We start from the raw sequence: 57,671 nt of genomic DNA on the forward strand, positions 1-57,671 counted from the left end.
AATGTGCCTTTAGAACGGAAAGAAATTTTTACAATTCCTTGATCTGTGTCTTCAATAAAAATGGCTGCAAAAACAATTCCTTTTAAAGACAATGCATAATTTACAATTCCTTCAGTATCTCCTTTTTCGTAATTATACATTTTTAACTCTTGTTGAGTAAGAGTTATGTATGCTGTTTTACAATCTTCAATTATTTTTAAATTGGTTAAAGATTTTCCTAAAAGCTGTAATCTACTGTAAGAGTTGTTCCCAAAAACCTGGTTATGTATGTCAGAATTTTTAGCTCCTTTATCTATTAAATGTGCTATTATTCTATGCGTTGTACTTGTGGTAGATGGAAAACGGAAAGACCCTGTATCTGTCATAATTCCAGTATATAAGCTTGTTGCAATGTCTGCATCTATTTTATCTGTAAGTCCCAAAGCATCTATATAGTGATATACCATTTGACAAGTAGAACAAATAGAAGTGTCTGAATAGGTTACCATAGCAATATCATCTGGTTGTTGATGATGATCTATCATGATAAAATCTCCTTTAAATTCTTCCAACCCATTTTGCATATCATCTCCAACTCTGTGCAATGCATTAAAGTCTAACAGAAAAACTACATCTGCTTGGTCTAATGCTTTTTTAGATTGTATGTTTTGCAAATCGTATCGATATACCTCATTTGCTCCAGGCATCCAAGAAATAAAATCAGGTATGCCGTTGGGTAAAACTACTTGTACTTGATGTCCTAGTTTTTTATAGAACATAGCCATGGCTGTTGTAGATCCTACAGCATCTCCATCGGGGTTTTTGTGTGCTACAAAAACAATGTTTTTAGGAGTCTTAAAATACGTTTTTAGAACGTTAATGTCGTTTATATTCATAAGTCGCTAAAATACAATTAAAAATATATTTTGAATATATTCCTTTGTATTTTTAGCTCTAAAAAGGGATTAGTTATGATACAGCGTATAGTATGCTTCTACATTGTCTAAGTAAACTCCATCAAAATTACGCTCTATAATTTTTGATAAATATGAATTTTTTGACTTGTAAATAATTTCTTGCCATTCTTGATTCCAAAACGCTACCCAATACTCATCTTCATAACCTTGATATTGTTTTACAAACCATGATGGACGTTTTTTGTTCCAAGATTCTTTCCAGTAATATCTAAAATTCTCTACTGCTCCAACGTTCATGTATGCAATTACTTTTCGTTGGTTTCCGTCCTTTTTTACCTTTAAATAGGCTACTTCGTTTTTAGTCAAAGGAACGTTGTTGTAAAACAAATCTATTAACAACAAATCGTAATTTGTGTTAGACAAGGCTTTTAAATACTCTTGTTTGGTATTGTATGCTTCCGGATTTATTAGGTATAAATAGTTTTGAACATCTTGTAAGTTTTGAATGTCTTTGGAACTGTTTTTTACAGGAGGTATTTCTTTGTAGTACAAGTTGTTTTTTGTGCGTATAAAAGGAATATATCCTTTGTTTCTATTTTTGTTTTGTGCTATTTCGTACAAATTATCTCGTTTGATAAACTCAGATGACAATACAATTTTATCTTTAGGAAGTTTGGTTAGCAACTTTTGTCTATACAAATCTTTTACTTCTGTTTTTTTATAATGCAATGCTTCTACCCCTACACCATCAATAGCATTTACATAGGTAGTATCTAACCCATTGGTGTTGTCTATTTTTTGATACAAAAGCTCTAATCCGTTTTGTGGAATAATGCTAAAATCTTTTTTTTGCTCTTTTGCTACCTTGGCTATTTCTACAACCATTTGTTGCATTTTTTGAGAAGCAACAATTGTTTTTTTTGTTGTACTACACCCTACTATAACTAGCAACGGTAATAAGCTTTTAAAATACGTGTTTAAAACCAACATTGAATGTGTTTGAATAAAAATTGTCTTGTGAGAAATATTCTCCTGAAAAATATAAAAAAGTATAATCTCTAAATCTATACATTAATTCTCCATTTATTCTACCAAAGGAACCAAAAAAGCTATCACCAAAATATGCAGGTTCTAACATGGCAGAAAATTTATTGAACAGTTCGTTTTGCTCTGCCTGATATTGATACCTTAATCCTCCTCCGTAATATGCTCTATTTTTTAATGCAAAATAAGGCAATCCTCCTGGTAGGTTTACATTACTTTTACTATAGGCTGTTTCTCCAAAAGGAGAAATTGTCCCTTTTTCGTTTACTTTAAACAACCTGTAATAACGTAACACTGCTGCTATTTGTTGATTTCCATCGCTATATAAATCTCCTTCTGTTGTAAATCTAAATTCGTGTTTTTTATTGTAAAAATACTCAGAATACCAAGTTAATTTAGTGTCATATAAATTTAAGGTATAAGCCACACTAGTTAAAGGAACTTGATGTGTTAGAACTAAGTTGGTAAATTCTTTTTCTCCTTTGTAAGAAACACTTCCTCTAAAATTGTACAACATTTTATTTCCTATGCTACTAATATCTAGTCCTGCTCCTACCTGATAATTCCAATTATCAATTACTTTATCATTAATGTAATCATATTTTAACCCTAAAAAAGTGTGGTGAATGTTTTCTTTATTAAAACGTTTTAATCTACCTAGGTCTTTAACTACATAAATATTAGAGTTTTGTAGTGTTACTTTATGTTTGTGTTCATGCTTGTCTATAACCACACCAGACAATGTGTTTACCAACGCATTCATACTTGTTCTGTCTAAAGAAATACTAGTTTCCCACTCTGCATAATTGTGTTGTCTAAGAATTATAGAAGCTTTTATATTGTTTAACACTTTAGGATAAAACAACTCTTGTTCGTTTGCTAACAAATAACTTTGGACACTGGCTTTTTGCTCCAAAATTTGTTCGTTCAATATTTTTTGTTTTTCTTGTTTTAAATCACCTTCTGGCATATGATTTACGATGTGCCATGCTTCTTTAAATAAATTTTCTTCTAAATAAACATCTGCTACATAGTTTGCTAATTGTGTGTTTTCGGTTGCATATTCCTCCTCTGAGTTTAAATATGCTTCTTCTGCTTTTTCTAACTCATTTAAAGAACTTACCGTGTTGTTTATATATGCATTTTTTCTAAGCAATACAATGTTTGACAGCAATTGTTTTTGTACTGTATTTTGTTGTTGTAAACGCTCTAAGTAAGCTGCTTTAATAGCTTCTTTGTCATTCAATCGGTACATCCAATCAAACTTATCTATTAGCTTTATGCTATCTGTACATTTACTCCAAACCAATGCTTTTTGATAGTTTTCTTTGCTTGCATACAACCAAGAAATATCATGAGAATGATTTATGTATACTTGTTCTTTACAAGCTTCCTTATTTTCTATTTCTTTTAAAGCCTCCTCCGGATTGTTGTATAACAAATCTGAAAAATATCTATCGTAATACAACTCTTTTACAGCCACTGTATCTCCAACGGCAGTGTACCAATTGTATTTGGTGTCTTCATCAATACCATTTGTACACTGTGTACATGCTAGGGCTTTTTGATACATTTCTTTTTCTGAAAAAAACCATGCAAAACTGGTTGCTTCCTCTTGCAACAATGGGTTGCTACAAACTTCTTCTATTTTTAATTCTTTTATAAAATCGTTAGGGTAATAGCTAAGAAGAAAAAACAAATAATTTGCTCTGTTTTGATTAGAAGGTTCTAATTTTTGAATGATTTTATACATTCTTTTAATCTCGTCATAAAATTTTGGTTCATAATTATTTTTTATAAACTCTTTGTAATGCTCTGTATTGTTAGGTTCTAACAACATGTATTTATACAACCATAAATTGTAAACATCACTGCTTGGTAAATCTAAATAGGTTTTTAAGGTTTTAGAATAATCAAAGTTTTCTTTGGTTTCGTATTTGTGACAGTAATCGTATAAAAACTTCCACGTTGCGTTGTTTCTATCTTGCCAAGACATGTATTTTGCATAAATTCTAAAAACTCTATCTTTTATTGTGGGTCTTTGGTTGATGTATTTTTCTAATAAATCCGTAGCTTCTCTTAATCTGTTTTGACTTACAAGATCTTTAATATCTCCGTTTAATAACTCGAACAACTCATACTCAATATCTCTTGTTTTTAGTTGTGTTTTTTGAGAGTTTAAAAGACGAACATTTAAAAGCGCTATAGATGTATCTTGCAAATGGATAGAAAATAAAAATCCGTTTAAATATTTTGTTTTGCTATAAGTTACATTGTTTTTATGTAATGTGTTTTCATATTGTTTGGTAAAACCATTGCTTACAAAAACTCTCCAGTAGGTATTTTTTGTTTGTGGGTTACTAACCAGTGTAATTTCTTTTGGATTGACATTAAATTCTGGACGAATTTTTCTCCATTTCTGTACAATAGGAACTGCATTTTTAACTGTTTTGTAACGTTGCAGCGGATATGTTTGTTTTAAAGGTACTACTACATCGTCTATAAAAATGGGCAACATTCCTTTTTTATCGGGTCTTGATGGTGTGGTTCTCCAACCTAAATTATTTTTATTTCTATACTCAAATTCTCCTCTACTGTCTAAATTACTTTCATTGGGAATTTGATACACATCATCTGGATGTATAAAATGTGTCCAAATACCTGTATACAGATATAAAGAATAGTACGAAAATTTAATGTTATCATCTGGTTCATATCCATCAGATATTCTAGGATAATCGTATAATTTTTGATGGTATGGATCTATACCAAACTCTCTTCCTCCTCCTTCTTCTACCTCCCCTAAATACAAACTACACATATATTTGGTTGATGGCATTCCTTTGACCAAAGCTTGTATTCCAACACTATCTATATAATTGGTTGGCGGAACATAAGATATTGGCAATTTCCCAAAGCTTTCTACCTTCCATTTTTTGGCTACACTTTGCAAAGCCATAGCCATATAATCAGATCTATAATTCCAATCTTCTTTTAATAATGATACATGATTGTAACCGTGCAAACCTAATTCGTGACCATCTTTCATTACTTTTTTAGAAATGGTAGACACAATACTTTTGTTTCCTACCAACAGGGAATCGTTAATTTCTTCCCATTCGTTGTAAGAAAATGGAGGTTCTATGTTTAAACTATAATCGTAAATAGATAGTGCTGTGTATTTTAAATCTAACGAATCGGCAATTTTAGCCATATCGGGCCACCAAATTTGCCTTACAAATTCTGCATTGGTTAAATTAAATTCCGATTTAATGGGTTCTGTTTTACTATTGTATACTGGCGATGGAAAATCATCTAAAAAAATGGTACTTACATTGGCTATAGGATACGGAACTCCTTCCATTGCTTTTAATAAAGGCATTAGCAATAAAGCTCTATCGTTTTTTTCATATTCATACAAACTATTGTATAATATGGTTTTTCCTTTTCCTACATAGTTTTCTATAATTACCGGATAATTTGGATTGTTTACTGCTGTTGCATATACGTTTACATCGCTATTAAAGTTGTTGGCTTTTAATCCTCCATGCACATAATTTTGTTTGTGCGTTATGTTGGTTGTGTGTCCTGGTATTAAAACTTGATTGAATGCAAAACCGCTAGAAGTATAGTCTCTACTATAATCGGCATCTACTTTAATTCCTAGTAAGTAAGACAATCTTTGATCTTTGGTTGCATTAGGAACAAATAGTGTTCCTCCATTTTTAACATATTCTACAATTTTTTTTATAGTGATTTTATGTAATGTATCGGAATCTGTAAGTACTAATAATGATGTTTTTTTATTGATTTCGTTTATATAATCCAACTCTGTTACCTCAATACTATTAAATGGATATTTTGTATAATCACACAATTGTTTCATATTTTCCTCTATAACTAAAGACATACTATCGTTTGAGTTGGTAACACACAAAACCTGATACGCTGATTCTGGAGCAACGTATTCTTTTCTATTTATTTTTTCTTTGTTACAAGAACTAATCATAAAAAAGATGATGAAGATATGTATATACTTAATCATTGTATTGAAACATTAAATCGATTACATTACTAGAGTTTGGAATATTTTCTATTTCATAAACAGATATGTTGTTCTCTCTAAAAAACACATTTACCTTTCTCCCTCTACGTTTTATTATATTAATAATACTATCTATAGCTCTATTTTCCAAACTGCTATCTACGGGTGTTTTTAAATTACTAACACGTGTATCTGATTTCTGTATCCCATAATCATTATACTTAAATACATAAATACTGTTTGGCAAAACATATTCAGGGTGTTTTCTTAATACATCTTTTTTATGAATGTATTTGTGGTATATAGAATCTTGTTGTGAGTAATTGTTAATAAATTCATAGTAATTCATTAAAAAATGATTTTCACTACTCAATCTAAAATGTTCATTATCATTTACCAACATATATGAATAAGGTAAATTGTTCATTAATATTTTATTGTAAGCTTCTAAAACTGTGTTCGCATAATTATTTGGCCTTACAATGGTATTTATTCTATGTTTTTGAAGTTGATAAGCTCCTCCTAAAAAAAGAAGTATACATATAATGCTTACAGGAATACTAGTTCTTAATTTTTTTAAGAATGTAAATCCTAAAATATTACTATAGCACACATACAATGCCGATAAAATGGTTACTGGCATAAACATTCTAACTACAATGGTTAATAAATCTTTATCTATTAAAAAAGTAGTTGTCTTAAACAATAATAGCAACAACAACATAAAGAACTGAAACACTACAACTCTTCTTTTTATTTTACGTTTTTTATAGATTAAAATTAAAAGAACATTAAACAGTAAACCTATGTATAAATACACGTTTATGTATTCTTCCCATTTGTATTTTAAGGTTTCTGGATACGTATAGGTATTTACCGAAATTAAATTGGTTTTTAAGTAGGTAATAAAATAATCAAAATCTGATACAAAAAAGATATAGATTAACCCTATTAGCAAAGCAATACTATAGGAAATAACAAACCTTAGCGTTTGTTTTTTACTTGATTTAAAAAGTAACAAGGAAACAAAAAACATTGGCAATACAATTACATAAATATGTAAGTTTATAAAAAACAATGTTGTAAACATTAACGGCATTCTAGCCCAAAAAAACTTATGATAAACTACAATTTTTTTCTGCTCTATTGCATGAGCCATTAATGGCAATGCAAAACTTAAACTTAAGTAGATGGAATTATGAGCCACAATATAACCCGTATGTATGGGTGCATATATAAAAACTACCACTACAGACAACATAGATAATGTAGCTAAAATATGTGATCTGTTAGTTAACCTAAAGGCAAACCAACTAATAACAACCGATAGAATTGTAATTTCTACAACTCCAAAAGTTTTTAATGCCAACTCTAAACTGAGTCCTGTTAATTTTGCGTATACAGATATAAAAGAATAATCGCCAATTTCACTTAAATTATTAAGAAACCATTCTTGATTGTTAAATAGTTTAATTTTACTTAAATCATCGTTCCATATAAAGGTAGATGTAAACAAATCGGTATCTAAAAAGAAAAACAACACACAACTAACAATTACAATGTTAATTAGAAACATGTATTCTCCTCTTACAATTTTTTCTTTTTTCTTTTCATCTTCTTCGTAGGTTCCTAAATATTTTTTTTCTAAAATATTAACCCAATACAAAAGCACTACATTAGACCTTGCTCCAATAGCAAACAAATCTCTAAACTTTATTCCAAATATGTGGGCTATTATAATGGCAATTATCATTAACAATACAGCAAACAAGTCATAAAAGCCTAATTGTTGTAGTATAAAAATACTTACAAACATTGTAGTTCCATACTTTAACCATTTTTTTACAAAAAAGTTAATTTTATCTAAAGGCAAAGGATATCTAAACACCTTTTTTCCAATAAATAAAAAAAAGAGGATCACTAATAATATTCTTAAAGGGCCAATATATAGCATATATTACTTGTTAGATAAATTAATATCTGTAACTACTACAGATATATGTTTGTTTTTATATTGTTTATATATGGTTGTTTTTATTTTTGGGTCCATTGCATATTCAATAACAAAACCTTTTAAGCAATACTGTTTTACATAACTAACTAAATTTTGTTTTTTTAATACGGCTTCTTGTTTTTCTCTTAATTGATACGATGCTGTATTAAAATCATAATTAGTGTATATAGATTCTATTAAAAGACCTTTTACAGCTTTGTGTGTTTTATCTAATAAAAACAAACCTCCATTCTGAATAAGTTCTTTTTTGGCAAATTTTTCTTTTATACTAAAAATTAGTGTAACTAAATCTGGTTGTAAAGCTCTGTAAGGTCCGTGCACCGATGTATTGTCTAAATTATCTAACAACAAACCATCAAAACCTTTTTCAAAGATATGTTCTATTTCCTGAAGTATAATTTCTTTGGCTTTTGAATTATGAATGTTAATATAATAGCTATCCCAATAGTTGTTTTTTGATAAAATATATGGCTTTAATTCTTTGTATAACTTTACATTGTGTTTGTTCACTTCTGTTAAACTTATGTAGGCATATACTTTTTTATTCTTCTTTTTTAGTGACTTTACATCATCTGCATTGTAAAATGATGATTCTAAAAAAACAGTATCATATCCTTCTATTTTAAAAGTTGGAACATGAGCATAGGATATAAAAAAATTAGGTTTATTATTTCCAAAAACAGACATAAACATCATAAACATTCCTATTATTATATATAATTTATTACAATACCGCATAATAATCTATTCTTGAAAATATTTTGTAATTATAATAAAGGCTTCCTATTAAAAAAAACAACGTTCCTGCAAGCATTCCAATCACACTGTATTCGTAACCTATTAACCTACTACAAAAAGCTCCTACTATAAAATCTACAAGTATGGATAATGCTATAATTTTAACTGCATTTTTTGGCTGATTTAAACGGAACATATACAAGACATTTAACATGGCCCACGACAAACAAAAATAGCCTATACTACCATAAATTAATACATTGTAACTTATCTCTGGAAAACCTTCACCAAAGGCTTTTTTATAGCCCCAATCGTAATGCATAAAACTATATATAAACACAAATGCAATTAAAGAGGTTGCTAAAAACACCAGCACGTTTCTAAAATACAAATAGACAAAAGTTCTTTTAAACACTGGAATGCTATAAAAATCTAATTTTTGCAACACAACTGTTAGTTGTCTAGAAAAAACAAACATACTATATTCCAAAACTCCTGCTACTAAAAAGAAAATAATAATAGACAAATCCATTCCTATTTCGTAATCCTTTTCATAATATACAATGTATGGAATTACAATTCCTCTGTCGGCAGACCAAGCCAATATACGGTCCATAAAAACCAATATGTATAAAAATGTACCATATAAAAAATACAAATTGTTATTGTAAATAATTACTCCATCTCTTATAAATCTTTTAAGTTCATTTTTCTTCTGTTTTTGAACATCTTTAAAAACTAATTTATAAACAATAAGAGATATTATAATAACAATTGAAATTCCTATCCAGTGTGTAAAATACACATGTAAATTTGTATAAAACCTTAAATACAAAGCAATTAAGGTTGCTATGGTAATAGATATTGTTATAGTCCATCTTTTCTCTATAGGATACATAAGAGCTAAGCAGAGTAATAATATTCCTATTAGTAGTGTATACACACTAAAAACTAGCATAACTATGTACGGATATAGATGTAAAAAAAAGTTAAGAATATTTACAAAAAACAATACATATAACATAAACCTTATTGCTTTAGAAAACAAACGATTCATAGCAATATATGCTTTTACTTTTTGCAAAGAACCCCAATAATAAGATCCAACCCTACCAATCATTTGTATAAACCCTCCTGTTAGGACTAAAGCACCTATAACACCTAATACAACTGCTGTACTTTGCAAATCATTAAACCCAACATTTACCCATAGAGCATAACCAAAAACAACAACACAAAAAATTTGTATAAAAACAGGGACTACACTAAATATTCCTTTTATATAAAACCGAATTGCTTCTGTTAACTTATGAATTCCTTTGTATGATTTTATTTGAACATCTGTATTTACAGGATTCATTTCTTCATCAGAATATTCTTCCTTTAACAAGTGTTCATAAATAAAAGTAGACAAGGCTAATAGTGATTCAAATTTATAATCCTCAATAACATCTATTTCTCTAATTCCCATAGATTCTAACACAGCTATAACTGCTCTACCACTAACGGGCATCCCTATGGAGTTTTTAATCTCTAGAATTAAATTGGAAATATTTTCTGGTATTGGATTCAATATTATAAAGATTTATACAGTTCTGAATATTCTTTTTTAACAACGTTAATTGTAAAATTATTGATTACTTTTTCTCTACCTTTCACAGCCATTTCTTTTCGTAAATCATCATTTTTCAACAACAAAATCACCTTTTTGGCTATTGCTTCATAATCTCTTGGTTTGCATATAAAACCATTTTCTCCATCATCAATTGCTTCTTTTACCCCTCCTACGTCTGTAGCTACTACCGGAACTCCACAACTCATAGATTCTATAATGGTATAAGGAAACCCTTCTGATATAGAGGTTAAAATAGAAATATCTCCTTGTACGTATATAGAAGGTGGATCTGTATTTAATCCTGCCAAAATAAAGTTGTCTTCTAAATTTAATTCCTTAATTAAGTTTTCACACTCAATAGTATACTCTGGCACGGCATCTTTATTTCCGTATACTATATATTTTAAATTTGGAATTTCTTTCTTTACCTCTGCACAAGACTTAATCATGGTTAAAATATCTTTTAACTCAAAAATTCTAGCAGCTGCTACTACAATTTTGGTGTTTTTATGTTTTTCTTGCTTAGGTTTAGGTACAAACTTTTGTTCATCTACCCCATTGTAAATAACTCTACATTTTTTAGGATCGGCACCATACATTTGTGACCATTTTAAATTGTATGAGTTTACAGACACTACTACATCGGCAGTTTTATATGCCATACGAGTTATCAATTCTGAAAAATTAACCAAAAAAGATTTTAAAAAATAAGACATTGATGATGTACTTAAATTGATTAACCTTTCTCTCATAAAAACTCCGTGCTCTGTTAATACAATAGGAGTATTATGTTTATGTTTGGCTATAATTACTGGTAAAAAAGGAAACCCTGATATGGTAACATGATTGATATCGGTTTTGTCTAAATCTATGGTAATAGGCAGTAAAAAACGATAAATCCATCTTAGAGAAGTTACAATGTCTGATATTTTAACTTTGTGAATATACGTATCATCTTCAGACACATTTCCAACCACTCCTTTGTAATGATCCCAAACCTCAATACTATGCATACTATCTTTGTAATCATATTTTGTAAAATATTCATACAACTGCACCAACAATTCTAAAAGATAATCTACATCGTCTTCTTTAGAAAAAATTGCTTTAATAAACTGATCAAATAAAGGAATAAATCTCGTTCTAATAATACTTGACTTGGTTCTTTCTTTCTTTAAAACTCTATCAAAATATTTTTCATTATACCTTAACAACTCTATAGGTTCTTCTGCAGTCCACAAAGGTACTTGCTTTACCGACACTACATTTTTAGGCAATTCATATATAGGCAAAGAAACATCTGCCGTAAAAGACAAAATTCTAAAATCTATTTCTGTAATTTCTGAACAAATTGAATGGCACCATGTAGAAACTCCTCCCCCTACAAACGGATAATTACCTTCTCCTATAAGCATTACAGACTTACGCATTCTATATTTTTATTATGTGCTTAGAATTAGTGGACAAATATAGCAATTAGAATTTCCTTAACATCTACTATATACATATAAAATTCCTCTTTTTACAATTCGTATTTTGTTTTCTAAAAAAGTATATTAGCTTTACACAACAAAGACAATCAACATGGCCAACAACAGAACACTTACAATGATTAAACCTGATGCAATTGCTCAGGGAAACACAGGTGCCATTATTCAGAAAATAACCAATTCTGGCTTTAAAATAATTGCATTAAAACTAACCAAACTAACCTCTAAACAAGCTGCCGATTTTTATAGCATACACAAAGACAAAAAATTTTATGATGAACTTATTGAGTTTATGATTAGTGGTCCTATTATAGCGGCTATTTTAGAAAAGAAAAATGCTGTAGATGATTTTAGAGCTTTAATTGGTGCAACTGTTGATCCTGCAGAAGGAACTATTAGAAATTTATTTGCTAGCTCTGTTACTCAAAACGCTATTCACGGTTCAGACAGTGATGAAAATGCTATAATTGAATGTAATTTTCACTTTACAGATGATGAAATTATTTCCTACTAAGCGTTTTTAACTTTTAAAATAAGTATGTATTGTTTATCTACTTTAGCATAAACTCATGATTGCAGTTTTTACATTTATAAACATATCTGTAATAAAGTGGATAAACAAAAAACACAATAGAAATCAATAAAGAAAGTAGTCCTTTAGTACCTTTCATAGACCTAAATCCTGATATTATATCAGCTGAACTACAATTAGGACAAACTAAAATCTTATTATCAATATCTGTAATCGGTTTATTTTCAATTTCGGCAAGTATACGTTCTGCTTCTACCAAGTCTTTTTGCCTTACCTTTAATTTTATTCCACCAAGCGCATTGGTCAAAAATGGATCTATAGTAACCATTTCTTCATCATACACAAAACAATCAATCCCCTGGTTTTCTAAGTAGGTTTTATAAACATGTAATTCTGGAGAATTATCAAAAACTCTAAGCGTACTAAAATTTGAATCCATAGCTTTTTAATTTTAAAAAGTACATAATTTATTTTAAAACAAAAACCCTTTTCTCACAAGCAAAAGAAAAGGGCTTAAGTTTCCAAAAATATAGGAAACCAATCCTATGATAAAATAACTTATTCTAACTCTAATTTAAACACGTTGGCTAATAAATTCATTTTTGTGTTTGGAATGGTAAGGTAAAACGAATCCGATGTATGCTCAAACTTTGTTACCGCTCCAGTTCCCATATGCAATATTCTTTTAATTTTTCCTGGAGGAATGTTTCTATGATACCCTCCAATAGAACGCATTTGAATACGCTTTCCAACTTTAGGCACCCCTAAAAAGAAAATATACATACTTTTTTTGTCTTTAGCTACGGTAAAACGAACATCATTTGCCGTATAATTTACTGATGAAGATTGTCCTGCATTGTGTCCCTCGCCAGTAGAAGCATTTCCAAAACCAAAAACATTATGAGGTCTGGTTCCATAAACAGCTTCTCCATATACTTTCATCCAGTCTCCAATTTCTTTTAGTACATCTCTCTGCTCTTGATTGATAACTCCATCTGCTGTAGGTGATACATTTAATAATACCACTCCATTTTTACTCCAGATATCAATCATGTTACGCACTACTAAATCTGCAGTTTTGTACGGATGCCCTTCTACATACATCCATCTGCTTTTCCCTAAAGTCATATCAGTCATCCAAGGTGTAGGCCAAGAATCTTTACGCCCTCCTTGTTCATAGTCTAATACACTATAATCCAATGGCAAATCTTCTTGCTTATGAGCCAACATCACCTCTTTGTGTTTTTTTATTCCATTGTTAAAATGATGCGCAGCCATTTCATTTCGTTTCTCTTCCGGAATTAAATTCAACCAGGAATCATACCATAAAATATCAGGACTGTATTTATCTACTACCTCATTTACTTGATCTAACCAATATTGATTAAACTCTTCAATAGTTTCAAAATTACCAAACAACTTACGCAGTTTAGGGTCTGTAGTAGCCGTTGGTAAATCTGGATGATATACATAGTGACTGTCATAAGCTGTTTTCCAAGCTTCGGGTTTGTCTCTATTTCGTTGTCCGTTACGTGCGTGATGAAAAGTAGCAATGGTTTTCAACCCTTTTTTCTCTAAAGCTTTAAACATATCACCCAAAATATCACGTTTAGGTCCCATATCTGCTGCATTCCAAGGATTTACATCACTGTCCCACATGGCAAAACCATCATGATGCTGAGCTACAGGACCAGCAAACTTTGCTCCTGTTTGTTTGAACAATTCTGCCCAATCATTTGGATCGAATTGAGAAGCTTTAAACATAGGAATAAAATCTTCATAACCAAACTCGTAAATACTTCCATATGTTTTTTCGTGATGCCTGCGTACACTGTTGTTATCCTTGTACATGTTATGTGGATACCAAGCACTACCAAAAGCTGGAACACTATAAGGTCCCCAGTGGAAATACATTCCCAATTTAGCATCAGCAAACCACTCAGGGGCAGCTCCATGTTGTTGCAAAGACTCGTAAGTTGGTTCATACTTAACAACTTTAGTCTCCTTGTTTCCATCTACCGACTTACAAGCAGCAAGCCCTAATAATAAGACAGGAACTATGTATAATTTCTTAAAACTCATCATTTATATTGTTTGGTTTACTTCTTTTTATTTCTGATTAAATACTCTTAAGGTGGTAGTTGCCACATGCCCTCCTGGATCTGTAAACTGAACGGCTATTTTGTTATTCTTTTGTAAAACGGATGCTTTTACAGGTATTTCTATGACTCCGTAAAATCGTTCTCTATCTGTTTGAGCTTCTCCTGCATAATTCGTAGGTACTTTAACAGCAATTCCATTAATAGTTACTAATGGCTGTAAACTCTTTCCATGATCTCTCCCAATTCCTATTCGTAAAACAGCTTTTGTTTCCCCTTCTAACTTAACATCATCTACATGAAAAATTATTTCCTTGTTGGCTTTAATAGCCTGGTAATATTCTTTGGAATAATATTTTAACTCTTCTTGAGTCTTATTAAGTTTGATTCGTTTTTTAAACGAATATTCCAACACCATAGTTGCTTCTGGCTCCAAACTAATAGCTTGCAAATTATTTTTATAAATCGTTTCTTCTACCCTCCCTTCTCTCTCTATTTCTACTGATTTATAGGGGGAATAATGCTGTTTTACTTTTATCGTTTTAAGAGTATTCCCTTCTATATTTAATAGATTTAAATTGATAAACACCTGCTCTTCTGTCAAGTTATTTAAAACTACATAGGCCTTTTTACCATCTAAAAAAGCTTGAGTTTGTATATCTACCAAGTCAGATTCTATAGCGATTCTCTTCCCTTTCACATCCGACCATAATTGATAAAAATGTACCAAATCGCTATACACCCATTGCGTTCCTGTTTCTCCTTTTTTCTCAAACTGTTGACGAAACAAACGACTTCTATACGGATGTCCTTCCTTAGTTCTTCCCCACTCGCTCTTTAACATAAAAAAAGGAATAGCAGAGACTATAGATTGCGGATGCTCCATAAAAGTCATCATCATGGCATTGGCACTTTTTACATATAAGTAATCTCGCCAAGGAGTCCATTCTAAATCTCTATAACGATGTGCTTGTACAGAATACTCAGAAATTAACATTGGCTTTAACTTGCCAAACTGTAACATGCTATATTGCTCCAACATATCTAAAGAAGCTTTTAAATTACTTCCCTTTCTGTATTTCTTAATATAACTAAGTTTGCCTTTACTATATTTTTGCTTACAAGGAAAATCGTAAAAATGCAAAGACCAAAAGTCCATATCCTCTCCTGTTAAGTCAATAAATTGTTTCCAACGATATTCCCATCGTTTAAAGTCATACAATTCAAAGTCTGGAAAAGCACAAGTAAAACCTCCTACTAAAACATCTGGATTTAACTTTTTAATTTCTTTGGCCACTGTTGAGTGAAACTTAGCCATTTTCTGCACCCCCAACAGTTCCTTTTCAGGAGTCCTTCTATCTTTTATAGGAATGATATCCCACAAAGGCTCATTAATCACCTCTATAAACCTTGGCTTTTTTCTAATACCTGTAGGATAAAACTCTTTTATATAATGTCCCATAAATTGTCCCGAAGCAGTTCCGAAAGGCTCACTTTCTGTATCTGTTCCAGAAAGTGACCAACCTTTACGAGTTTTGTTTCCATCAGGCCAAATAGGATGAAACTGTGAGCCTATCACCATATTATTTAGTCGGTGTTCATAAGAAGCTAAATCATTTTTAACATACGACTTTACCGTATTTTCTGCCAAACGTTTTAAATGATTTACATCTACAAAACCTGGCCTTTTAGGATCTTCTTTTACGCTATTTAAAGCTCCTTTTAAACCTCCGGTCTCTCTCCCTAAATACACATTGTATTCTTCTAAAAAAGCTCTTGAGTTAGACATTACATGATCTCCGGCCCAGTCACTCTCAATACTTGCATGAATGGTAATATACTTCTCACGATCAAAATCCTCTATACCTGCTACTACATGTTTTGTATTTAACTGTACGTTTATCGTTGCTTTTTGTGCAAAGAAAACTCCATTGTATAGCGTAAACACAACTATCAATAGTTTATGATTCAGTAACTTATTTTTCATTTTCTATTTCTTTTGTTGTGATAGCTACTCAATAGTATTTTATTTTAGAAATACTTAGTTTGATTGATCACGAAACTTTGGGAGAACCCTTTTTTAGTAAATGATTATTTTTGCGTTCTTACCTTTTTGTTTTGTTCTTTTATCCTCTCTTTTTGCTTCTTATTCAATCCATGTTTTTGATAATGAAATTCTGGAGAATAATTGTAATAATGGTGCTTCATATCATCATCGTGAATTTCGGTACTTAAATCACAATCAAAACGAGTTAAAATAGAATGTCTCCAGTTTCCTCCTGCATTGATAAAATGAGAAATCCCCCAAGTAATTCCTTTTCCATACTTGGTATCTGTAAACGCATCTGGTACATAAGGTCCAGCCGCAACAGGTAACAATTCGGTAATGGCTGCAATTTCAAAATTCACCCAATCCTTAGCATACTGAATAGTGTTGTGCTCTTGTCCATCTCTTTGCACAATAGCCGCTACACCTTCTTTAAAAGGGAATAAGGTAGTTTCGTGTCCAGAATTGATTACTGGATTTAAAGGGTGTTTTACAAAAGGCCCTAAAGGATCTTCTGCTATTGCCAATCCTTGCATACGCATTTTAGAAGGTTTTAACTCTGGTCTTTTGTCAAAATCTCCTTTGTAGTATAAATATATTTTTCCATCGTGTACCAATGGGTATGGATCGTGTATAGAATATTGATCCCATGAACCTTCTGGCCCGTTTGGAATGACTATTTTACCTGTATGTGTCCATGGTCCATCAGGAGAATCTGCTACAGCTACACTTACAGGACAAAAATCTCCTCTTAAACCACTTGCTTCCATAAAAGCCTGAAAATACAAATAGTATTTTCCTTTCCATTTTAAAATATCTGTGGTAGTAACAGATCTCCAACCTGGTTGTGGTTTTGGCGGACGAGGTACTGCAATTCCTTGCTCTTCCCAAGTAAACCCATCTTCTGATGTTGCGTACCATATATCGGCCAAATCCCAATCTGCAGAAGGTATTACATCTGTAGCTTCTTTGGCACGTGACATTCCCACAGGTTTTACAGGTGTTTTTCTTCCTGTATACCACACATAATATTTACCATTTTCAAAAATTACTTTTGACGGATCTCTACGGGTAATGGTTCCATCTCCTCCATTGTAATCAAAACCTTTTAATTTGGTATATTTAAATTGCGTATACAATTCTGTTTGTTCTGGTCGCAGAGCTTCATAAGCATCGTAATTACGCTCTACTGCTGCACTTAAGGGTCTATTAGGCTTTTCTGAAGGCACTAAAAAAGGAAACTCTTCTGCCATTTCTGTTTTATCAGTAGTTGCTATTTCTTTTTCTTTGCAAGAAAAAAGCATTGCACACACTGCCAAACTCAATACATATTTTTTCATTTGTTTTTGTTTTTATCTTTTATTACTCTAATTTTCAATTTATTAATCATTAACCAAAGAATTTTAAATTGTTAAAATTCAGACTCCCATAATTAAAAATCAAACACTAAGTCTACACAAATCATTTCGTCATCGTTTCCGAAATAATGTACAGGATTCCCTTTGGGTCCCATTTGTATAGGTTCTTTAAATTTGGTTCCAATAGCAGGAATATTTTTCACAAACGAAATATCTCCTTTAGGAAACTTTTTTACAGCTGCTCCTTTTGCAGGATCCATAGGTAATTTTGGAGTTAACATTCTTAAAAAAGTATTGTCCGAATTGCAATACACCATAAAACTGTTGTTGTTGTTTCCTTTTATTTGCACCCAATTTAGGTTGGCATAAAATCCTTTAAACTCAGGATATACAAATCCAGATTCTCCTGTAACCGTGTTGTTATAATCGTTTTCCCAAACCTGAAAACGAGTTCCTTTCATACGGTTTCTCCAAACTCTGTAAGGACCATCTCCCAACCACTTCATTCCTTGAACTTGATTTTCTGGAAACGAAAATGTGATTCCCATATACTCTTTTACCATTTTGATGTTTCTTATTTCTGTATGCAAACCGACCAGACCATTGGCATGAATAGTCCATTCAAAAAAATCTTGTGTGGTTTCTTTGTTTTCTTTCCAGTCCCAATACTTTGGTTTTTCTTTAAACAACGCACGAATAACCACTTTGTTCTTTTGTGAACTGATTCTTACATCTTCTATTTCAGATTTGCTTCCTAATAAAATAGGTCCATTGTGCAACGGAACAATTTGCTCATCTTTTTTTACTTGTTTTAACAAACCTGTAGCTTTAGAAAAAGTATAATGATGACTTTGTGTTTTTACAAAAATTTCTTGATCGGTACTTTTTAGCTCTAACAAACCTTTCTCTTTGTTAGACAAAACACGAAGTGCTTTTTGATTGATATCCATTGGCTTATGCACAGGGTACGACCATGTAAACAATTCCATTCCATGCGGATCTTTGGCTGTTAAGTACAATACATCAGCTTGTCTCCATCCTTCTGGTTTTTCAATTTTTATTTTCCCTTTAGCCAAAGGAGCAATATTGGGAAGCCTTACTGCTTGTTTAGCTAAAATTTCTTGAGCTATTTTGCTATTTGGGGTTTTGAATTTTACCCATTTAGCTTCCATGCTACACTCAGTCAAATTGGTGTAATGATATCTGTTTTCTACATTAAAAACTCCATTAAAATTGTCACGAATAAAACGCTCTTCTATATAAATAGGTGACCAAACTTCTTTAATGGTAAAATAACTTGCTTCTTTTTCACCATAAGGCCCCACAATTCCATCAGGAGCGTGATTTCCATCGGTATCTATAATTCCGTTTTTATCGGTTCGTACAACTCCTTCATCGGCAAAATCCCATAAAAAACCACCCGCACTTAAAGGCATGTTCCACATTTGTTTCCAATAATCATCTAAACTAGCACCATGTCCCCCATCGTACAAACCGTGATTGAACTCTGTTGGAAAATAAATTTTATCGTGCGTAGGGGCATCGTAGGCAAAAATGTGATATTCTGGATAATGCATTGTATTTGTTTTTCCAAAAATCCCCCAAGGATGTATGACTTCTCTTTGTTGAATGTCCCATTTGGCATAATCATCATCTAATTTGGTATTCCAACCAGTTTCATTTCCGTTTGCCCACAACAAAATAGACGGATGGTTGACATCTCTAACCACGGCTTCTTTGATGATTTTTTCTCCTACTTTTTCATCTAAATAAGGAGTGTGCCAAGTACAAACCTCGTTAACTACAAACAAACCAAGAGAGTCACAAGCTTCTAAAAAGTGAACATCCGGTGGATAATGCGACATACGAACTGCATTCATATTCATATCCTTTATCATTTTAATATGTTCTATACTTAGAGCTTTAGAAGTGGTTCTTCCGGATTTTGGATGAAAGGAATGACGATTGACTCCTTTGAATTTTATTTTTTGATTGTTTACATAAATCCCATCACTTTCTCTTACTTCTACGGTTCTAAACCCAATTTTTTGATGAATTTGATGTAAGGTATTTCCTTTTTTATCTAACAACTCAATTTGCAATTGATACATATTGGGTTTTTCTGGATTCCAAGTTTTGATATTTTTAGCAAGTGTAGAAAAAGAAATTTTTCCTTTTTCTCTGCTGATGTCTTCTGTTTTTAAATCTTGAATTTTATTTCCCAAATCATCTTGTAAAACAACTTGTACAGTCGTTGCTTTTCTTGAATCTGTAAAAATATCGGCTTTAATACTTCCATCTGCTTTGGCATCTACAGCTACACGATTGATGTGTTCTTTAGGCAACACTTCCAAATACACAGGGCGATAAATTCCACCAAAAATCCAAAAATCTGTATTTCGTTCTGCTGAATTGATAGATTCATTGGCTGACATTTTATGCACCTTTACTTCTAACTGGTTTTTTACTCCGTATTTTAATAGTTTGGAAATATTGTATTTGAATTCGTAAAAAGCACCTTGGTGAATTTCTCCTGCCAATTTTCCGTTTATTTTTACTTCGGCATCCGTCATTACACCTTCAAAGACAATTTTCACTTCGTTATTTTTCCAGTTTTTATCTACAAAAAACTCGTGCTTATAAATTCCAAACTCATTGTGATATTCTTTTTTTGCTTTGTAATCACGTCCATAATTGTAATTCCCAAACCCTTGTAATTCCCAACAAGAAGGCACTTCAATTTTTGTCCATTTTTTACTTTGCATTCCATCCGAACAATAAAAATCCCAAGCAACCGTGTGGTCTTTTCCTGTTCCAGATAAATATTGTTTATGTGTTGTTTGTCCTTGTACCGTGTAAATAGTCAACAAGACAAAAGCAACAATTCTTACAATTGAATTAAATTTCATTCTTTTGGTTTTGTTTTAAGGTATTCTATTTAAAATTCAAAAGTTAAATCCATAACAATAGGCTCATCATCGTTACCAAAGTAATGCTCTTTATTTCCGTGAGGCCCTGTACTTTCTGAAAAATCAAATTTAGTTCCCATTCCAGGAATGTTCATCACAAAAGAAATATCTCCTTCAGGAAACGTAGGATGTATTTTTTCTTTATGAGCTCCTTTTTTATTGTCTTTAGGTTCTTCTGGCGTTAACATTCTTAAATAGGTATGTGGTGTTCTACAATACACCGTAAATCCATTGTTGTTGTTTCCTTTTACTTTAGACCAATACAAACTAGAGAAAAACCCTTTAAATTCAGGATATACAAACTCATCTTTTCCTCCTGCTTGTCCAGTTACTGTATTGTTGTAATCGTTTTCCCAAACTTGAAAACGTGTTCCTTTGGTTCTGTTTCTCCACACACGGTAAGGACCATCTCCCAACCACTGCATTCCCGCCACTTGGTTTTCTGGGAATGAAAAAGTAATTCCTCTATAGCCTTTTAAATTCCTATACCCTTTAAACTCTACTTTTAAATCTAACAATCCGTTAGCGTGCACTGTCCATTTTATAATATCCGAACGGACTTCTTTTACAGTAGACCATCCTGGAGACCATTTAGATTCTTCAAAAACCACCAATACCTCTACCTTATTTTTTGATGGAGTTACTGTAATATTTTTGATTTTATCTTTTTGGTTTAAAATGATAGGTCCATCTTTTAAAGGAATAATAGTCGTTCCTTTTTTTATTTCTTTTAACATTCCGTTTTCTTTTGAAAAACGATAAGTAAACTCGTCTGTTTTTACCACTATATTCTGAGTATCCTGAGAAGTGGTTAATTTTTTATTTTTTTCTGATGACACAACATTTTGACTCAACTGCTTAGGAGTAGACACAGGATAAGACCAAGTAAACAATTCTTTTCCATATACATCTGTTGCCGTTAAGTGCAATGCATCAAACTGTTGCCAATTTTTAGGTTTATTAACTACAAATTCACCTTTTGCTCCTGGGTCAAGTGCAGGTAATTTCACAACCTCTTGATTCCAAACTTTTGTTTCACCTCCTTTTGGACCTTTAAACGTCATCCACTTTGCAGTTAATATACAGTCCTTTAAATTGGTGTAATGATATCTATTTTCTATTCTAAAAATTCCATTAAAATCTGAGGTAATGTATCGGTTTTCAATATAAATAGGCGACCAAATTTCTTTAATAGTATAATAACTTGCTTCTTTTTCTCCGTAAGGCCCTACAATACCATCTGCAGCTTTGTTTCCTTGCAAATCAATTTCATTATTTTTATCGGTACGCTCAATACCTTCATCGGCAAAATCCCATAAAAAACCACCAGCACTTAAAGGTAAATTCCACATTTTCTCCCAATAATCTTGCAATCCAGATCCATGACCACCATCGTACAAACCGTGTAAAAACTCTGTTGGGAATAGAATTTTTTCTTGTGAGTACGCATCGTTAATTAATGAATGATAATGACTATAATGAATGGTGTTGGTTTTTTTGTAAATACTCCAAGGATGAATTACTTCACGGTTTTGAATATCCCATTTGGCAAAATCTTGATCCACTTCTGGATTCCAACCTTGTTCGTTTCCGTTTGCCCATAATAAAATAGAAGGATGGTTAACATCTCGAACCACCGTTTCTTTTACTATTTTACGAGCCACTTTAGTATCTAACATTGGATTGTGCCACGTACAAATTTCATCAATCACAAACAGACCTAAAGAATCACATACTTCTAAAAAGTGAACATCTGGTGGATAATGAGACATACGAACTGCGTTCATATTCATATCCTTCATCATTTTTACATGCTCTATACTTAGTTTTTTAGAGGTTGTTCTTCCAGAAGCTGGATGAAAAGAATGTCTATTTACTCCTTTGAACTTGATTCGTTTTCCGTTTACATAAATTCCATCACCTTCTAACACCTCTACCGTTCTAAAACCAATACGTTCTATAACTGAGTGTAATAATTTGTCTTTTTTGTCTAATAAATCAATTTTTAATTGGTACAAATTAGGAAATTCAGGAGTCCATGTTTTAATGTGATTTGCTTTGGTTGCAATTCTAAATTTTTCTTTATTTTTTATAAGATGAGTACTCGTTAAGTCTTGAATTTTATTCCCATTAACATCTAACAACGTTAAAACCGCCTTTTCTGCCTTTTTACTATCCAAAAATAAATCTGCTGTAATTTCCCCATTTGCTTTTGCATCAATCGCATAACGATCTATGTTATTTTTAGGTGAAATGGTTAGATAAACAGGACGATAAATTCCCCCAAAAATCCAAAAATCTGCATCACGCTCTGCATGGTTGATAGATTCGTTAGCTGAAGCTTTGTTTACTTTTACTTCTAACAAATTGATTTTACCATACTGTAACAAATCTGTAATAGTGTATTTAAATTCATAAAAAGCACCTTGATGTATTTCTCCTGCCAATTTTCCATTTATTTTCACTTCGGCATCTGTCATCACCCCTTCAAAAACAATTTTAATGTCTTTGTTTTTCCAATTTTTATCAGCAAAAAATGAATGTTTGTACAAACCATATTCATTTACACGATCTTCTACTTTATCAGAACCATAATTATAGGTTCCAAATCCTTGTTGTTCCCAACAAGATGGCACTCCAATTTTAGTCCACTCACCACTTTTTCTTCCATCAGAACAAAAGAAATCCCACTCTATCAAATTGTCTTTATCTGTACCTGATAAGTATTGAATGTTAGTAGTGCTTTTAGAGGTAGGTTTTTGTGCACTTACTATTAGGGTACTCCACAAAACCAAGGCAAAAAATAATCTATTTATCATTTTCAAAATATTTAATCAAATCTTTTAGTTGATTTACAATGTTTGGTATTAAAACTTACAAACAAATCTAACTATTAAGAATATAATTAATAACTTTAACGCATCTTTTACGGTACTTATAACCGTTAAATTTAAAAATAAAACACTCATTTACAAGTAAATGGATTTAAGTAAAGAACAAAAGGATAAAATTGTAGATGCACTTAAAAACAGCGCTACTTTTAAGAAAGCAACCACCTCTGCAGCTCTTTTACACTATTTGTACCAAGCAACTATAAAACAGCACAACTTAAAAGAAAGTGTAATTGACTATGAGTTTTTTGGAAACACCCAAAATAATGATAAAAACAACCCTAGGGTAAGAGTTAATGTATATAATTTAAGAAAAAAGATTAATGCTTATTACGAAAATGAAGGTATTGATGAAACCTGGAGATTAACTATAGACAAAGGACAATACAATATTAGATTTTACAAAACAGCCACTAACCAAAAATGGATAAAGTCTTTAAGCTGGAGAATTGGAATTCCTTATTTTTTATTATTAATTACATCAATAGGATTGTTTTTTTTATTAAGACCTCCTAAAATTCCTCGGTTATGGAAATCTTTTAACAATAAAAACAACACACACTTATACATAGGAGATCATTTTGGACTTACAGGAATTACAAGCACGGGATCACTTGGATGGACGAGAGATTTTAATATTAATTCTAGCAATGAATTCTATACGTTTTTATCTAAAAACCCTAATTTAAAAAACTCTTTAAAACCAGCCAATTATACATACACAACTAAAATGGCTGTTTTGGCTACACAACAATTTCAGCATTTTTTTCAAAAACTCAACCAAACAATTCCCATACGTTTTGCTACAGAAACCACCATTTCTGAAATAAAAGAAGGAAATGCCATTTATATTGGTCCTTTAAAAAATAAAACTCCTTTTAGGTATTTGTTTAACGAAGCAAATCCATATTATAAAATAGAAAACGACAAACTTCTATTTTCCAATCATCCTACATTAAAAGACACTATTATAGAATTAAACACCACTTACGTATCTGAGGAATATGCTATTGTATCAAAATTTAAAAGCATAAAAAGCACAGATGAATTTGTTTTTTTCTCTAACCACGATATAGGTGTGAGTGCTACTGTAGAGTATTTTACAAACAAAGACAGCATTCAAAAATTTACAAAAGACCATTTAAACAATCACAATTATTTTACCGCTGTTTTTAAAGTAAAAGGGCAAAATAGAACCAACACCAACATTAAACTACTCTCTGTTGTTGGCTATTAAAAGTTTTATGTATTTAACCTTATAAAGTTTTAAGCAACAAACATAATTTAATAACTTTCTATAAAATTGGATGATCAAAAATCAACCCATCAAAATTTAAATTCTACAAAAGAATATGATGGTTTAACAAGAAAAAAAAGCGATTAAAAACCTGCTGAAAATTTCAAAAAAAAAGAATTGATGAATTCATATAAGAAACAATTAATACAATGAACGTAATTGCCTCACGAGTTATTAGACAACTCTTTATTTTGATTTTAATTTTTGTAATTGGAACTCTTATTTTTAGTAAAACAATCCCCTATCTTTCAGGAGTTCTTGGAGCTATAACACTTTATGTACTTTTAAAAAAGTATATGATTACTTTGACTAAAAAAAACATAAAAACCAATATAGCTGCACTTCTATTGATGTTTGTATCATTTATAATGATTTTATTACCTATTATGGGTGTATTTCTAATGCTTGGAAATAAAATCAAAAAAGCTTCTGAAAACTCCGAAGAAATTATAGAGAGTTTTAAGGAAAAACTGAATCAGCTAGAAAAGTATATTGGGTATGATTTGGCTTCCACCATCAACACTTCTGAAGTTTCCAAATCACTATCGGAACAATTGCAAAACCTAATTGGAGGAACTTTTACTACAGTAATGGGAATTGCCATTATGTACTTTTTACTGTATTATATGTTAATGAACTACAACAAACTAAACACTTCTATTTACCATTATCTTCCTCTTAAAAAAAAGAATTATCAATTATTAGAAAAAGAGGTTACAGCCATGGTAAAAGCCAATGCTATTGGAATTCCTTTAGTTGCTGTAGCTCAAGGTTTGGTTTCTTTGGTTGGATTTTTAATTTTTAAGACAGAGAATCCTTTCTTTTGGGCAGTTGTAGTAACTGTAGGTTCTATGATTCCGTTTATAGGAAGCATGCTAGGAACCATTCCTGTATTTTTATTAACCTATACCAACGGAGAGGCATTTAATGCTTGGGGAATTTTAGCCTACGGAATAGTTGTAGTAGGTGCTACAGACAATTTGATAAGACTTTTTGTACTTCAAAAATTAGATGACGTACATCCATTAATTACTTTATTTGGTGTAATTATTGGAATTCCGCTATTCGGTTTTATAGGGTTAATTTTTGGACCTTTGCTTGTTAGTTTATTTTTTGTTTTGGTTCGTATATACAAAAATGAATATGGAAATGAAGATCAAACATCTTTACCTTCAGAAACATAAATTTGGTGATAAAAATAGACTTACATTAAAACTAATATAAACCCTTTAGAAGTACCTGCAAAAATGCAAACGTTAGATAAAAAACTCCTAAAAATCATAGAAAGTGATTTATGGATGATAACCATTTTGAAAACTGTTAGAGATTTAAACTTAAATGATTGTTGGATTGGAGCTGGTTTTGTTAGAAACAAAGTTTGGGATATAGAACACGAAAAATCCAGAACCAACCTTAATGATATTGATGTTATATATTTTGACAAATTAAACCCGAGTAAAATATATGACTTGCAAATAGAAAACAAATTAAAAAACATTAATTCTAATCTAAACTGGTCCGTTAAAAATCAGGTAAGAATGCATATTAGAAATGGGCACCACCCCTATACTAATTGCAAACATGCTATTTCTTTTTGGCCTGAAACTGCAACTGCAGTAGCTGTAAGGCTTAATCATAAAAATCAAATTGAATTTATAGCTCCACATGGTTTAGATGATTTGTTTAACCTTATTGTAAGACCAACACCAAAATTTGATTTGACTATTTATAATGATAGAATAAAAAATAAGAGATGGAAAGAGCAATGGAATAAATTAGAAATAGTTTAAACTAAAAAATGAATTCAATTAAAATACAACATCTACTAAATTATTTTGACAAATATTGGACTATTGAAGAATCAACCGTAAGAATTCTTGATGAATGCGTAACTGAAAGAAAGCTTAAAAGAAAAGAAAATATCTTAACAAGAGGAGAAAAATGTAACTTCTTAACTTTTGTGGTTAAGGGCATTTTAAAAACCTATCATATTGACCAAAAAGGAAACCAACACAACCTTCAATTTACTTCCGAAAATAAATGGGTAACAGACTTTAGTAGTTTATATAATAGTATTCCTAGTAAACTTAATATTGAGGCTATAGAACCTTCTATTATTCTACAAATAAAGAAAGAAGACCTTTTTAAATTATATGATAATTCCCCTATGTTCGACAGAAATATGAGGATTATTACAGAGAATGCATTTATTGAACAACAAGAAAGAGTTCTTCAACACATTAGCTCTACTGCTCATGAAAGGTATCTTTATTTTCTAAATAAATATCCTGATTTGTCAAACCGAATTTCAAACATACAAATTGCTTCATACATAGGTGTAACTCCAGAATTTTTAAGTGCTATTAGAAAAAAAACAACTATCTAAAGTTAATTTTCTTAAACTATCTTATTGTTTCACACAAAACAACCTTAGTAGTTTTGCTACTAATAATTAAAATCAAATAATTCAAAAAATGATAGTAGAAATCACCACTTACAAAACAGCTAAAAATGTAACTCACAAAGAGCTTTTAAAAGCTTCAAAAGCATTTAACAAAGACTATTGCTCTAAATGTAAAGGCCTAGTTAGTAGACAATTTTTAAAAACAGAGGATGGTTATATGGATATCTTTGTTTGGAAAAGCAAAGAAGATGTTGAAAGAGTTCAAGAAACATTTATGCAAAACGACCACGCGATGAAATTTGCTAGTTTGACTGACTCAAATAGTTTAACCATGAAAAACTATGAGGTTTTAGAAACTTCCAATTTTAACAATTAAAATGTCACGTTTTCATAAATTGAATTGTCTTAGTACTAAAACATAATAATTAGATTTTGAAAAATTATCACGACATATTGTTTCCATTCGCATATAATATCCTTGGTTCTTCTGAAGATGCAAAAGATACTATTCAAGATATTCTTGTAAAGTACTTGATAATTGACAAAGAGCATATTGAGAATGAAATTGGATATTTAATCAAGTCTGTCATCAATCAATCGATTAATGTAAAAAAGAAGAAAAAAGCAATAGCTACAGATAGTATTTGGCTTCCGGAGCCACTTTCAACCGAAAATGCAGATGACAACATCAATTACAATGAGGTTTTATCTTATTCAATACTTACGCTTCTGGAGAAATTAACAGCAAAAGAACGTGCTGTTTTTATTTTAAAAGTAGCTTTTGATTATTCTCATAAAGAAATTGCTGAAACGATTGGCTTTACAATTGAAAATTCAAGAAAATTATTAAGTAGAGCAAAAATTAAACTGAATAATAGCAAAACAAAAAACAATAGTATTCCCAAAAATGAATCCCAAAAATTGAAGCAATACATTGAAGCAATGCAAAATGGAAACTTGTCTGCTTTAGAAAAACTACTATCTAAAGACATACTACTAGCTGCAGATGGAGGGAAAAACATTAAAGTAGTTAGAGAATTAACAAGCGGTATAACAAACACTTCTAAGCTATTGCTATATGTTTACAAAGCCTTTTTAACTGGTTTAGAGATTAAACACTCCATCATAAATCACCAACCTGCTATTCTATTTTATCAAAATGAGGTACTTAAAAATTGTCAGATATTTGAAATAGAAAAAAATAAGATTGTAAACATCTACTCTATTGTCGATCCAAATAAACTAAAATCACTTTCCTTATAAAATTTGTCACGTTTTGTCTTTTGGTTTTGTCATACTATTGAACATAAATATGCAATAGATGAAAAAATTATTACGAATAGATGCCAGCTTAAGAAAAGAAGGTTCGCACTCAAGACAATTAGCTGATTATTTTGAAAAGAATTGGTTAAAAGCCCATCCTACAGGAAAAGTAATTTATAAAGACTTAACAAAAACTGAAATACCTCACTTGCAAAATGAAACAGTAGAAGCATTCCATATTCCTCTAAAAGAACAGAACAAGATTAACAAACAAGCTACAAGGTTATCTGAAAAACTTATTTCAGAACTAAAATCTGCAGACTACGTACTTATTAGTAGTCCTTTGTATAATTTAAATATCCCATCCACTTTAAAATCGTACTTAGATCACATCATTAGATCTGGACATACATTTAGAGTAAATAAAGATGGTAGTTATCAAGGTTTACTCAAAAACACTAAAGCATATGTAATAACAACTAAAGGCGAAACGTATAAAGGTACAGCAATGGCTTCTTTAGATTTTCAAGAACCATATCTTAAAACAATTTTCGGGTTTATCAATTTAGAACTTAAAGCTATTTTTTCTCTTGAAGGAACAGCTTATCCGGATCTTCTAGAAAAGAATAATAAAATACAACAGGAAAAGATTTTAATGAACTTACAAAATATTTAATCCATGAAACCAGATTATTTTAATGACAAGCTTGAAAATAAAGCTTCTATTATACAGCCCAATGAAGGAGAAAAATTAGAGTTAAGTACCATTGCAATAACATTTAAAGTAACTAGTGAAATGTCTAATGACCAATTAGGTGTTTATGAAATTACGCTTCCGCCAATGGCAATTGGTGCAAAATTGCATTACCACAGATTCATGGACGAAACTTTTATTGTAAACCAAGGAGAATTAACCATGCAAGTTGGCAAAGAAGAATACAAAGCCAAACCAGGAACTGTTGCTTACGTTCCAAGATTTACACCGCACGGATTTAAAAATGATACTGATAAAACCGTGAAATTGACCTTAATTTTTAATCCATCTCAAAAACGAGAAGGGTTTTTTAAAGGTTTATACGAAACCTTAAATGAAGTACCTATTAACCCCGAAAAATATTTAAAACTATACAATAAATATGATAGTTTCCCTGTAGATACTTCTAATATGATACCTGTAAGAAAATAAAAAATTGAAGACTTAGTTTAAACTTAGGTAAATTTACAATATCAACAAAATTGTTGTTTCCCAAAGAAAATTTAAAAACCAGTTTTCTGATAAAAGTATCATCTTAACCAAAACAAGACCAAAGAAAAATGGCAGAAATTACAATCAATAAAAAAACGAGAGATTTTCTTATCAAGTTCTCGAATGACTTTAAAAGAGCTTGTCCCAGTTTCAATGAAGAAACTTTTTTAAATAAAACCATTGATGGAAAATGGGTAAAGCAATCATCAGAAGGCCGATTAAACCACCTCTCAACTTCAATTCATAAATCATTAAATACAGATAATAAATCTGCTGTTTCTAAAATAGTAGATTTGTTATCTCAACTACAAAAAGAAAAAGATTATACCCCTTGGCAATACATGTTTTTACCTGATTATTTGGTTAGATATACTATTGATAATTTTGATTTTTCAATCAATGCTTTTGAAAAAATCACCAAATTTACTAGCTGTGAATTTGCTGTACGTCCATTTATCCTAAAATACTCTGACGAAATGATGGCACAAATGCTAATTTGGTCAAAACACGAAAATTATCACATAAGACGTTTGTCATCAGAAGGCTGTAGACCTAGGCTTCCTTTAGCATTTTATTTACCAGAATTAAAGAAGAACCCAAGTAAAATAATCCCAATTCTTGAAAACCTAAAAAATGACTGTTCCGAATTTGTACGAAAAAGTGTTGCAAACAACTTAAACGATATTTCTAAAGACAATCCTGAAATAGTAATTGAATTAGCTAAGAAATGGAAAGGAAAAACAAAAGAAACAGATTGGATAGTAAAACATGCTTGTCGAGGGCTTCTAAAACAAGGGAATTTAGAAACCATGAAATTATTCGGATTTGGAGAGGTGGACAAAATCAAAATAGATAATTTCAAAACTAATTCGTCAACAGTAAAAATTGGACACGATTTAGAGTTTTCATTTAGTCTAATAAACACAAATAATACAAATTCAAAAATCAGGCTTGAATACGGTCTGTATTATCAAAAAGCAAATGGTACACTATCTAAAAAAGTATTTAAAATAAGTGAGAAAAATTATTTAGCACAGTCAATAACTATAATTAATCGAAAACAATCTTTTAAAACAATCACTACTCGAAAATTTCATACAGGGAAACACCAAGTATCTATTATCATTAATGGAATAGAATTTGAGAAAATAGATTTTAAATTGATTGAGTAAAAAAATAGAGATTTGCTTACTCAAGAAAAAATGAATTTAATAAGCTTATGAGCTATCTATACACGAAAAAGATAATGTATGATTTATATACTATTTTCGTACCTGAGATTTTTGAATTATTATAATGAATTATAAAGAATACATACCATCTAATAATTTAAATTCAATTGTTGATACTATTTGGATTGCAAGAAATGATGGACAAGAAATAGAGTCTAGAATTTTACCAGATGGATGTGTTGATATTATTTTTGAGCTAGACAAACAAATGCAGTTGAACTCTGGAGATGAAATAAGAGTTTCTGGAATGATGACTAAATTTAAAAGAGTAGTTTCAAAGAAAAATGCAGAAACTCTTGGGGTTAGATTTAAAACTGGTCAGTTTAATTCCATCTCGGATGTTCCTCTTTCTGAAATAAAAAACACAGCTATAAATGCATCAAATTTATTTCCTAAACTTAACAGTTCTTTTTTAGAAGAGCTTCTTGAAAAAAAATGTGATTTTGAAAAAGTGCAATTAATTAATAGTTTTTTAACTACTGAAATAAATTGGTCAGCTAAAGATGTAAATAAATTAGAGAATTCGGTTTGTGAATCTATACGTGCTAATTATAAAGAACTAGATTTGAGTTTAATCGCTAAAAATCATTGTATAAGTTTAAGACAATTGGAAAGACGTTTTAAAACGATAGTTGGAGTTACCATGAAGGAGTATCATTCTATAATTCGTTTTAACAAAACAATGAAACATGTTTCTACAAACCCTGATACAAGTTTATTAAATATTGCTTTTGATATGGGATATTTTGACCATTCACACCTAACCAAAGAATTTAATAAAATATCTGGACTAAATCCTTCTGAATTATAACAATGTCGTTTTTTTACAAAGTATAACACTTTGGTTGTTTTTACTTTTGTGAGAAAACAAACAAGATGAGAAAATACTTTTTAATACTTATGTTTATTGGTTCTTCTTATCATATTCATTCACAAACTAAAAACAAAAATATGTCAAAATTAGAATCTCTTACACCCAACATAATGGTTAAAGATGTAAACAAAACACTGTGTTACTATATAGATAAACTAGGCTTTAAATTAATAGATACAAATCCTGAATCAGGTCAATTTGAATGGGGTTATGTTATGTTAGATAATGTGGGAATGATGTTCCAAGAAGAAAAATCATTAAAAACCGAGTATAAAGAAATAGAGCCAATGCATATTGGAGGTGCTTTGACTTTTTACATTAGAATAAATGATATTGATAGTTATTACAATAAGCTAAGCAAAGAAATTAACATCATAAAGCCTATAAATAAAACTTTTTATGATACCAATGAATTTGCTATAATGGACATAAACGGATTTATTTTAACCTTTTCTGAAAGTGCAGAGTAGATATAAATATTACCCTTTTTATTGGACATATATTATATAAAGAAATGATAAAAAAAATATACTTTAAGTTGGTTATACTCTTATTTTCAACTTTATTAAGTTGTAGTAATGATGATAACCCAAAAAATGACACAAATAAAAGTAATGAGAAGATAATTACTAATATTATTTTCGAAGCTTCAAAAAATACTGGGTTGGATATAAATATTACAGGAATAATTAACCAAAATAATAATACTATTCAAGCCACTTTCCCTTTGGGAACAAATATTACCAATCTAACACCAACAATCTCTATTTCTAATTTTGCAACAATATTACCTAGTACAAAAACTGCAATTAATTTAACAACACCTGTAAGATATATAGTTACAGCAGAAAATGAAACTTTAAACCAATATACACTAGAAGCTATATTTACCGACCCTCCTATTTTATCAGATAGAGATATTCTTGAATTATTATATAATTCAAATCCAAATAACAGCTTAAACTGGGATTTAAATGCTGCTACTATGAATAACTGGAGTGGTGTAATAATTAAAGACGGAAAAGTTATAAAACTAGACATTTCTAATAGTAAAATAAATAATATTCCTATTCAAGTTAAAAATTTATCTAAGCTAACCGACTTTAATGCATCATTAAATAGTGGTATTAAAAGTGTACCAGAAGCTATAATTAACTTAGGACTACAATTAAAAAAACTCGATCTTTCTTTTTGCTCTTTAACCAAGCTTCCTACAGAATTAAATAACTTTAAAAATATTGAAAACTTAAACCTTAAAAATAACTTAATAACACAATTACCCAATACAATATCAAATTTACAGAGCTTAACTTATTTAGATATTTCATCAAACTTTTTAATTCAATTACCAAGTGCTATAGGGGCACTAAAAAAAATAGAATTTTTAATACTCGACAATAATCAAATAAACAGTCTTCCTAATGAAATAGGTAATTTAAACACTCTAAAAGGTTTACATCTCAATAAAAATCAATTAGCATTATTACCTTCTACCATTAAGAATTTAAGTGAATTATCTACACTTAAATTAGGGTACAATAATTTGTCTATTATTCATTCATCTATTGGTCTCTTACCTAATTTAAAGACTTTACAACTACAAAACAATCAACTTATAATAATTAATTGTCCTATTTGTTCGCTTCCAAAAATAGAAGAATTACTTCTACAAAACAATCGAATAGTGGTACTACCAATGGAAATAGGCGAATTGAAAACTCTTAAAATCCTTAATATTATAAACAATTCATTTACACATATGTCTCAAGAAATTTGTGACTTAGAATTAACAGGAACAGTCATTGAGAAAAATCAAGATGTAACTTGCTACTAACTCTCTCTCTTATATTAATAATTTATTGTTATGAAATTTGAAAAAATTGCTAAGCAGCTAGCAAATCCATCAGGTCAATTTGGGATAAATATAGCATTAGGAATGAATACAATGAATGCATTTATAAGTAAAAAAACTTATGATTTATTACAAATTAAAGATGCGGAAAGTGTTCTAGAAATTGGATTGGGTAATGGTAAATTCATTGAAAGCGTTTTAGCTTACGGAAATCGTATTTCATATACTGGTATTGATATTTCAGAAATTATGATAACTGAAGCTAAAAAAATTAACAGGCATTTATTAGATACAAATCATATAGATTTATTTGAGGCAGATGTTGAAAAAATGCCTTTTTGGGATGAAACATTTGATAAGATATGCACCATTAACACCATTTATTTTTGGAAAAATCCTATTAAAGCTTTAAACGAAATCTACAGAGTATTAAAACAAAACGGAGTGTTAATTGTTTCATTTAGGCCGTTTATTGAAGGGCAAACACTCGACTTTACTAAATATGGGTTTAAAGAATATAGAGCTGAAGATTTTGAATTGTTAATTAAACAAACAGATTTTAAAATCATTAGAAAAACAGACTACACAGAACCAGAAATAGAGTTTAATAGTCAAAGACATAAATTATTATCTCAATATTTTATTATACAAAAAGTACTACCAATAACTTCTTAAAAGGACACCACAGAATTATTATATTTTTCTTAATAAAAAATCACTAGATCTAATCTCTAAACCAAACAATCAACACAAAATCCCTAAAATTATGAAAAAAATTAGCGCTCTGTTATTTTCTGTCTTATTACTTTTAAGTTGTAATAGCAATGACGACGATAATGTTTCCTCCAATACCGATCTTAAAATTGATTTATCTAGTCAATGGATTATAAACGATAACACAATTACTTGTACTCAAGGAAATGCATTTGGAACATTAAAAATTGAATTTGACATAGACAAACACACAGTAGCTTTATCTGCTTCAAATGGAACCAGTCTTCCTGTAACCGATAGCCATTATTTATTGAAAGGCAACAATTTATCCTTTTAATCCATTATGAAATTAAATTTTAATTGTGAAAACTCTCAACAAAATTTAAAAACCATCACCTTAAACTTTAATGGTCTATATAACGGTACTTCATTTGATGGTAAGTATCAATGGGAAGAAACTTTAAAAAACGACCTATGCGCACAATCAAATGTTTGTAGTGGCAACACTCAGCTATATAGAACTAAATAATTGTAAAAAATTAAATTATTTTTAAACTACACATTACTTACATTTGCTGTGTGAAAAATAAAGTTTTACATATTGTTTTTTTAACGCTTGTCTATTGCTTCACCTTTAGCACAGCACCTAAGTTACTTTCTTTTACAAAGAACAGCAGTACTTGTAGTGTTTTAGAAAAAAAAGACAACCTATTAGAAATTTCTGTAAAACTTTACTGTCCTGTTTTATCTTCAGATAGTATTGTAAATAGTCTTAACAACCTTCCGACTCCAACTTTTAAAAACCATTTTTCTGGGTTTAAGGCTATTCTACAAGCATCGGAACAAATATTTATAACCCAATTTTCTGTAAACACAATATTTTTAAGAACCGTATTGGTTCAATACAGAAAATTAGACCTCCTTTTTCCTTTTCAATATTTTTGGTAATACTTTTTGTTTACACAAGTTTAGTTGATTTCTATTTGATCAAATAGAGAAAACAACACATTTAAAACAATTAGAATACAATCATTTAAACGCTACAAAATGGATATAGAAACTTCCATTACGGTGGCTGTTATACTTGCTATATGTATAACTCCATTTGCACTAATGCACCGTACCAATAAACAAAAGGAAAACAACATGTTAGAATCTTTAAAAACAATGGCAAAAGAATACCATTGTAATATTGACAAACATGAATTCTGCAACAACTATGTAATTGGTTTAGACAGTACTAAAAAATACTTTTTTATGTTTCAGCAACAAAGAGAAACAGCTTTTTTGAAAGCTATAGATTTAACAAAAATTCAAAAATGCGTACTTCTAAAAACTAACAAAAGTAACAATGTACTTATAGAAAAAATAGAAATTGTTTTTACATTTTACGATAAAACTCTAGAAAAACTAGAATTGTATAATGAATTATATGGAGAACTTAGAGGAGAGTTTCAGTTTGCTAAAAAATGGTCTATAGAAATTAATCAAATTATTTCCTAGACAAGAAAAGGCTTTATAAATGTAATTTGTAAAGCCTTTTTTCTGTTTTAATTAATAAGCATCAACATCTATGTTAATTCTAATAGCTCTAAAACGACCTATAGACTCAAACATAACTCTTAATTTTCTAAGATAGTCTTTGGTTGCCACAACCGATTGTTTGGGTGGAATTTTAATAATTAACTGTTTAATGTATTGGTTACGAACTCTAGAAACACTTGGTGCTGTTGGTCCTAACAAATTTTTACCAAAACTGTTTTTTAAAGATTTTCCCATCCACTCAGCACCCTCATTCAGCAAATTAAAATCTTTGTGTTTTAACGTAATTTGAATAATTCTGTAATAAGGCGGATAAAAGAAATTACGTCTATCTGTTATTTGCTCACTATACATTTGCTCGTAACTATTGGTAGATACTTGCTGTAATATTTGATGATAAGGATTGAAAGTCTGAATAAAAACATTTCCTTGTTTTTGGCTTCTACCTGCCCTACCCGATACTTGTGAAAGCATTTGATAACTGCGTTCATGCGCTCTATAATCTGGAAAATTTAACATATTATCTGCATTCAGCACACCTACCAAACTCACGTTTTTAAAATCTAACCCTTTAGATAACATTTGAGTTCCAACTAAAATATCTATTTCTTTGTGTTGAAAAGCTTCTATTATTTTTTGATAGCCATACTTTCCTCGTGTAGTATCTAAATCCAACCTACCAATATTGTGTTCTGGAAAAAGCGTTAACAATTCTTGCTCAATTTGTTCGGTTCCAAAACCTTTACTATTTAAGTCTGTACTACCACAAGCATCACATTGTTTGGGAATTGCTCTGTGATATCCACAATAATGACAGCGTAATTCTTGCTTAAACTTATGCTCTGTTAAACTTACATCGCAATTTGGGCATTGCGGAGTTACACCACAAGTTTCACACTCTACCAAAGGAGCAAAACCTCTTCTATTTTGAAACAAAATAACTTGTTCTCCTAACTCTAAAACTTCTTTTATTTCTTTTAACAACACATCCGAAAAATGCCCTATCATCTGCTTTTTTCTGTGTTTTTCTTTGATATCTATCAGCTGAATTTTAGGCATTTGTACATTCCCAAAACGTCTATTTAACACTACCAATCCATATTTACCTACTTTGGTATTGTAATACGATTCTAAACTTGGAGTTGCAGAACCTAATACAATGTTGGCTTTGTGAATTTTTGTCAATACAATGGCCGCATCTCTGGCATTGTATCTTGGTGCAGGATCAAATTGTTTGTAAGAAGCTTCGTGTTCTTCATCTACAATCACCAATCCTAAGTTTACAAAAGGCAATAAGGTGGCAGAACGGGTTCCTAAAATAATTTTAGCTTTTTCAGAACCTGTTAGAATGTGATTCCATACTTCTGCTCGCTCGTTTTGCGAATATTTAGAATGATACACACTTAAATCATCTCCAAAAAACTTTTGTAAACGGATGATTAATTGCGTAGTTAAAGCTATTTCTGGAACCAAAAACAAAACTTGTTTGCCTGTGGCAATTACTTCTTTAATTAAATGCGCATAGACTTCCGTTTTTCCACTTCCGGTAACTCCATGAAACAAACACACGTCTTTAGTGTTAAAACATGTTTTAATTTGATGAAATGCTTCTTGTTGATGACTACTTAATGCGGGAATTTTCTGACTTGCTTCCTCAAAAACAATACGATCTGTTTGTAATTCGTACCCAACAAATACTCCTTTTTTCTCTAATCCTTTACAAACCGAAGCACTAACCCCCGAAGCTTCTAAAAGTTCTTTCTTTTTTATAGGCAATGTACTTTTAGCTTTCAACATAAAGTAATGCATTACCAAAGTTCTTTGTTTTTCGGAACGAGACAACAAAGCTAACAGTTCTTGTAGCTTTTCTTTATCTTCCCATTCCGTTGCCATTCGAATATAAGCAACCATTTTAGGCTGGTACTGCTCGTAAATTTCTTCTTTTAAACGAACAGCCTCTATATCTATCATGTTTTTAAGAACAGGAAACACCTTTTTTTTAGATAAAATAGTTACTACCTGAGCAATGGTTAACTGAGATTGCTTTTGCAAAGCTTCATAAATTAAATAAGCCTCTGGCGTTAACACATTAGGTTCTTCAAAAGCAGGATTTGCCAATACAATGGTTTCACTCTCTAATAAAAAAACGGACGGAAATGCTGCTCTTAGCACCTCACCTAAAGAGCACATATAATAAGTAGCAATCCACTCCCAATGTTTTAATTGTTCTGTATTTAAAACGGGAGTATCATCTAAAATTTGATAAATATCTTTGGCTTCATAAGCCTGTGGCTCTTCTTCGTGTAGCTTGTAAACAATTCCTGTGTATATTTTGCTTTTTCCAAATGGCACTGCCACTCGCATTCCTATTTTTAAGAAATGATATTCTTCTTTGGTAATACGATAGGTAAATTGTCTTTCCAAAGGAATAGGCAATAACACATCTACAAAATAAGGTTGAAACAACAAGTCTTTAAATTTTTAAGGTATACAAAGAAATAAGTTTTTAAAAGGAGTGCAAAATGTTTATTGCTGAATTATACATGGCAAAACACATTTTTTATTAAATAGTTTATAAAACAAAAACGCATTTAATTTCTCAAATGCGTTTTTTAAGTTTCTCTTTCTTTTTCAATGATTACCTTCTAAAATTAGAAGATGTAAATTCTTAAAATTTCCAATAAGTATACACACCAAGCCCGTAATTAAAGGTTACATCGTTGTCTATTAAATTCTGATTGATGGGCAATTGCGTGTTTACTCCCAAAATTAAATCTTTGGTTTCTAACTGCAATCCTATATTGGCATTGGTCATATAGCCCTTGGTTCTTTCATCTACAATATCAAATCGTTCTGATGCCAAAAAATAATCATAACTCAATCCTGCTATAGGAGCCAAACTTAAATTGTTTCCTACTGGGAATACATATGATGTATTAAGGTTTAGTTGAGTTTGATTTCCGTATTTAAATTCATCCTTATTTTTACCTTTGATAAAATACATAGCACTAGCATGTACAGACCATTGATTTTGATTGTAATTGTATTGCAAAGGCAATAACAAATCCCAACTTCCGGTTCCTAATTGTGCTGCTGATGTTTGATTAAGACTCGAATTTTTTAAATCAAATTCTCCTGTAGGCATTTTTACCCCTGCCCCTATTTTTAAACTATGGTTGCTATCTGTGTGCAATACATTTATCAATCCCATTAAACTGATATCTCCAATACCATTGTTACTAAAATCTCCGGTAGATTTGTATCTATTGTTAAATCGGTAAGGTACTGTTGCGTTAATTTGAATGTAATCTGTTAATTGATATTGTCCTGTAATGCTTGCCGTATTTACATGATCATCTGCTAAGGGAATATTAGGATTGGCATTACTTTGCAGGTATTGAAAATGCATGTAATTATAGGTAAAACCTACATAATTCCCTCCTAGCACATTGGCAAAACTACTACTGTTGCTAGATCCACAACCGCATACATCGCATGCAAATAAGTTGATAGAAACTAAAGTAAATAAGCCAAAAATTAATTTATTCAGGTTTTGCAAAACGTTCGTCATTTATAAATTCGTAATCCGTTAATGTTTCTAAAAAAGCCAATATGGCTGTTTTCTCTTCTTCTGTCATTGGAATTCCCAACGTTTCTTTTTCATTTTCTGTCTGAATCAGTCGTTCGTCCAAATTTTTCATTTTGGTGATTTTAGGGAATGTATCATCGTCATAAAAGTCCAATACCGTTTTTAAGCTCACTATTCTACCATCGTGCATGTATGGAAACGTAACTTTTACATTTCGCAAACTAGGAACTCTAAATTGATAATAATCTTCTCTTTGTTTCAACTCATCTACTGTAGCAAACGGGTTGGGAGAAGTAATTCTGGCTCTACCTGTTTCATTCTCTAAACTAGGATTTTCTCCTATTCCATTGTTGATAAATTCCTGATTGGTAAACAATTCTCCGCTATGACAAGTAGCACATTTTTGCTGAAACAATGCTAATCCTTGTTTTTCTAGCTCTGTAAAATCTCCTCCTGCTTCTCCTCTTACGTATTTATCATATTTTGAGTTAGAAGACACCATGGCTCCCATAAATTGAGACAAAGCACTTAGTATATTTACACTATTGATGGCATTTTCTTTTTGAAATACGTTGGTAAATAACTGTTGATACTCTTGATCTTCTTTTAATTTAGCCACTACATTTTCCATGGTTTCGTCCATTTCTACTTCTTCTGTAATGGGAATTAAAGGTTGATCAAACAATTGATTCTTAGCTCCATCCCAAGTAAAATCATTAAGATAAGCTAAGTTTTGAATAGGTTGAGAATTTCTTGTTCCTGTAACCCCAGCATGGACTCCTTCGCTTAAATTATGTCCGTGGTGCGTAAATGCGTGAGATTGATTGTGGCATTCTGCACAGCTAATGCTATTGTTTAAAGACAATTTGTTATCGTAAAACAACTTACGTCCTAACACAAAACCATTGGTGGTAATATTGTTATGTTCAAAATCATAAGTTGGTTTTGGAAAGTTTGCTGGTTGTTCAAATTTAAGTTCAAACGCTTGGTAACTTTCTTCATTCTTATTACAACCAATTAAAAACAACAATACTGTTATATATGTAAACAAGTATTTCATAATGCTAAAAATAAACTACAAACACAACGCTTAAAACACGAACTGTGTTTGTAGTTAATGTTGTATATGATTAGTGAGAATGGCTATGACCGTCTCCTTCTTCTGAATGATCGTGGTCTTCTTCTACATCTTCTAAATTAATAGCCTCTTCATTGGTGTGTAAATGATCTACTGTTATAATTTTAGAAAAGTTGTCTGCATAATTTGTAGAATTGTCACTATTCCCTCCATGGTCTGATACTCCATCAAAAGGAACGGCAATTCCTGGTGCATCTGGTGTAAATAATTTTTCGATAGCTACTTTTAAATGTACACTTGGAGAAATTTTTGAAGCCACCGTTAAAGTTTGTGGGAATTCTAAATTTACAGTACGAGAACCTATAAAATCATCTCCTTTATTTCCTAAGTGAATAGTTAAGCTTGGGCTTAATGTTGTTTCAGGATTTGTGTTGGTTCCTTCTATTTTAGAAAAAATATAAGGATTAGGATTCCATGTCCATTGCATATCTGCTTCTGCCAATTCCATCAAACGAGTTTGTGCTTCTTGATCTCCTTGAGCAACTTCTTTGGTAACCCCTAATGTAAACGAAAGCTTGTTATAGCTTCCTTCAGGAATTCCTGTTAAGTAGGTTTTTACAATTCCATTCGCATCTGCATGATCTAAATCTACTAACTGAGCTCCTGTATTGTTTGGTATAGAATATTGTGTATCATCTGTAGCAGTTACTACCACATCAGAAATTAAGTATTTAAACTTTGTTAATTTAAATTCTTGGTCTTGATCTTCTTTATCTTTTAATGTTAACAAATCACCTAAAACCAAAGAGTGATCAAATTTAACAACAGCAGAAACATGAGTTCCTTCTAATTTTTTATCATCGATGTTATCATCATCATTGTTACAAGAAAATAAAGTAATAGTAGTTAAGGCTAACAAAGCCATTTTTTTTAAGTTGTTCATTTTGTATTGAATAAATTTTTAATAATAAATAGTTGCATACTTTCTACCCCCATTTAGGAAAGAAGTACAAAAAAGGCATAGCAATGCCACGAATATTTAAAATTTATGCAATAGGTGGTTTTAACACATCTGTACACTTTAAAAAACGATACGTAAATTGATAGTTAAAGCGTGGTGTATTTTGAAGCACACTTAAAAGTGTAATATTTGCTGTTTTTATTTGCTGATAAAATACTGGGAAAAAAGCAGCACTAATATCTATAGCTGCAGGTGAGTCTGCTGCGTTTGATGAAATACCGTTTACTTGTTCTGCCAAATGACACTGCCCATTACATTGTAATTCTGGCTTGTCTTTATTAACACAGTATTTTTCTATAATTTCACTTAAATGAGTTTCATAATACAATACATTCCCTACATAAAATGCGGGTCTTGCAGACAATGCTGTTAAGAGTATTATTAATATGAATTTTTTAAACATTGGTTGCAAATATAAATAGAATAAAAAAATCTAAACGCAATGTTTAGATTTTTTTTATGCTTTCTTAAGAAGTAATTAATTTTCTTGCAGGTTCTAAATGCGGATGCATAAATACAAACCTGTTTAACCATAATTGCAACTCACTTACCTCATGTGGTAATAATCTTTTGGTTGCTTTTTCTAATTCGTTTACAAACAAATCTAGATCAAAACTTACTTTTTCTAGTATGGTTAATGTATACGAATACATTTCTCTCGCCATCTTTTTCTAATTTTTTCCAAATATAATTGATATTATTAATTTAATTTCTATTATATCGTACAAAAATTGTATTTATTGTAAAAACTCAACAATTTTTTGAATTGAGTTAAGTGTTGGATATTCATGAGTATCTATTACATCTTGTGCAACAGTTTCGAACTTCCAAACCGAATGAAAAGGAACATGAATTGCCTTAGCCCCTATGTTTAGTACAGGTAAAATATCAGATTTTAATGAATTTCCTATCATCAAAAAATCTTTAGGAACAATGTTTAAGTGTTTTAAAACTCTTTGGTATCCTTCTGGATTTTTTTCGCTCATCACCTCTACATGATGAAAGTATTTTAACAAACCGGAACGTTCTAATTTTTTTTCTTGATCTAGTAAATCTCCTTTGGTTAAAACTATTAAAGTATATTTTTTAGATAAGGTTTCTAAAACCTCTACAATTCCTGGAAGCAATTCTATAGGCTGAGTAAGCATGTTTTTACCTATTTCTAAAATTTGCTTTGTAATAGTAGCCGGAAGTTTATAATTAGACAATTCTGTGGCACATTGTATCATAGACAAAATACAACTTTTTACTCCGTAGCCATACAGTGGAATGTTTCCTGTAATAACCCTGTAAAGTTCTTGTTGAATTTTATTTTCGGTTTCGTATATAGATAATAGTTTTGCAAACTTGTCTTCGGCTTCTCTAAAATAGGGTTCGTTTACCCAAAGAGTATCGTCTGCATCAAAAGCAATTACCTTGTATTTAGCCATGTTGAATTATTTGTTTTGCTTTTTCTAAATCTTCAGGTACATCTATTCCAATTACTTTAAAAGGTGTTTCAACCATTTTCATTTTCATACCGTGTTCTAAAAAACGAATTCCTTCTAATTTTTCTGTAGCCTCGTTCTGACACATTTTCATTTTAGGAAAGTTTAACAAAGCATATCTTCTAAACGCATAAATTCCAATATGTTTGTAATAGGTAGTTTCTATGCTTTTATCTCTAGGGTGTGGTATTGGAGCTCTAGAAAAATACATCACACACTGGTTGGCATCTAACACAACCTTTACATTGTTTGGGTTTTCTATTTCTTCCCAATCTTCCATAGTATGTACTAAAGAGGCTACTGCTATTTCTCCGTGAATGTCATTTTTAAAAACCTCTATCAAGTCTTGCAAAGGTTCTTTTCTTGTAAAAGGTTCATCTCCTTGAACATTAATTATAATGTCACCAGAAACCATATCAGCAGCTTCTGCAATTCTATCAGAACCACATTCGTGTTCCTTTAGACTCATAATTACATTTCCATTATTTGCTTCTATTTCTGCTTTAATTTCATCGCTATCTGTTACTACATACACCTCATCAAACAAGCCGGTATTTACGGTGGCTTGGTACGTTCTGGTTATTACGGTTGTACCACACAAATCACTTAATAATTTTTTAGGAAATCTGGAAGCCTGCAACCTAGCAGGAATCATAGCAATTACTTTCATAGGGTTTTATTTACCTGAATAAGTTACATAATTTCTTGGGGTTTCGTACAACGTAATGGCCAAGGTTAAATGAGATGGAATATGAGCTCTTAATCTGTTCCAAATATAAATAGAAATATTTTCTGCTGTTGGATTGGTTTCTTTAAACTCAGGAATTTCTAAGTTTAAATTTTTATGATCTAGTGTGTCTTCAACCTCTAATTTTATCAGCCTTTTTAACACCTTTAAATCCATCACAAATCCTGTTTCAGGATCTACTGGACCTGTTACAGAAACTACCAGTTCGTAATTATGTCCGTGATAATTGGGATTGCTACATTTCCCAAAAACCTCAAAATTTTTGGCATCGTTCCAATCGGGTCTAAACAAACGGTGTGCTGCGTTAAAATAAGCAACTCTATGTACAGTTATTTCCATTTATGATTCTTTTTTTGCAACTAAAATATTTCCTAAAACTACATATCCTATTAAAAAGAAAATGATAAAATTGATTCCTATTGATGTTACGTTTTGCAATACCAAATGAATGAAATCTGAATGGTATTTAAACAAGGTATTTACCAGAGTAGCAAATAGAGAAAAAAGAATTCCTACCGCTACTTTTCCTTTTAATTTTTCCATTTTACTGTTGAATAAAATCGTAAAATTTTTCAAAAATAATTAAAAACCATGCGGTGTAACTTTCCGGATGTAATTCCATGTCTTTTTTAACGTCTTCTAAAGTCATCCATTTGTAAGCCTCAGCTTCGTCTGGATTTAAATTTGGCTCATCATTGTACACACCTGTTAGCACATGATCAAATTCATGTTCTGTTAAACCATTGTCAAAAGGAGCTTTGTAAATAAAAGAGCAAACATCTTTCAAATCGGTAGTAAACCCCATTTCCTCTTGCAATCTTCTTTTTCCTGCTTCTACATTGGTTTCGCCTACTTTTTGATGACTACAACATGTATTGGTCCACAACAAAGGAGAGTGATATTTATCTGCAGCACGTTGTTGCAACATTAACTCTCCAGCATCGTTAAAAACAAAAACAGAAAAGGCTCTATGCAACAAAGCTTTTTCATGTGCTTCTATTTTTTCCATTGTTCCAATAGGTTCATCTTGCTCGTTTACAAGTATAACTTGCTCCATAGTTTTATTTTAAAATTTGAGCGGTATGCTCTTTGGTTTTTACTTTGGTAATTACCTCAATGATGATACCATTTTCATCAATCACAAAAGTAGTTCTATGAATTCCGTCATATTCTTTACCCATAAACTTTTTAGGTCCCCAAACACCAAAAGCATTGATTACTTTTTTGTCTTCGTCTGCCAATAAAGAAAAAGGCAACTCTTGTTTGTTGGCAAAATTTGATTGTCTTTTTACAGAATCTGCACTTACTCCTACCACCTCATAATTCTGAGCTAAAAAGGTTTGGTAATTGTCTCTTAAATTACAGGCTTCTACTGTACAACCAGGAGTACTTGCTTTAGGATAAAAGAAAACAACTAATTTTTTTCCTGCAAAATCGCTTAATTTTACTGTTTTTTCATTCTGATCTATCGCTTCAAAATTAGGAGCTTTATCTCCTACTTTTAACATCTCCATATATTATTGTTTTTAAAGAACCACAAATATAGAGAAAGCAGTTAGGATGACTAAACAGATAAACAGAAACTTATTGTTTAGACCTACTCTATTTTATTTAGTAAATATATTTTTACCGTATTTTTTAACTCCTACAAAGGCAAGTACCAAAGCCAACAAAGGAAGTATTACCATATACCTATACAAATCACTACCTATAGATGTGTAAATGATAGCTGCTATAACCGGAAAACAAGCCATACAAAAAGAGTTGATCCCTTCACTAATCCCCATAATCTCTCCTAATTTTTTAGGATATGCATTTACAGATATTAAAGAATTAAACACAGGAAAACATAAAGAAAGACCAAGATTTAAAATATAGTAATATGCAATATATAAGGTCAAGTCTTTTGTTAAAGTAATTGCTATTAACCCTAAGCCACTTAAGATTAATCCTAAAATTAACGTTTTAAAAGCCCCTATTTTTTTTACAAAAAACTTAGACACAAACGCTTGGTTTAACGCTAAAAACAATCCAATTACAAACATAAAAAAACCTAATTCTTTTACGTTAAAATCAAATAAATCTACTAAAAACAAAGCCATAGTTCCTATGTAAAACCCCATCATGGCCGAAAAGAAAAATTTCATAGAAAACAGCACTTTTATAAACGGTGATGGATTGACTTTTTTTATTCTAATTGGAATAATTAAAATTTCTAAAAGGTTTGATTTGTCTTTAGGAGTTCTCTTCTCTTTCGGATGAGATTCTTTTAACCATTTAAAAACTGCAATTAATGTAAGGGTAGATATTACAATAGAAGTAAATAACGTTCCCATATAACCTAAAGGAGTAGCAGCTGTAATCCCTCCCAGCCCCGGACCAATAATCATTCCTATACCTGCAATTCCCCCCAAATATCCAAAAATATAAGATTTCTCTTTGGGGGTAGTAACATCACTTACATAAGCATTAGTTACAGATGCGTTCCCTCCTGTAATTCCGTCTAATATTCTAGACAAAGCTACAATCCATAACGGTAAAGCAAAACCTAATAAAGAATATTCTGGCAAAGTTAGAGCAACTACAAAAATAACCCAACTTAATAAAGTTCCTGCTTGACTAATTAACAAAATAGGTTTTCTTCCTTTGTTATCAGACATGGCTCCCAACAAAGGTGCACCTATAAACTGAAAAGCACTGTACAAAGTAATTAACAACCCAAAAACCCACTTTGGAGCTCCATAGCTGTCTACCACAAAAGGGAGTACAGGCATTAGAATGCTAAAACCCAATACATTTACAAATGTTAGTAAATAAGCTGGTATAAATTTTTTCATGGAACAAAAGTAAACATCTGAAATTGTAAAAAGGAACAGTATTATTACAATTTAACTTAACAATGGTTTATAAAGAATTCATCGATGTATTCTACCTTCAGAGCCAAAAAATTTATTTTTTCACAATTAAAACTTATTTTTACAAAGACTAACCTACCAAAAACTTATTTTTAATGAATTTTAAACAAAAAAGAACCTTTTTTCTTTTCAGTTGTTTTCTATTTTTTTTATTCCAAAACCCTCTATTCTCTCAACAATTTAAAAGAGCCGAAAAATTAGTCGGCCTACACAACCTAGTAGACAACAATAGTGTTGCTACAGCCGATATAGATTTAGACAACGATTTAGATTTATTTATTGTATCCAAACACAAAGATGAGAATGGAGTAGAAAAAACTCACAGTAAACTTTTTAGAAACGAAAACAACGGAAAATTTGTAGACATTACTTCTACCTCAGGACTTACACAATTGTTTCCTAACGATGGTATTGACGATAGTGATTTGGCTATAGTAGGCTTAGAAGGATATAAATTTGGGGCTTTTTGGGGTGATTACAACAACGATGGATATCCTGACTTATTTTTAACCAACAGTAAAAACGTTTTGCTTTTTAAAAATCAACAAAACGGAACATTTACAGAGGTTACAGAAGCTGCTGGAATTACCAAAAACAACCAATGCAACAATACAGGTGCTACCTGGTTTGATTATAATAACGATGGTTTTTTAGACTTGTTTATAAACGATTGGAAAGGATGTTCTAAAAACACGTTCTACGAAAATAATGGCGATGGTACGTTTAAAAACATATCGCACAGAATTAATAGCATATCTACAGACAAACATGCTAGCTACACCATGTTTCCATATGATTTTAACAAAGATGGAAATTTAGATATGTACATTTCTAACGATTTAAAAAAAGCCAACAACCTTTACATAAACAATGGTGTTAGTTTTTCTAACCAAGCTAGTAACTACGGACTTAACAACCAAATAGACGATATGGCAATAGCCATCAACGATTTTAATTTAGATGGACATTTTGATTTTTTTATTACAGGAATTAATGAAAACACTCTTTTAAAAAACAATGGTACCTATCAATTTTCTGATGTTACTATGGAAAATAGAATTCTAATTCCTGAGGGAGCTAAATGGCCAGATTATTGGGCTTGGGGAACTACTTTTGATGATTTTGATTTGGATGGAGACGAAGATCTTATTATTGCCAATGGCTCTTCTTTTGGAACCGACCAACAAAACATGTACTTTCAGAATGAACACCAACAAGGATTTCCATTTTTTTCCAACAAAACCTCTGCAGTAAACCTCAACGAATCTTCAATTAGCTCCGAAGTTTTAAGTTTTGACTATGACAATGATGGTGATTTAGACTTGTATATTACCAATTCTTATGGAGCTTCTTTTTTCTATGAAAACCATACCATTAGCACTAATAGCAACAACACCTACAATTGGCTAAAAATTCATTTGCAAGGAACCACTTCTAACAGAAATGCATTTGGTACCCAAATTACTTTAAAAACAGAAAACAGAACATATGTACGTTATTACAATGGGGTTAGTTTTATTTCTCAACATATAAAACCCGTTCACTTTGGACTGAATATTGAACAAAAAATTTTAGAATTAAAAATTAAATGGCCATCTGGAATTACAGAAACATACAGCAATTTAGATAGCAATCAAGAGCTTAAATTTACAGAATCTAATGGCTTTATTGTTTTAGCCCAAAACACAAGTACTAAAATTAAAGGATGTACAGATCCAGATTCATGCAATTACAATCCTTTAGCTACAGAAGATGACGGATCTTGTAGTTATTTACCAACATTAGAAATTCAAGGAAACAAAAACTCATTTTTCTTAAAAGAAGAAATCTACAGTTATCCACAAACAGAAAATACGTCTTTAAAATGGAATGTTACTGGAGGAACCATCCTGAAAGGTCATGATACCAACAAAATTGTTGTCAAATGGAATTTGGTTAAAAAAGGAACTGTTTCTGTAACAGCTAGCAGTAATTTTTGTAAATCAAACCAAGCTTCTATAAATGTACACCTATCAGCCAATCCTAGTAACAAAAATTCTTCTATAGTCCGAATTTGGAACGAAGCACTGTTAGAAGCAATCCGCAAAGATTATGCAAGACCCACCGTACACGCTAGAAATTTATTTCATTTTGCAATTGCTATGTACGATACTTGGGCCATTTTTAATTCCAAAGCCAAAACTTATTTAATTGGAAATCAAGTTCACAATTACACTAGTAATTTTAAAGGTTTTGATTACACCGTAGACTTAGAAAATAATAGAAATAAAGCTATTTCTTATGCTGCATACAGATTGTTGACTCATAGATTTAAAAATTCTCCTGGAGCAAATTACAGTTTGGCTAAATTTAATTTGTTAATGCAGGAACTAGGATACGACATTAACAATAATTGCTTAGACTACCAAAATGAAAATGCAGCTTGTTTAGGAAATTACATTGCTAATGAAATTATATCTTACGGTTTAACCGATGGATCTAATGAACAAAACGATTATAGAAACCAAAAATACAGTCCCGTAAACAAAGAACTAATATTAAGCAATCTTAGAGACAAAATTCAACTTAAAGACCCAAACAGATGGCAGCCTTTGGCATTTACAAAATTTATAGATCAAAGCGGAAATGTTTCCAAAAGTACCCCCGATTTTTTAAGTCCTGAGTGGGGACAAGTAAAACCTTTTTCTCTTTCCGAAAATGACAAGACAATTTTGCAAAGAAACGGTAAGGAGTATCAAGTATACCATCTGCCAAAAACACCACCTAAATTAGACACTATTCAAAACAATGAAAGCAGTGAATTGTACAAATGGAATTTTTCATTAGTTGCTTTGTGGAGTGCACATTTAGACCCTGATGATGGTGTAATGATTGATATTTCTCCTGCTTCTATAGGAAACATTTCTATTAATGAAATGCCTGTAACTTATAAAGAATTTCCTAATTTTTACCAAGATCAAAAAGGAGGAGATATTAGCAAAGGTCATTCCATTAACCCATACACACAGCAGCCTTACGAACCTCAAATAGTACCTAAAGCAGATTATGCAAGAGTATTGGCCGAATTTTGGGCAGATGGTCCAGACTCTGAAACACCTCCTGGACATTGGTTTACAATTTTAAACCACGTAAATGATCATCCTTTACTTGAAAAAAAATTCAACGGACAAGGTTCTGTTTTATCTGATTTGGAGTGGGATGTAAAAACATATTTTATATTGGCTGGTGCCATGCACGATGCTGCAATTTCTGCCTGGGGAATAAAAGGATGGACCGATTATATTAGACCCATTTCTGCTATTAGATATATGGCCAAGCTAGGTCAAAGCACAAATATAGAATTAGACAACTATCATCCTGGAGGAATTCCCCTAATCCCTAATTTTATTGAAATCATTCAAAAAGGAGATCCTTTAAGTGGTGTTGACAACGAAAATGTTGGACAAATAAAAATTAAATCATGGAGAGGACATAGCTACATCAAAAACCCTAAAGAAGATATTGCAGGTGTAGGATGGATTTTAGCAAGCAATTGGTGGCCTTACCAAAGACCTTCTTTTGTAACACCTCCATTTGCTGGTTTTGTTTCTGGTCATTCTACATTTTCTAGAGCTGCAGCAGAAGTTTTAACACTTGTTACAGGAGACCCTTATTTTCCTGGTGGAATGGGAGAATTTAAGGCTTTAAAAAACGATTTTTTAGTGTTTGAAAAAGGGCCTTCTGTAGATGTTACCCTGCAATGGGCAACATATAGAGATGCTTCAGACCAAACAAGTCTATCAAGAATATGGGGAGGAATTCATCCTCCTGCTGATGACATTCCAGGTAGACTGATTGGAGAAAAAGTAGGAATTGCTGCTTACCAATTTGCTTTGCCCTATTTTGGAACAAATCAAAGTACATCTAAAAGCAATGTAACCATTAGTCCTAACCCAGTAAAATCGAACCAAATTAATGTTTACAACACACAACCCAACGATCAGTTTTACTTAATCAATATTCATGGTCAAAAACAAAAGCCTAAAAAATTAAATTACAATACTGCCAACAATAGCACTATATTAGCATTACCAGATAATTTGAACCCTGGAATTTATTACATAACTGTAAACCAAACGTCTAAACCTATAATTGTACTTAAATAAATGAACAAACAAGAAAAAGTTAAGTTTGTAATAGACACCTTAGAGGAATTGTACCCTGAAACTCCAATTCCATTAAACCATAAAGACCCTTATACGCTATTAATCGCAGTATTAATGTCAGCTCAAAGCACCGATGAAAGAGTAAATATTTACACACCTAAATTGTTTGCCAAGGCAGACAATCCTTATGACATGGTAAAGCTTACTATTGATGAAATTAGAGAAATTATAAAACCTGTAGGGTTGTCTCCAATGAAATCTAAAGGAATTCACGGATTGTCTCAAATATTAATTGACAAACACAACGGAGAAGTACCTGCCAATTTTAAAGATTTAGAAGCGCTACCTGCTGTGGGGCACAAAACAGCAAGTGTGGTCATGAGTCAGGCTTTTAACATACCTGCTTTTGCTGTAGACACTCATATTCATAGATTGATGTTTAGATGGGGACTTAGTAATGGAAAAAGTGTGGAACAAACCGAAAAAGATGCCAAGCGTTTGTTCCCAGAACACACTTGGAACAAGTTGCATTTACAAATTATTTATTACGGACGTGAATATTCTCCTGCTCGTGGTTGGAATTTGGAAAATGATATTATTACCAAAACTATTGGAAGAAAAACAGTGATTAATGAATATCTTAAAAAGAAAAAATAAGGATTGATCTTAATTTTTATCAATCCTTATTTCTTTTAACAAGTTACTTTTTTTAAAACAAAAAGACTTGGAATACGCTAGCAAAAAAGAAATTGTTTCTGCTTTGGGTTTACTGTTTTTCATTTGTTTTTCTTCTATAGAAGAGATTGAGTAATTTTTTATCATATAGTTTTCGTTTTGTCTTTTCTTAAAACGATAAAACTACTTGTTTAGTATTTTAAACAGAGATTAATAATTCTTTTTCTTCTATAATTTTTCTCAAATTGATCAAAGCATATCGCATTCTTCCTAAAGAAGTATTGATACTTACGTTTGTTTGTGCAGCTATTTCTTTAAAACTCAAATCCATAAAAATCCTCATTCTTAGCACTTCTTGTTGATCTGTTGGTAAAAAACCTATCAGTTGTATAATTTTTTTTAAAGTTTCTTCTCTTTCTATTTTATATTCTACAGGAATGTCTTCTATGCCTAAAAAATCAAAAACATCATACGTGTCTGTGGCATATTTTGTTTTTTTTCTTTTTTTATCTCTGTAATAATCCATGGTAAGATTATGAGCAATGCGTATAGCCCAAGGTAAAAACTTACCTTCTTCATTGTATACCCCCCTTTTTAAAGTGTTTATTATTTTTACAAATGTGTCTTGAAACAAATCATTTGCCAAATCTTTATCTCCTGTTTTGGATAAGATGTAACCAAATATTTTTTGTTGATGCCTTTCTATTAAAATAGATAAACACAATTCATTTCCATTAATATACTCAGCAACCAACTGAGCATCACTTTTAGATTGTAACAAATTCATCTGTAATATTTTTTAAATGTATATGAAGTAGTTTTACAATCTATAGGCTACATAAGTTTTAGTTCTGTTTTAATTTTACAAAAAACATACCAAAAAATCTATTTTAATTTTATTCAAAAAAAAAGCCAACCTATTACAGGTTGGCTTGTGAATTATAAATTAATTACATTTAGTTTTTAGGCTTAAAAACTCTAATCCAATCTACTTTCATATCGTTGTTTTTAGTAGGATCGTTTAAATCAGAATCTCTAGGCATTCTTCCTGCTTTTGCATGCCAATCTTGTGCCTCTACATTAATAATAATATCCAATTCTTTTGTATATCCATTCCCTCCTTGATACTCATAAGGATCAATAATACTAACGGTAGAAACATCACTAGCTTTTTTTAACAATGTAAAATCAAATTTTTGTGATGTGGCTGTTTGAGTAATTTTTTGTTTTCCGTGTTTTACATCTAACTTTCCATTTGTCATGGTTGGGTATCCATACTCCCATGTTCCATTTATTTTGGTTGCCACTGCATTGTGATGCAATACTCTTACCAATTCTCCATCTATATAATGTTCAAAATGAAAAGGAGATTTCCAATATACCCCCGCTTTTACATACCTTCTTTTTCCATCAACTTTGTTACAGTATTCTCCCCAACTATCTACACCCTTTCTATTGATCCAAGCTCCTTTGTCTCTAGGCTGATAATCTGTAAATGGTTTTCTAATAAATGAGTGGTTACTCACATGAATAGATTTTGCAAAATATGCATTGTTAGGTTCTTTACCTCCATAACATTCTATAATGTCTATTTCTTGTGTTGCATCTGGACTTAACAACCAAACATCCGATGCCAAAGCCAAGTTTGTTACACTTACCTTTGCTTCTATAAATACAGGGTATTTTACACGGTTGGTAGAGGTAATACACCCTGTACTAATTCCGCTATTAGGCATGTTCATTTTTACTGCCTTGGCAATTGGATTTGCTTCATTTGCCTGATTCCATCTTGCTGACTTTATAAGCAAATCACTCCCATCTACAGACACCTTATTATATTTCCAGTAAGTTACCCCAGGACCATCCCAAGCTGCGTGGTAAAAGTTTTTCCATTTATTTTCTCCAAAAGTCACTAAAGAATTTGTCGGTTTAAATTCATAATTAAATTCATCAGAAACCTCTGGTTGTAATTCCCATTCTTGTTGAGATAAATATGCTGGTAATGGAATTTGTTCTAAAGGATGTTTTTCTTTTTTGGCATGTACAGTTTCACTTGCTGTAGTTGCTGTTTTTTTACTGCTTCCACAAGCTCCCATTATAAGTCCTAATGTTAGGACCGCTATTTTTTGTAAATTCATGTTTTGTATGTTTTGTTTAAAAGCTACATTCAAAAGTAAACCAGAGTTCAAAAAATAGTAACTACATATAATTAGAATACTAGAACAAATCATTTGTGATAAAATTAATCTGTAGCTCTAACATGTAATACCCTTAAAATATTATAATTTTACAAGTCAAGAAAACTAGACATGAATCAGACATTAGAACAATTATCTACTAAAGAATATATTTTAATTAAAGGAGCTGCTTTACACAATCTAAAAAATATAGATGTAGCCATTCCTAGAAACAAACTAGTAGTTATTACAGGTTTGTCTGGATCAGGAAAATCTAGTTTGGCTTTTGACACGCTTTATGCCGAAGGACAACGTAGGTATGTAGAAAGTTTATCCTCTTATGCTCGTCAGTTTTTAGGAAAACTAAACAAACCTAAGGTAGATTATATTAAAGGAATTGCACCTGCCATTGCCATAGAACAAAAAGTAAACTCATCTAACCCACGTTCTACTGTAGGAACTACAACAGAAATATACGATTACCTAAAATTATTATACGCTCGTATTGGTAAGACCATTTCTCCTATTTCCGGAAACGAAGTCAAAAAAGAAACGGTTTCTGATGTTATCAATCACCTAAAATCTTTAGAAGAAAGAACCAAATTATTACTACTAGCTCCTTATGATTTAGGCGATAGAGATGCCGATAAAGCCTTGCAAATTTTAGTGCAACAAGGGTATGCAAGAATTAAGGTTGATGAAGAAACTCTTAGAATAGAAGAAGTAGATACCCAAAAAATTACCAAAAACACAAAGCTAAATTTGGTAATTGATAGAATTGTGGTAAAAGATGATGAAGATTATTACAACCGTTTGGCAGATTCTATTCAAACTGCTTTTTACGAAGGAAAGGGAGTTTGTATTTTGGAAAATTTAAACAACAATACCAGTAGGGAATTTAGCAATAAGTTTGAATTGGATGGGCAATCTTTTTTAGAACCCAACACTCATTTTTTTAGTTTTAACAACCCTTATGGAGCTTGCCCAACTTGTGAAGGATATGGAAATGTTATTGGGGTTGATGAGGAATTGGTAATTCCAAACACCTCTCTTTCTATATACGAAGATTGTATTGCTCCCTGGAAAGGAGAAAGCAGCTCCGATTATAAAAACGCATTGATTGACCATGCTTTTGAATACGATATTCCAGTTCACAAGCCTTGGTTTGAATTGACCGATACTCAAAAGGAATTGGTTTGGAACGGAACCAAATCTTTTGAAGGAATTCACGATTTTTTTAAATACCTAGAATCTAAAAGTTATAAAATTCAGTTCCGTGTCATGTTATCTCGTTACCGAGGAAAAACCAAATGCACCACCTGTAAAGGAACTCGTTTAAGACCCGAAACCAACAACGTTTTTGTAGGCGATAAAAACATTAACCAACTGGTAAATTTGCCAATTGATGAATTGACTCAATTCATGAAAAACATATCACTAAATAAATATGATGCAGAAATAGGAAAAAGATTGTTGGTAGAAATCAACAACCGATTGGGATTTTTAGACAAAGTTGGTTTAGGATATTTAACCTTAAATAGAGCCTCTAATACCTTGTCTGGAGGAGAAAGTCAACGTATCAACCTAGCAACATCGTTAGGTAGTAGTTTGGTAGGTTCTATGTATATTTTAGACGAACCTAGTATTGGTTTGCACCCTAAAGACAGTTTAAAATTAATTGAAGTTTTAAAAAACTTAAGAGATCTAGGAAATACGGTAATTGTAGTAGAACATGATGAAGACATTATGAAACAAGCCGATTATATTATTGACATTGGTCCAAACGCAGGTGTTTTTGGTGGAGAATTGGTTGCTAAAGGTACTTATGATGAAATTTTAAAGGCAACCACACATACCGCTAATTACCTAAGCGGTGCAGATATTATTGAAGTTCCTACCAAAAGAAGAACTTCTAAACACGCAATTGAAATTGTTGGTGCAAGAGAAAATAATTTAAAAAACATAAATGTTAACATTCCTTTAAACTGCTTGTCTGTAATTACAGGAGTTTCGGGTAGCGGAAAAAGCACACTGGTAAAAGACATTATTTATCCTACATTACAAAAGCACATTTTTGGTCAAGGAAACAAAATAGGAGAAGTTACTGCGGTTAAAGGAAATTTAGATGCTATTAAAAACGTAGAATTTATAGACCAAAACCCTATAGGTAAATCTTCTCGTTCCAACCCTGTAACCTACATAAAAGCTTATGATGATATTCGTGCTTTGTTTGCGCATGAAAAATTGTCTAAAATGCGTAATTACCAGCCCAAACATTTTTCTTTTAACGTAGATGGAGGACGATGTGAAACTTGTAAAGGAGAAGGTGAAGTCACCATAGAAATGCAGTTTATGGCCGATGTACATTTGCTTTGTGAAACTTGTGGAGGAAAACGTTTCCAGAAAGAAGTCTTAGAAGTTAAATTTCACGACAAAAACATAGATGATATTTTAAACCTATCTATAGATGAAGCTGTCTCCTTTTTTACAGACACCAAACAAACCAAAATTTGTAAAAAATTACAGCCTTTACAAGATGTTGGTTTGGGCTATGTAGCCTTAGGACAATCTTCTTCTACCCTATCGGGAGGAGAAGCACAACGAATCAAACTAGCCTCGTTTTTAGTAAAAGGAAGCCGTCAGGAACCAACCCTTTTTATTTTTGATGAACCTACTACAGGATTGCATTTTCACGACATTAAAAAGCTGCTAAAATCTATGAATGCTTTGCTAAAAAACGGGCATTCCTTAATTGTTATAGAACACAATATTGATTTTATTAAATGTGCCGATTATATTGTAGACATTGGTAAAGAAGGAGGTAAAAACGGAGGTGATGTACTTTTTATGGGAACACCAGAAGCTTTAATTCACCACAAAGAATCGTACACAGCACAATTCTTAAAAGACAAATTAACCTAATATGAGTCTTAAAAAAACAATACGACCACACATTGCATCAGCCAAGGTTTCCGAAGACATGTCTGTTACAGAACAATTTCAAAACAGTGTGTTAAGACCTGTACTTAAATTGCAACACAACAGCATTATTGCTTTATTTAACAACTATTTACAACATTCTAATTTTCAAATAAACAAACTAGAAATTCATCAAAAAAAAGAATTTATAAGAAATGTAGTTGCTAAAAATCAACATCTTAGAAATCAATACATAGGCTTAATTACTGGGCTTTTTACTGATGAAGAATTTGAACACTATTTAACCCAATCATCAGAATACGGACGTAGAATTATACAAATGATTGCCCAAAGATTAGAAGACACTTATTAAATTATGTTACAATGGCAATAAACAACAGCAATTTTTACAAAAACCTACCTAAACAATCTATAGATTTATCTGAGCTTCTTTTAAATCAAGAATTGTTTACTAGCGTTCCTGAAGATTGGCATGTGGTAAACGTAGATATTGAAAACTCTACACTTGCTGTACAAAACGGAAATCATCATGATGTAAACCTAACCGCTACAGGTAGTATTATTGTTGTTTTAAACGAGTTGCAACGAATTGATAAAAAAATAAGAGTTCCTTACTTTTTTGGTGGCGATGGAAGTACTTTTATTGTTCCAAACAATGTGTTAAAACGTGTTTTAAAAGTCTTAACTAATTATAGAATTCATATTAAAAACAATGCGAATTTAGTACTTAGACT

Annotated in this window: 51 protein-coding genes (2 of these 51 cut by a window edge); 22 read left to right on the forward strand and 29 right to left on the reverse strand. The window is 31.2% G+C overall.

The genetic code is table 11. The features are described 5' to 3' along the window. The 7 genes from ACY2IJ_RS03460 to pelF all read right to left on the reverse strand — a co-directional run. Positions 1–875, reverse strand: partial view of a DHH family phosphoesterase gene (locus ACY2IJ_RS03460; RefSeq protein WP_476725768.1) — the 5' portion only. Its footprint begins 157 nt before the window's first position; only the first 875 of its 1,032 coding nucleotides appear in the window; it begins with the start codon at positions 873–875; the stop codon falls past the left edge of the window. Positions 876–944: 69 nt separating this feature from the next. Next, complete coding sequence (locus tag ACY2IJ_RS03465) at positions 945–1,790, reverse strand: endo alpha-1,4 polygalactosaminidase (RefSeq protein WP_476725769.1); 846 nt, start codon at positions 1,788–1,790, stop codon at positions 945–947. Between the two features lie 70 nt (positions 1,791–1,860). Next, positions 1,861–5,985, reverse strand: a complete 4,125-nt coding sequence (locus tag ACY2IJ_RS03470; RefSeq protein WP_476725770.1) for a DUF2194 domain-containing protein — start codon at positions 5,983–5,985, stop codon at positions 1,861–1,863. Then, positions 5,978–7,873 carry a hypothetical protein gene (locus ACY2IJ_RS03475; protein ID WP_476725771.1) on the reverse strand — a complete coding sequence of 632 codons (1,896 nt, stop codon included), beginning with the start codon at positions 7,871–7,873 and terminating at the stop codon, positions 5,978–5,980. The genes ACY2IJ_RS03470 and ACY2IJ_RS03475 overlap by 8 nt, the downstream gene beginning before the upstream one ends. Positions 7,874–7,942: 69 nt before the next feature. Beyond that, positions 7,943–8,695 (reverse strand): endo alpha-1,4 polygalactosaminidase, encoded by a 753-nt coding sequence (locus ACY2IJ_RS03480; RefSeq protein WP_476725772.1) that lies wholly within the window; start codon positions 8,693–8,695, stop codon positions 7,943–7,945. Positions 8,696–8,723: 28 nt separating this feature from the next. Further along, on the reverse strand, positions 8,724–10,310 hold the full coding sequence (locus ACY2IJ_RS03485; protein ID WP_476725773.1) for a hypothetical protein: 1,587 nt from the start codon (positions 10,308–10,310) through the stop codon (positions 8,724–8,726). A gap of 2 nt (positions 10,311–10,312) precedes the next feature. Next, positions 10,313–11,782 (reverse strand): GT4 family glycosyltransferase PelF, encoded by a 1,470-nt coding sequence (pelF, locus tag ACY2IJ_RS03490; RefSeq protein WP_476725774.1) that lies wholly within the window; start codon positions 11,780–11,782, stop codon positions 10,313–10,315. 154 nt (positions 11,783–11,936) lie between these two features. Here pelF and ndk point away from each other — a divergent pair, with 154 nt between their 5' ends. Then, positions 11,937–12,356 carry a nucleoside-diphosphate kinase gene (gene ndk / locus ACY2IJ_RS03495; RefSeq protein WP_476725775.1) on the forward strand — a complete coding sequence of 140 codons (420 nt, stop codon included), beginning with the start codon at positions 11,937–11,939 and terminating at the stop codon, positions 12,354–12,356. A 37-nt stretch (positions 12,357–12,393) separates the two neighbouring features. On the opposite strand, the gene ACY2IJ_RS03500 is transcribed toward ndk, so the two are convergent. The 6 genes from ACY2IJ_RS03500 to ACY2IJ_RS03525 form a co-directional block, all read right to left on the reverse strand. Continuing rightward, on the reverse strand, positions 12,394–12,813 hold the full coding sequence (locus ACY2IJ_RS03500; protein WP_476725776.1) for a putative signal transducing protein: 420 nt from the start codon (positions 12,811–12,813) through the stop codon (positions 12,394–12,396). 119 nt (positions 12,814–12,932) lie between these two features. After that, positions 12,933–14,456 carry an alpha-L-fucosidase gene (locus ACY2IJ_RS03505; protein WP_476725777.1) on the reverse strand — a complete coding sequence of 508 codons (1,524 nt, stop codon included), beginning with the start codon at positions 14,454–14,456 and terminating at the stop codon, positions 12,933–12,935. 27 nt (positions 14,457–14,483) lie between these two features. Beyond that, positions 14,484–16,460 carry a hypothetical protein gene (locus tag ACY2IJ_RS03510; RefSeq protein ID WP_476725778.1) on the reverse strand — a complete coding sequence of 659 codons (1,977 nt, stop codon included), beginning with the start codon at positions 16,458–16,460 and terminating at the stop codon, positions 14,484–14,486. Between the two features lie 104 nt (positions 16,461–16,564). Beyond that, positions 16,565–17,860, reverse strand: coding sequence for a glycoside hydrolase family 117 protein (locus ACY2IJ_RS03515; RefSeq protein WP_476725779.1), 1,296 nt, complete (start codon positions 17,858–17,860; stop codon positions 16,565–16,567). A gap of 92 nt (positions 17,861–17,952) precedes the next feature. After that, a complete protein-coding gene (locus tag ACY2IJ_RS03520) occupies positions 17,953–20,787 on the reverse strand; it encodes a glycoside hydrolase family 2 protein (protein ID WP_476725780.1) in 2,835 nt (944 codons plus the stop codon). 29 nt (positions 20,788–20,816) lie between these two features. Continuing rightward, complete coding sequence (locus ACY2IJ_RS03525) at positions 20,817–23,666, reverse strand: glycoside hydrolase family 2 protein (protein ID WP_476725781.1); 2,850 nt, start codon at positions 23,664–23,666, stop codon at positions 20,817–20,819. Positions 23,667–23,826: 160 nt separating this feature from the next. On the opposite strand from ACY2IJ_RS03525, the gene ACY2IJ_RS03530 reads away from it, so the two are divergent. The 16 genes from ACY2IJ_RS03530 to ACY2IJ_RS03605 all read left to right on the forward strand — a co-directional run bounded on the left by ACY2IJ_RS03530 (position 23,827) and on the right by ACY2IJ_RS03605 (position 36,123). Next, the gene (locus ACY2IJ_RS03530; RefSeq protein WP_476725782.1) at positions 23,827–24,975 is read left to right on the forward strand and encodes a hypothetical protein; all 1,149 of its coding nucleotides are present in this window, start codon (positions 23,827–23,829) and stop codon (positions 24,973–24,975) included. Between the two features lie 251 nt (positions 24,976–25,226). After that, a complete protein-coding gene (locus ACY2IJ_RS03535; protein WP_476725783.1) occupies positions 25,227–26,219 on the forward strand; it encodes an AI-2E family transporter in 993 nt (330 codons plus the stop codon). A 63-nt stretch (positions 26,220–26,282) separates the two neighbouring features. Beyond that, a complete protein-coding gene (locus tag ACY2IJ_RS03540; RefSeq protein ID WP_476725784.1) occupies positions 26,283–26,825 on the forward strand; it encodes a nucleotidyltransferase family protein in 543 nt (180 codons plus the stop codon). An 8-nt stretch (positions 26,826–26,833) separates the two neighbouring features. Continuing rightward, positions 26,834–27,421 carry a Crp/Fnr family transcriptional regulator gene (locus tag ACY2IJ_RS03545; RefSeq protein ID WP_476725785.1) on the forward strand — a complete coding sequence of 196 codons (588 nt, stop codon included), beginning with the start codon at positions 26,834–26,836 and terminating at the stop codon, positions 27,419–27,421. Positions 27,422–27,509: 88 nt separating this feature from the next. Further along, on the forward strand, positions 27,510–27,815 hold the full coding sequence (locus ACY2IJ_RS03550) for a hypothetical protein (RefSeq protein ID WP_476725786.1): 306 nt from the start codon (positions 27,510–27,512) through the stop codon (positions 27,813–27,815). A gap of 56 nt (positions 27,816–27,871) precedes the next feature. Beyond that, positions 27,872–28,702 carry a sigma-70 family RNA polymerase sigma factor gene (locus ACY2IJ_RS03555; RefSeq protein WP_476725787.1) on the forward strand — a complete coding sequence of 277 codons (831 nt, stop codon included), beginning with the start codon at positions 27,872–27,874 and terminating at the stop codon, positions 28,700–28,702. 58 nt (positions 28,703–28,760) lie between these two features. Beyond that, complete coding sequence (locus ACY2IJ_RS03560) at positions 28,761–29,378, forward strand: FMN-dependent NADH-azoreductase (RefSeq protein ID WP_476725788.1); 618 nt, start codon at positions 28,761–28,763, stop codon at positions 29,376–29,378. Between the two features lie 3 nt (positions 29,379–29,381). After that, positions 29,382–29,888: a cupin domain-containing protein gene (locus ACY2IJ_RS03565; RefSeq protein ID WP_476725789.1), complete on the forward strand. Its 507-nt coding sequence runs from the start codon at positions 29,382–29,384 to the stop codon at positions 29,886–29,888. Positions 29,889–30,016: 128 nt separating this feature from the next. After that, complete coding sequence (locus ACY2IJ_RS03570) at positions 30,017–31,120, forward strand: DNA alkylation repair protein (protein WP_476725790.1); 1,104 nt, start codon at positions 30,017–30,019, stop codon at positions 31,118–31,120. 124 nt (positions 31,121–31,244) lie between these two features. Further along, the gene (locus tag ACY2IJ_RS03575) at positions 31,245–31,991 is read left to right on the forward strand and encodes a DUF6597 domain-containing transcriptional factor (protein ID WP_476725791.1); all 747 of its coding nucleotides are present in this window, start codon (positions 31,245–31,247) and stop codon (positions 31,989–31,991) included. 140 nt (positions 31,992–32,131) lie between these two features. Beyond that, positions 32,132–32,524 carry a VOC family protein gene (locus ACY2IJ_RS03580; protein ID WP_476725792.1) on the forward strand — a complete coding sequence of 131 codons (393 nt, stop codon included), beginning with the start codon at positions 32,132–32,134 and terminating at the stop codon, positions 32,522–32,524. Positions 32,525–32,568: 44 nt separating this feature from the next. Further along, positions 32,569–33,888 (forward strand): leucine-rich repeat domain-containing protein, encoded by a 1,320-nt coding sequence (locus ACY2IJ_RS03585; RefSeq protein ID WP_476725793.1) that lies wholly within the window; start codon positions 32,569–32,571, stop codon positions 33,886–33,888. A 30-nt stretch (positions 33,889–33,918) separates the two neighbouring features. Next, positions 33,919–34,581, forward strand: a complete 663-nt coding sequence (locus ACY2IJ_RS03590; RefSeq protein WP_476725794.1) for a class I SAM-dependent methyltransferase — start codon at positions 33,919–33,921, stop codon at positions 34,579–34,581. Positions 34,582–34,672: 91 nt separating this feature from the next. Further along, entirely contained in the window at positions 34,673–34,957 is a 285-nt protein-coding gene (locus tag ACY2IJ_RS03595) for a hypothetical protein (protein WP_476725795.1), read from the forward strand. Positions 34,958–35,199: 242 nt separating this feature from the next. Beyond that, positions 35,200–35,568, forward strand: coding sequence for a hypothetical protein (locus tag ACY2IJ_RS03600; protein ID WP_476725796.1), 369 nt, complete (start codon positions 35,200–35,202; stop codon positions 35,566–35,568). Between the two features lie 99 nt (positions 35,569–35,667). Next, positions 35,668–36,123 (forward strand): hypothetical protein, encoded by a 456-nt coding sequence (locus tag ACY2IJ_RS03605; protein ID WP_476725797.1) that lies wholly within the window; start codon positions 35,668–35,670, stop codon positions 36,121–36,123. A 51-nt stretch (positions 36,124–36,174) separates the two neighbouring features. Here ACY2IJ_RS03605 and priA read toward each other — a convergent pair whose 3' ends face one another. The 13 genes from priA to ACY2IJ_RS03670 all read right to left on the reverse strand — a co-directional run bounded on the left by priA (position 36,175) and on the right by ACY2IJ_RS03670 (position 46,922). Then, positions 36,175–38,631, reverse strand: a complete 2,457-nt coding sequence (gene priA / locus ACY2IJ_RS03610) for a replication restart helicase PriA (RefSeq protein ID WP_476725798.1) — start codon at positions 38,629–38,631, stop codon at positions 36,175–36,177. Between the two features lie 199 nt (positions 38,632–38,830). Next, the gene (locus tag ACY2IJ_RS03615; protein WP_476725799.1) at positions 38,831–39,733 is read right to left on the reverse strand and encodes a transporter family protein; all 903 of its coding nucleotides are present in this window, start codon (positions 39,731–39,733) and stop codon (positions 38,831–38,833) included. Further along, positions 39,705–40,811, reverse strand: coding sequence for a cytochrome-c peroxidase (locus tag ACY2IJ_RS03620; RefSeq protein ID WP_476725800.1), 1,107 nt, complete (start codon positions 40,809–40,811; stop codon positions 39,705–39,707). The genes ACY2IJ_RS03615 and ACY2IJ_RS03620 overlap by 29 nt, the downstream gene beginning before the upstream one ends. Before the next feature lie 70 nt (positions 40,812–40,881). Further along, a complete protein-coding gene (locus ACY2IJ_RS03625; RefSeq protein ID WP_476725801.1) occupies positions 40,882–41,772 on the reverse strand; it encodes an MbnP family protein in 891 nt (296 codons plus the stop codon). A gap of 103 nt (positions 41,773–41,875) precedes the next feature. Further along, positions 41,876–42,253: a hypothetical protein gene (locus ACY2IJ_RS03630; protein ID WP_476725802.1), complete on the reverse strand. Its 378-nt coding sequence runs from the start codon at positions 42,251–42,253 to the stop codon at positions 41,876–41,878. Positions 42,254–42,317: 64 nt separating this feature from the next. Further along, positions 42,318–42,515 (reverse strand): hypothetical protein, encoded by a 198-nt coding sequence (locus ACY2IJ_RS03635; RefSeq protein WP_476725803.1) that lies wholly within the window; start codon positions 42,513–42,515, stop codon positions 42,318–42,320. 72 nt (positions 42,516–42,587) lie between these two features. Then, positions 42,588–43,280: an HAD family hydrolase gene (locus ACY2IJ_RS03640; protein WP_476725804.1), complete on the reverse strand. Its 693-nt coding sequence runs from the start codon at positions 43,278–43,280 to the stop codon at positions 42,588–42,590. Further along, the gene (gene kdsB / locus ACY2IJ_RS03645) at positions 43,273–44,007 is read right to left on the reverse strand and encodes a 3-deoxy-manno-octulosonate cytidylyltransferase (protein ID WP_476725805.1); all 735 of its coding nucleotides are present in this window, start codon (positions 44,005–44,007) and stop codon (positions 43,273–43,275) included. The genes ACY2IJ_RS03640 and kdsB overlap by 8 nt, the downstream gene beginning before the upstream one ends. A gap of 6 nt (positions 44,008–44,013) precedes the next feature. Beyond that, a complete protein-coding gene (locus ACY2IJ_RS03650; RefSeq protein ID WP_476725806.1) occupies positions 44,014–44,424 on the reverse strand; it encodes a 6-pyruvoyl trahydropterin synthase family protein in 411 nt (136 codons plus the stop codon). Further along, entirely contained in the window at positions 44,425–44,628 is a 204-nt protein-coding gene (locus tag ACY2IJ_RS03655) for a hypothetical protein (protein ID WP_476725807.1), read from the reverse strand. It abuts the gene before it with no gap. A 1-nt stretch (position 44,629) separates the two neighbouring features. Continuing rightward, positions 44,630–45,142 carry an isopentenyl-diphosphate Delta-isomerase gene (idi, locus tag ACY2IJ_RS03660; protein WP_476725808.1) on the reverse strand — a complete coding sequence of 171 codons (513 nt, stop codon included), beginning with the start codon at positions 45,140–45,142 and terminating at the stop codon, positions 44,630–44,632. A gap of 4 nt (positions 45,143–45,146) precedes the next feature. Continuing rightward, a complete protein-coding gene (gene bcp, locus ACY2IJ_RS03665; protein WP_476725809.1) occupies positions 45,147–45,599 on the reverse strand; it encodes a thioredoxin-dependent thiol peroxidase in 453 nt (150 codons plus the stop codon). 93 nt (positions 45,600–45,692) lie between these two features. Then, positions 45,693–46,922 carry an MFS transporter gene (locus ACY2IJ_RS03670; RefSeq protein WP_476725810.1) on the reverse strand — a complete coding sequence of 410 codons (1,230 nt, stop codon included), beginning with the start codon at positions 46,920–46,922 and terminating at the stop codon, positions 45,693–45,695. A gap of 173 nt (positions 46,923–47,095) precedes the next feature. Here ACY2IJ_RS03670 and ACY2IJ_RS03675 point away from each other — a divergent pair, with 173 nt between their 5' ends. After that, positions 47,096–51,145 (forward strand): FG-GAP-like repeat-containing protein, encoded by a 4,050-nt coding sequence (locus ACY2IJ_RS03675; RefSeq protein ID WP_476725811.1) that lies wholly within the window; start codon positions 47,096–47,098, stop codon positions 51,143–51,145. Beyond that, positions 51,146–51,802, forward strand: a complete 657-nt coding sequence (locus ACY2IJ_RS03680) for an endonuclease III domain-containing protein (protein ID WP_476725812.1) — start codon at positions 51,146–51,148, stop codon at positions 51,800–51,802. It abuts the gene before it with no gap. Positions 51,803–51,811: 9 nt separating this feature from the next. Here ACY2IJ_RS03680 and ACY2IJ_RS03685 read toward each other — a convergent pair whose 3' ends face one another. From ACY2IJ_RS03685 to ACY2IJ_RS03695, 3 genes are all read right to left on the reverse strand, one after another. Further along, positions 51,812–51,967 (reverse strand): hypothetical protein, encoded by a 156-nt coding sequence (locus ACY2IJ_RS03685; protein WP_476725813.1) that lies wholly within the window; start codon positions 51,965–51,967, stop codon positions 51,812–51,814. A gap of 52 nt (positions 51,968–52,019) precedes the next feature. Further along, positions 52,020–52,607 carry an RNA polymerase sigma factor gene (locus tag ACY2IJ_RS03690; protein WP_476725814.1) on the reverse strand — a complete coding sequence of 196 codons (588 nt, stop codon included), beginning with the start codon at positions 52,605–52,607 and terminating at the stop codon, positions 52,020–52,022. A 169-nt stretch (positions 52,608–52,776) separates the two neighbouring features. Continuing rightward, entirely contained in the window at positions 52,777–53,958 is a 1,182-nt protein-coding gene (locus ACY2IJ_RS03695) for a LamG domain-containing protein (protein WP_476725815.1), read from the reverse strand. Between the two features lie 171 nt (positions 53,959–54,129). Between ACY2IJ_RS03695 and uvrA the strand changes: the two genes are divergently transcribed. The 3 genes in view from uvrA to ACY2IJ_RS03710 are tightly spaced (at most 11 nt apart) and all read left to right on the forward strand, a layout consistent with a single transcriptional unit that may run on beyond the window. Continuing rightward, on the forward strand, positions 54,130–56,919 hold the full coding sequence (gene uvrA, locus ACY2IJ_RS03700; protein ID WP_476725816.1) for an excinuclease ABC subunit UvrA: 2,790 nt from the start codon (positions 54,130–54,132) through the stop codon (positions 56,917–56,919). A 1-nt stretch (position 56,920) separates the two neighbouring features. Further along, positions 56,921–57,289, forward strand: coding sequence for a glyoxalase (locus tag ACY2IJ_RS03705; protein WP_476725817.1), 369 nt, complete (start codon positions 56,921–56,923; stop codon positions 57,287–57,289). An 11-nt stretch (positions 57,290–57,300) separates the two neighbouring features. Further along, positions 57,301–57,671, forward strand: the 5' end (the start) of a protein-coding gene (locus ACY2IJ_RS03710) for a DUF3095 family protein (protein ID WP_476725818.1). Its footprint extends 784 nt past the window's final position; 371 of the gene's 1,155 nt are visible here — the first part of the coding sequence; it begins with the start codon at positions 57,301–57,303; the stop codon falls past the right edge of the window.

Source organism: Wenyingzhuangia gracilariae, assembly GCF_056387575.1.

What these genes read in the sequence shown, in the direction of transcription:
- ACY2IJ_RS03465 (WP_476725769.1), bottom strand. Translation starts at nt 1,790, where the DNA reads ATGCAACAAATGGTTGTAGAAATAGCCAAGGTAGCAAAAGAGCAAAAA.
- ACY2IJ_RS03470 (WP_476725770.1), bottom strand. Translation starts at nt 5,985, where the DNA reads ATGATTAAGTATATACATATCTTCATCATCTTTTTTATGATTAGTTCT.
- ACY2IJ_RS03480 (WP_476725772.1), bottom strand. Translation starts at nt 8,695, where the DNA reads ATGATGTTTATGTCTGTTTTTGGAAATAATAAACCTAATTTTTTTATA.
- pelF (WP_476725774.1), bottom strand. Translation starts at nt 11,782, where the DNA reads ATGCGTAAGTCTGTAATGCTTATAGGAGAAGGTAATTATCCGTTTGTA.
- ndk (WP_476725775.1), top strand. Translation starts at nt 11,937, where the DNA reads ATGGCCAACAACAGAACACTTACAATGATTAAACCTGATGCAATTGCT.
- ACY2IJ_RS03500 (WP_476725776.1), bottom strand. Translation starts at nt 12,813, where the DNA reads ATGGATTCAAATTTTAGTACGCTTAGAGTTTTTGATAATTCTCCAGAA.
- ACY2IJ_RS03505 (WP_476725777.1), bottom strand. Translation starts at nt 14,456, where the DNA reads ATGAGTTTTAAGAAATTATACATAGTTCCTGTCTTATTATTAGGGCTT.
- ACY2IJ_RS03510 (WP_476725778.1), bottom strand. Translation starts at nt 16,460, where the DNA reads ATGAAAAATAAGTTACTGAATCATAAACTATTGATAGTTGTGTTTACG.
- ACY2IJ_RS03515 (WP_476725779.1), bottom strand. Translation starts at nt 17,860, where the DNA reads ATGAAAAAATATGTATTGAGTTTGGCAGTGTGTGCAATGCTTTTTTCT.
- ACY2IJ_RS03520 (WP_476725780.1), bottom strand. Translation starts at nt 20,787, where the DNA reads ATGAAATTTAATTCAATTGTAAGAATTGTTGCTTTTGTCTTGTTGACT.
- ACY2IJ_RS03525 (WP_476725781.1), bottom strand. Translation starts at nt 23,666, where the DNA reads ATGATAAATAGATTATTTTTTGCCTTGGTTTTGTGGAGTACCCTAATA.
- ACY2IJ_RS03530 (WP_476725782.1), top strand. Translation starts at nt 23,827, where the DNA reads ATGGATTTAAGTAAAGAACAAAAGGATAAAATTGTAGATGCACTTAAA.
- ACY2IJ_RS03540 (WP_476725784.1), top strand. Translation starts at nt 26,283, where the DNA reads ATGCAAACGTTAGATAAAAAACTCCTAAAAATCATAGAAAGTGATTTA.
- ACY2IJ_RS03545 (WP_476725785.1), top strand. Translation starts at nt 26,834, where the DNA reads ATGAATTCAATTAAAATACAACATCTACTAAATTATTTTGACAAATAT.
- ACY2IJ_RS03550 (WP_476725786.1), top strand. Translation starts at nt 27,510, where the DNA reads ATGATAGTAGAAATCACCACTTACAAAACAGCTAAAAATGTAACTCAC.
- ACY2IJ_RS03560 (WP_476725788.1), top strand. Translation starts at nt 28,761, where the DNA reads ATGAAAAAATTATTACGAATAGATGCCAGCTTAAGAAAAGAAGGTTCG.
- ACY2IJ_RS03565 (WP_476725789.1), top strand. Translation starts at nt 29,382, where the DNA reads ATGAAACCAGATTATTTTAATGACAAGCTTGAAAATAAAGCTTCTATT.
- ACY2IJ_RS03570 (WP_476725790.1), top strand. Translation starts at nt 30,017, where the DNA reads ATGGCAGAAATTACAATCAATAAAAAAACGAGAGATTTTCTTATCAAG.
- ACY2IJ_RS03575 (WP_476725791.1), top strand. Translation starts at nt 31,245, where the DNA reads ATGAATTATAAAGAATACATACCATCTAATAATTTAAATTCAATTGTT.
- ACY2IJ_RS03580 (WP_476725792.1), top strand. Translation starts at nt 32,132, where the DNA reads ATGTCAAAATTAGAATCTCTTACACCCAACATAATGGTTAAAGATGTA.
- ACY2IJ_RS03585 (WP_476725793.1), top strand. Translation starts at nt 32,569, where the DNA reads ATGATAAAAAAAATATACTTTAAGTTGGTTATACTCTTATTTTCAACT.
- ACY2IJ_RS03590 (WP_476725794.1), top strand. Translation starts at nt 33,919, where the DNA reads ATGAAATTTGAAAAAATTGCTAAGCAGCTAGCAAATCCATCAGGTCAA.
- ACY2IJ_RS03595 (WP_476725795.1), top strand. Translation starts at nt 34,673, where the DNA reads ATGAAAAAAATTAGCGCTCTGTTATTTTCTGTCTTATTACTTTTAAGT.
- ACY2IJ_RS03605 (WP_476725797.1), top strand. Translation starts at nt 35,668, where the DNA reads ATGGATATAGAAACTTCCATTACGGTGGCTGTTATACTTGCTATATGT.
- ACY2IJ_RS03615 (WP_476725799.1), bottom strand. Translation starts at nt 39,733, where the DNA reads ATGACGAACGTTTTGCAAAACCTGAATAAATTAATTTTTGGCTTATTT.
- ACY2IJ_RS03620 (WP_476725800.1), bottom strand. Translation starts at nt 40,811, where the DNA reads ATGAAATACTTGTTTACATATATAACAGTATTGTTGTTTTTAATTGGT.
- ACY2IJ_RS03625 (WP_476725801.1), bottom strand. Translation starts at nt 41,772, where the DNA reads ATGAACAACTTAAAAAAAATGGCTTTGTTAGCCTTAACTACTATTACT.
- ACY2IJ_RS03630 (WP_476725802.1), bottom strand. Translation starts at nt 42,253, where the DNA reads ATGTTTAAAAAATTCATATTAATAATACTCTTAACAGCATTGTCTGCA.
- ACY2IJ_RS03635 (WP_476725803.1), bottom strand. Translation starts at nt 42,515, where the DNA reads ATGGCGAGAGAAATGTATTCGTATACATTAACCATACTAGAAAAAGTA.
- ACY2IJ_RS03640 (WP_476725804.1), bottom strand. Translation starts at nt 43,280, where the DNA reads ATGGCTAAATACAAGGTAATTGCTTTTGATGCAGACGATACTCTTTGG.
- kdsB (WP_476725805.1), bottom strand. Translation starts at nt 44,007, where the DNA reads ATGAAAGTAATTGCTATGATTCCTGCTAGGTTGCAGGCTTCCAGATTT.
- ACY2IJ_RS03650 (WP_476725806.1), bottom strand. Translation starts at nt 44,424, where the DNA reads ATGGAAATAACTGTACATAGAGTTGCTTATTTTAACGCAGCACACCGT.
- ACY2IJ_RS03655 (WP_476725807.1), bottom strand. Translation starts at nt 44,628, where the DNA reads ATGGAAAAATTAAAAGGAAAAGTAGCGGTAGGAATTCTTTTTTCTCTA.
- idi (WP_476725808.1), bottom strand. Translation starts at nt 45,142, where the DNA reads ATGGAGCAAGTTATACTTGTAAACGAGCAAGATGAACCTATTGGAACA.
- bcp (WP_476725809.1), bottom strand. Translation starts at nt 45,599, where the DNA reads ATGGAGATGTTAAAAGTAGGAGATAAAGCTCCTAATTTTGAAGCGATA.
- ACY2IJ_RS03670 (WP_476725810.1), bottom strand. Translation starts at nt 46,922, where the DNA reads ATGAAAAAATTTATACCAGCTTATTTACTAACATTTGTAAATGTATTG.
- ACY2IJ_RS03675 (WP_476725811.1), top strand. Translation starts at nt 47,096, where the DNA reads ATGAATTTTAAACAAAAAAGAACCTTTTTTCTTTTCAGTTGTTTTCTA.
- ACY2IJ_RS03680 (WP_476725812.1), top strand. Translation starts at nt 51,146, where the DNA reads ATGAACAAACAAGAAAAAGTTAAGTTTGTAATAGACACCTTAGAGGAA.
- ACY2IJ_RS03685 (WP_476725813.1), bottom strand. Translation starts at nt 51,967, where the DNA reads ATGATAAAAAATTACTCAATCTCTTCTATAGAAGAAAAACAAATGAAA.
- ACY2IJ_RS03690 (WP_476725814.1), bottom strand. Translation starts at nt 52,607, where the DNA reads ATGAATTTGTTACAATCTAAAAGTGATGCTCAGTTGGTTGCTGAGTAT.
- ACY2IJ_RS03695 (WP_476725815.1), bottom strand. Translation starts at nt 53,958, where the DNA reads ATGAATTTACAAAAAATAGCGGTCCTAACATTAGGACTTATAATGGGA.
- uvrA (WP_476725816.1), top strand. Translation starts at nt 54,130, where the DNA reads ATGAATCAGACATTAGAACAATTATCTACTAAAGAATATATTTTAATT.
- ACY2IJ_RS03705 (WP_476725817.1), top strand. Translation starts at nt 56,921, where the DNA reads ATGAGTCTTAAAAAAACAATACGACCACACATTGCATCAGCCAAGGTT.